This is a genomic window from Spirosoma sp. 48-14 (assembly GCF_001898575.1).
Lineage (GTDB): Bacteria > Bacteroidota > Bacteroidia > Cytophagales > Spirosomataceae > Spirosoma.
Genome location: NZ_MKUD01000039.1, coordinates 1 through 54,883, shown reverse-complemented (window position 1 = coordinate 54,883; position 54,883 = coordinate 1). Strand labels below are relative to the sequence as shown.

Genomic DNA, 54,883 nt, shown 5'->3' with positions numbered 1-54,883 from the left:
CCGTAGCAATGTCGAAGCTGGCCAGTTGAAGTTGGTCTGTCATTTTTTGCCGAATAGTTAGGTATTCATTCGAAGCAGGCTGATTCGGTTTTTGTTGCTGTTCCAGTAATGTTGCCTGTACCAGCAGTGATGTGAGCCCTACAGCCTGGGCCATCCGAAGTCCGCGCTCGCCGTAGCGACGACGGAGTAGTGAGTCGTCCGGTGAACCAGGCACTAAATCAACGGGGTGAAAGACGTAGCCCGATGTACCACTTGAATCAATCGCACAATCATCGCTGGCAACCTTAGTTAAGGTATAGGCCGTCTGCCGGGAAGTCAGGCAACTGGTTAGCGAAGCCGCAACGAGAAAACAGATCAGAAAATTGGGTATAGAGTACAATCTATAGTTGGTCATATAGTCAGTTCAGTTGTAGGAAGAATATGCTTACTAATAGGTGGGTGTAGCGAAGACGTTAGCTTACCTTAGGACCTGTTTCCGGTACTAAAAACCATAAGACACCCAGAGCAACGAGGGCCAGAGCTGCCAGTGTTAAGAAGGCGACATTATAACTGGTCTGTTGAAGAAGCATACCGGCAAAGGCGTTACTAAGGGAAGCGCCCAGCCCAACAGCTGTCGCAATGGCTCCCTGTGTGGTATTGAACAAACCTGATCCGCGCGTCAGATCCGAGACAATCAGGATGGATAATACACCAAATATTCCGGCACCAACACCGTCCAGAATCTGAATGGCAACTAGTAAAATTGGATCGCCCGTTAACGTATAGAGTAAGCCACGAATGGGCAATACGGCAAAGCCGATGAGCAACAGTCGCTTACGGCCGTTTGGGGCTAGTTTTCCGGTAAGGTAACTAACAGGAATCATAACAAGCTGAGCGACAATGATGCAAGCCGACATATAGGCCGAAGAAGCTCCCGCATTGATTCCCTGGGCCAGTCGTTGGCCGAGTAGTGGCAGCATCGCTGCATTCGCAAAATGAAAGAGCACACAGGCCAGGGCAAAAAAGAGAATTGGCCGGTTACCGAGCAATGCCTGCCAGCCTGAACGGTCTTTGTTTGCCTGTTCCTCTTCTTCCGAACAGCCCCTTGCCAGTTGATGGTCGATGTCTTCCTCTCGAATTCGCCAGATCGACAAGCTACTCAGAATAGACATTGCCGCCAGTAGTAAAAAAATACCTTTGGTACTCACGTAATAGCCTAACAAGCCTGCCAGTAGAGCGGCAAATACATTACCCGCGTGGTTAAACGTTTCGTTGCGTCCAACTCGTTTGTCCAATCCTTTAGGTCCAACCAGCCCTAATGTAATAGCAGCAATAGCGGGTGTAAACCAGGCGGCTGCCACGCCCATAATAGCTTGGCCCCCCAGAATCACCGAGTAGGTTGGTACGGTAATGGTAACGATGGCTGCCAGGGCAATCAGAAGCGAGGCAACAATTGAGAAGGCACGTTTTCGGTGCGTTCGATCGACCAAGGCACCTGCTGGTGTTTGCGCAATTACAGTAGCAATGCCCATCACCGACATGGCGATACCGATATTTTGCGCATCCCAGTGCAGGGTTGTTAACAAGTAAATAGCCAGATAAGGCCCCAGGCCATCCCGAACATCGGCCAGAAAGAAATTGGCGGCATCCAGCGCCCGCAGGCTGGCTAAACCAGGTTGTCGTGTAGTTAGTTTTGGCGATAATTTAACCATCTTTTAATAATGGACTAGCGTTGAGTACACTGAATAAACAGAATACATTAGCTAGGTCGCTTAAATATTGTACCAGGTCACGTAGGAAAGATATTTTTCTGGAAATTGTCTGATTTATAGGTGATTATAGGGGATGGTTGTAGGCTAGTCTACTTAGTCGGCTGTAGAGAAAAATACCTGTAATTGGTGTCGGATATAGGCACGGCTACCAGGTTCAGCTGAAATGCCAAATGGAATCCTGCTGTAGGAGCGGATAAAGGAAAGGATAACGAATGAAAAGGATTAAAACTTGGCGCGATTGGGGATGCTCAGGAAAGATATAACGCGCTAGTGATTGCGGGTATCGTCAGGCTACCCAGGAGCAGCGGACGATAGGATTTAATCTAGCCGACTTTATACTGCCAATCAGCACTTGGTAAAGGGGATAAATGCCAATAGATTAATTAAGTACAACTAGTAGGGCTAGAGAAATAAAGCAGCTTGACATCCAGCAAGAGCCTGCATTTCATTCATGCAGATTCCTTTACGTGAAATGATAATAATTTGCTAGGCTGCCTTTGTATTGTAAAAAGGTTGTCGCGAACAGGGTTATTTTATGCTGTTTAGAAGCCGACAAATGCCTAACAGGAGTAACCAGGAACTATAAAATGAATTTTCTGATAGAAGGTATCAAATCATCTGTGTAAAAACGCACCCTACACTAGCTGCGATAACTGAGACGACCAGCAGCACAGCAAACCAGTTATCCGTATCGATTATACTATCTTTTTTCTTTTCCAGATTAATTGACGAGTTCATTCTGAGAGCGTATTGGTTGTTGCAAAAGCGAACGCTATACTAATTAGATGTAGTTACATCTAATTAGTCACGGATGCTCACCTAATATTTAGTAAAAGGTAGTTTTAGCACATAGTATTAGGGGCAATAAGGCCATAACCAACCTTCTTCTCAATGATGGGCTTTGCGCAGAATGGATTCACGCATGAAGTCAACTACCGGATATTATTATGATTGTAGCGATGTAGACCTACTTCATCAGTGGGTTATTGAACGGCAAGAGGTCGAAACTTCCCTATGGGAAATGGTAAATTGTAACTACACCTATGTGGAGGTCGAGGAAAACCAACCAGCCTGACCGGGCATAAAGAAACGATACTAGAAGAAATGGTGATACTACTCAAAACAGCGCATTAGTCAGTACGAGATTGCCTTTTCGACTGAGCATATCAACCATATCAGGCGGTTGAATTAAGGCTGTAATACGTTACTGGAATCTAAAAAAGCCTTGTATCATATATTTATCCGATTGTATAGGCCTTGGAAGCAGAAGATCTTTGATCTCTTTCTTCTCTTGCTTTCTTGATGGTGAAACAACTTTATCTGCTATTACTAAGTTGGCTACTGATGGCTCCAACAATAGCCCAGACAAACTATGTAGTCAATACAGCCAATACAGCAACTCCTGGCACGTATAATACGCTGCTAGGCCCACTGGCTGGTTACTCGACTAGTAGCACCTCTAACAATAATGTATTGGTAGGCTACTCAGCTGGCTACTATAATACCGGCTCTGAAAATAGTTTTGTCGGTTACTACGCTGGCTATAAAACAACGACTGGCAACTCAAATAGCTTCGTAGGCTATGTGGCTGGCTTTTCTAATACAACTGGGAAGCAGAACACGTTCATGGGTTATTCGGCAGGGTTTACCAACCAGACCGGCTTCAGCAATAGTGTTTTTGGGTATGGAGCTGCCTTTCAGAATACCTCTGGTTATTCCAATGTGGCTATTGGTGTCAGTGCTTCATACGCGAATACTACGGGACATAATAACGTCATTATAGGCGACTCAGCCGGTGTGAATAGCTCAGCTTCGGGTAATGTCTTTGTGGGCTCAAAAGCTGGCTATAAAAGTTCGAGCAGCTCCTCCAATACCTTTCTTGGCTTTCAAACCGGCTACAACAGTTCAACGGGGGGCGGCAACAGTTTTACGGGTGCTTATTCAGGCTACAGCAACAAGACTGGCTACAACAATAGTTTTATGGGTAGTTATGCTGGCTACACCAACACAACCGGCTATCAGAATGTATTTGTGGGCGTGGCTGCGGGGTCTGTGAATACAACTGGCAATAGCAACACGATTATTGGGTCTAGTGCTGGTACGAGTAACACGACAGGCAATAGCAACACATTTATGGGCTTCAATGCGGGCCGAAGTATAAGCACAGGCTCAAACAACATTATTATTGGCCCAAACTCGGGGACAGCCATTACCACCAGTGACGATAACGTTTTGATGGGCTATAACAGCCAGGCAGACGAAGGTATTTACAATGGGATCGCTATTGGCGCAAACAGCCGGGTAGCTGCCAGTAACGCCCTTATCCTAGGCAATGGAGTAAATGTTGGTATTGGTACCTCAATTCCGCAGCGAAAACTAGAAGTCGTGGCCGATGTAGATGAAGAGAGCGGTTTACGACTTACCCGGCTGACTAGCCAAAGTAAACTGACTCAAACTACCGATCAGTTCTTAACGGTAAATGAATTGGGTGATGTGATCAAAGCCCGCTATCAGCTTCGAATCAACAATCCCAGCGAGTGGAGTGATAAAGTGTTTGCACCGACTTATCAGCTCCGGTCGTTATCCTCAGTAGCGGCTTATATCCACCAGCACCGCCATTTACCCGGCATACCTTCAGCCGAACAGGTAGCAAGCGAAGGTATTGATTTGGTAAAGATGAATGCAGTCCTGCTGGAGAAAGTGGAAGAGTTGACATTATACAGTATCCAACTGGAGAAGGCCGATCAGACGAAACAGCAACTACTAGAGCAGCAGCAGCGGGAGCTAATGGCACTGAAACAAAAACAGGCCGAATTAGAACTATTGCTTCGCCAGGTCCTGAAGCAGAAGTAAGCGTTCATAATGTACATGTTGTGAACTGAATAGGTCACAATTTATCCACTCACATCTGCTATGAAGCCACTTTTACAAACCACACCTCAACCTTTTGTCAAGTACATAACCTTTAGCCTGGTCTTGCTTTAGTTTTTACTGAAATGGGCTACGCGATGGGGTTGAAAAAACATAACTATCCTATGTGATAAGACTTTGGAACACCAATTGCCTGAAACTATCAGGCATTTCAGAGTCATACACTACAACTACTGACGTTTAACTCCCAACAGCCAAATAGCTTGGCTAATGCCCTGCGAGCAAGTCGCCATCAACTCCGATTGTTGCTGGACCTTCCTGTCGATTGATAAAATACATTACCAAAACGTCATGGATTTCGTATAGTTGCGAATGGATAATCCAGCCTTTAATCTTGGTACGGTTCGTCGCACGGTTAAATGACTCGGCTAATGCCTTCGTACTGCGATTGTCAAAATAATTCAGGATAGTTGTATAAGGGTTCTGGATGGAACAGGCCACCGTATTGAAGGCCTAAAAAACAGCTTGTCGGCCTTTTTCATGCCATCGCTTCGGCGCTCCGATTAGCCAATCGAGCTAAGCCGTAGACAGCATCATCAATAAAACCCCACTCTCGTTTTGAACCAATCGAAAGCTAGGTGGCAGAGCCCTAAGTTATTATTTGGGGTAGTTTTACCGAAACGGATGGGGCTCCCCGAGCGGATAACTCGTCATTTGGGATGAAAAATCAATATCACAAACTCAACTAGAATGTGAGATTTTGACTTTGAATAGTGACTGGACCGCCGGAGCAGATAGGAATATGAGGCTGAAGCCCGAACAGAATGACTTTGCTGTCACAACTACTGTCTCTATCGTAAGAATAGGGCGATTTACGAGCCGTTAAAATAATCGACATCTATCGTCTCTTCTGTCAAATAAAAAGCACTGAGGTGCTGTATAGTTAGTTTTATGAAGTTTTGTAATAAACAAAAGTCAAGCTTTATTCACCAGTCGACAATTTGTTTTTCTGCTTTTTCCATTCGAATATCCCATATCCAACGAGTATTCCATATTCCACAAAGACAAGGGGTATATTCTCATTGTAAGGATTTGTCTGGTAAGCCCCATATGATAGGATGGCAAGCCCCGACCATATAAATGGATAGCGAAAAGGAGTAAACAGGCCTACTGCCAACAGCGAGGTAATATACCAGGGGTGAACCGTTGTGGCCAACAGCCAGTATAGACTCAGCGTTAAGAGTAGTTGAATCGATAGTTTATGAGAAGAGACCTTACCTTGGCTCCATACCGCGATGGCAATGGTACCGACGGCAATCAGTACGGACAAATATGGACCGGCTTCTTTAATGATGCTACGTCCTGATAGAACATAGCCAACGGCCCGAATTATATAGTAGATACTGGCATTGAATTCAAGCTTTTGAAAATAAAGACTCAGACTGCTAAACACATTTCTGATCAGATTTATATCAATAAACGGCACAAAAAGCAATCCCGTAAAACCTAGGGTAACTGTAGCGTATACGAGTCCACGTTTCCAACCCATGTATCGAATCATCAACGGGAAAAACAGTACCGGTAGAAGCTTCGTGCCGATACTTAGCGCTAAGGCAAAAGTGGATACTCTCCATCGTTTCTGCTGATAGAACCAAAGAGCCAAAAGGGCGAAGAAAATCATCACTGCCTCATAATGTATGTTACCAGTCAGTTCCAGAATCGCCAGTGGATTTAGACCGTATAACGAGGCCAGGTTTGGGTTTTTACTCCATCGACGTAAGAGTTTGGGTAAGAGCCACAGCGTACCAATTTCTGCCAGTAGAATCGGGATACGTAAGCCAATCACATTACCTAGCAAATGGTGTGGCGAAAGAAAAGCGGCTAACCCAAACAATACCTGATTGACGGGCGGGTAAACGGTGTAGTAATTCGGAGAATTTAAGCTATAGTACAGTGAGTCGGTTAGTCCAACCGTGACTGCTAAAGGCGTATGGATAATCTGGCTGGGTAGATAAAGATACGGGTTGAAACCGTTGGCGACCAGATGGCCGTCCCAGATAAAGCGAACGTAGTCATCGGATAAATTCGGAATGACTGCCAATAGACTGAGCCGGAATAAAATGGCTGCCAGAACGAGAAATCGGTCGGGTTCAGGTTGAGTGATTGACGTGAGTGATGGTTGATTCGAGACGAACCACAGCGGTCGGGTAATCCGGACATAACCCCAGAAGGAAAGTCCGTATAACACAATCAGCAGGTTAAATTGAGGACGGGCAACTCCATATCCTATCAGGGTATACAAGGTCAGTGAAAGGAGGAGCCAGCCAATTCGGAAGGGCGTAATCATGGCTGTAGAACAGTCACATTCGGTGCTACGTTCGTTTCCTGGGCCCAGCTGTGAGCGAGTGTATAACTAACAACCACGCTATACCCAATGACCAGCAAACTATGGAAAACAACCATCGAATAGTCGCCCAGGTATAGTCCCATACCGATTGCTGCCAGGAAATACAACCCAAGCCCAATTTCGCCAAAAACAGATTTGGGAAACGTTTTCTTTATGTAAACATTACTAGTCCAGTCGACAGGCGATGCCATACTATTGAATTTTGGCGTACGAACGAAGGGCGTCTTTTTTCCGAACAGGCCTTCCAGCACAGCCAGACTGTTGTGTAACGACAACCCTAGCATGATGGAAATAAAGGTAGGAAATAGCCCGAAAAATCGGACGGATTGACCAACGAGACTGACTTTTGCGAGAGGGTCATTTATACCTTGCTTTATCTCAGCCTGATAATAAGCGACTCCGTAAAAAAGGGTTGAAATGAGGGTAGCCAGTAAAAACAGATTCGATAGTTTCTGGTCAATAGCTGCCCAGTCGGGGTGGCGGTGGTGAATCCACAAAACAGGCAGACTCAGGAGCGCCATACCCAGAATAAGTACTAACAGGGAGCTATTCAACAAATGAAAACAGGCCTGTATTTTTTTACGAACGGAGATGCCTGATTTCTGCCATACGTTTCCTAAAAGTTTCCGACTGCATTCGGCTGGCCCTTTCATCCATCGGTACTGCTGCGACTTAATCGCATCCATCGTAATCGGCAGTTCAGCGGGCACGCCAACATCGACCCGGTAAACGATTTTCCAATCCTTCAACTGCGCACGGTAACTTAAATCCAGGTCTTCGGTCAGGGTATCCGCTTGCCAGCCGCCACTCGCTAGTATTGCTTCGCGACGCCAGATACCGGCTGTACCGCTGAAATTTAAAAATAGCCCGGTGGCATAGCGAGCATATTGCTCAATGAGAAAGTGAGCATTCAGACCAAAAGCCTGAATCTGCGTTAGCAGCGAATAGTTCTGATTGGTATGTAGCCATCGGGTCTGAACAACACCAATGTCGGGCTGTGTAAAACTGGGCAACACACGTAGTAAAAAATCGGCTTCTGGTAGAAAATCAGCATCGAAAATCGCTACGTACTCGCTATCGATCAGGTTGAGTCCATAGGCTAGTGCGCCTGCCTTAAAACCCGCTCGGTCGGGTCGGCGGATATGTACCAGCGGAAAACCTCTTTTTTGATAAACAGCTACTTTTGTAGCAATCAGCAACGTAGTGTCATCCGTCGAATCGTCCAGAATCTGAATCGTCAGCTTGTCCAGGGGGTAGCGCAGCCGGGCGATGGCATCAATCAGTCGATCCACTACGTATAACTCGTTGTATATGGGCAGTTGAACCGTAATTGTAGGTAGTTGATTCCAATCGATAGCGGTCTCTGGAAAGCGCTCATTTCTCAAACGCCATCGACCGTATACGTACCGAATAAGGAGCCCCAACTGACCGATGCTGAACAGGACGACCAGCAGAATCAACAGGTTGTAAATAAATAGAATGACTAATTCCATGATATCAATTCCCGCTCACGGTTTACGCCAGGCTGCCCTTACTACCAATATTTAAAGATGGTTGTCAGGATTTTATAGCCCGCCAGTACTGTCCCTTTAATCGTACCCGAAATTTTTGAGTGGCCAATCCGTTTTCGATAACTCACGGGCACTTCGGTTGTTTTGCAGCGCATCTTGGCCGCTTTTAACTGCATTTCAACGGTCCAGCCATACGTTTTATCCTGCATGTTCAGGGCCATCAACGTATCAAACCGAATGGCGCGAAAGGGACCTAAATCCGTGAAACGAACGCCATACAGCCAACGTAACAGCCGGGTAGCCAGCCAGTTTCCGAAGAGCTGCTGGGGTGTCATGGAACCCCGCTGCCGGTTACCTAATGCGCGCGAACCAATCACTAAATCAGCGGTTTTTTCCCGAATCGGGGCAATAACACGGGGCATTTCAGCCGGAAAATCGGAGTAGTCAGCATCCAGAAAAACAACGATGTCGGGTGTAGGCTGGCGTTGTTTAGCGTACGCAATGCCCCGTAAACACGCCCGGCCATATCCTTGAACTGGCTCGTCGAGTACGGTAGCGCCAGCGCGGGAGGCTTCAATAGCGGTCTGATCGTTGGAGTTGTTGTTGACGACAATAATTTCCTGTACTAACTCGGCGGGTATGTCACGGATTACCTTCCCAACAGAATTTTCCTCGTTGAAAGCGGGTATGATAACGACTATAGTTGGCTGATTCAAACGTAGCGTGGCAGTAAAAACGAAAAATATAGGTTACGTGTCATAATGGCTGACTCGTTTTCTGAACATAAGCTTCATAATCAGTCCATTCGTCGATGTCGGTTAGTTCGTCAAGCTGGGCATACGTTAAGCCATGCTGTAAAATAGCCAATTCGGTCAGCTGTCTGAGTTCGGGTTGGCTCCAGGGCATATCCTGAAATAAAAAAGGCTGAAGCTGATCCATCCCTAACAGATAATATCCGCCGTCGGTGGCTGGGCCAATCACCACATCTACGGTATCGAGAGCTGCAAACGCATTATGGATATGGCTGGACGTTATATCGAAACAATCGCTGCCAATAATAACCACTTTCCCGGCCCCCGCCCGAAATTGTTCGTCAAACGCATGGTGCATCCGCTCGCCCAAATCTACACCTGCTTGCTGATACTTAACAAAAGGATTCCACCCGTCATCGGCATTCACAAAATCACCGTAGTAGACGGCACAGCGCCCTTTAAATTCAGATACCAGATGTTGGGTATAAGCCAGCAGATGTTGATACACGTCGAGCGCTTTGGCGTCCCCCACCGTTCGGGCGATGCGGGTTTTGACCTGGCCGGGAATGGGATTTTTGACAAAAACAATCAGTTGCTCTGGTGCCATGACTACTAATAACGAAACAAGCGAACAATCGGTTAATGAAATCGTGTGATTAATTCTCAACAATTATCTTGCGAAAAAGATAGCCTAACATCGTTTATGACCATCCTTGAACAGGTTCAGCAGACTACCCAGTTTATTCAATCGAAAACGCAACTGACTCCGCAAATCGGGATCATTCTTGGAACAGGCCTTGGCGCACTGGCGCAGGAGCTAACCATCGAGACGACCTTATCCTACGAATCGATTCCTCATTTCCCGCTATCGACGGTGGAGTTTCATTCCGGGAAATTGCTGCTGGGTACGCTGGGCGACAAACCAGTAGTAGTGATGCAGGGACGGTTTCATTTTTATGAAGGCTATTCCATGCAGCAAATTACGTTTCCGGTACGGGTTATGCACGCGCTGGGCGTTCGAACATTGCTGGTTTCGAACGCTGCCGGTGGCCTGAATCCCGCTTTTCAAACAACCGACTTAATGGTCATTGACGACCATATCAGTTTGTTGCTTCCCCAGAATCCGCTGGTAGGGCCAAACCCACCCGAATTTGGCGACCGTTTTCCCGATATGAGCGAACCGTACAGCAAATCGCTGATCGATCAGTCGTTGGCTATAGCCGATGAACTGGGCATTCGTCTCCAGCGTGGCGTTTACGTCAGTGTAACTGGCCCTCAACTCGAAACACGGGCTGAATACCGAATGCTCCGCCAATGGGGTGCCGATGCCGTAGGTATGTCGACCGTGCCGGAAGTGATTGTCGCCAATCAGATGGGCATGGCCGTTTTTGGTGTATCGGTCATCACCGACATGTGCATACCGGAAACCCTGGAAAAAGCCGACATTCAAAAAATCATAGCGGCTGCGGGTGCGGCAGAACCCCATCTTACCCGGCTGATGCGGACGTTGGTCAGTCAGCTGTAGGTCAGGCGGTAGTGCCTCCACAACTGGACCCGGCCCCCGCCGTGCAACCGTAGCAATGCTGATTGATAACCACCGATCGCTGATTTAAGGTAGTCAGGTCGAAGTCCTGCACGTGCTGGACCGGGCTGGCTACTTTTAAATCGAGCATCTGGTTAAAATCACAGTCGTAAATGAACCCATCCCAGCTAATCGACAGGGTATTTCGGCACATGACGCCAGCAGCGGCTACCGGATTGAACGCATTGACCAGTTTTTCCATGTAGCCATCATAGTTGCCGGACGAAATCAGGTAGTCCAGAAACCGACTGATCGGAATGTTGGTAATGGCGTAGAGATCATTGAACTGAATCCCGAATTCGTCCTGCAAAACCCGTTTGAACTGACGCTTCAAACTCTCCTGCGGACCAGGTAGAAATGCGCCATTGGGGTTGTATACCAGGTTCAGCAACAGGCCGGTATCCGGCTGGCCGTAGCCCACTGCATTCAGCATACGTAGCGCCCGGACAGAATCCTCGAAAACGCCTTTTCCGCGCTGACGGTCAGTTTTATCGGCATTATAGAACGGCAATGAGCTAACGACTTCAACCTCATGCTGCCGAAAGAAGTCAGGCAGGTCATTGTATTTTGGATTGGCAACGATGATCGTGAGGTTGCAACGTACCATCACCTTCCGACCCAGCTTTCGAACCTCTTCAACGAACCAGCGGAAATTCGGATTCATTTCCGGTGCTCCGCCCGTTAGATCCACCGTCGGGATGTTTGTTTGGGCCAGCGCATCCAGACACGCCTGCATCGTTTCGCGGGTCATGATTTCTTTCCGGTCGGGACCCGCATCGACGTGACAGTGCCGACAAACCTGGTTGCACATTTTCCCCAGATTTATCTGAAAAACAGCCGGTTCGGTTGTACTTAATGGAAACAGCCCAGCGGTTTGAAGTTTCTCATGAAAAAGGGGTAATTGCAACGTATCGGCCACCTCGCTTTGCAGCGTTTGCAGTTGTACGTCGACGTTGGCTAACTGATGCCCACTGGCTTTAAGTGATTTCATAGGATTGATGAGCGAAAGAGTGAAAGAGCGAAAGAGTGATAGTACCTGCCGGAAGATTTTTGCCGGACGGGTTTCGCTCTTTCACCGCTTCGGCGGCTCGGTCATTCGCTCTTTCACTCGTTGATTTACATCGATAATTCTTTGGCTTTGTTCATCATTTGCACGCCGTGTACCAGCGAAGCCCCACCGCGAATGGCGGCTGCTACGTGTACGGCTTCCATCATTTCGGCTTCCGAACAGCCTTTTTCGAGCGTATCAGATGTGTATGCATCAATACAGTACGCACATTGTACCGCATGAGCAACCGCCAGCGCAATTAGTGATTTCTCACGGGCGGTCAACGCACCTTCCGCAAAAACAGAACCGTAGTAAGAAAAAAACTTGTCGGCCAGTTCTTTCTGAAACTCACCAATCTTGCCAAATTTTTTGAGGTCTTCAGGATTATAATACGTCTGCATAAAGTCGGACCGGCGCACCGGTTGAATTAAGTTAATGAGAATACGAGAACTAGCTGAAAATAGATTTTACTCATAAAAATGCCGGAGTCTACGAATCGTGGTAAGCACAATCCAGTCGCCTAACCGGGGCAGATGCGTATGTACCAGCACAATCAGTATGCCTAGTGCCGAAATTACCGTTCGCTGGCGACGTCTCCGAACATGATTGAGAATGATGCGGGCCACTTCCGACTGACTTTTCTGCCAGCGAGGAGGCCGGTGAGCGATGGGTACCGGTTGGCCCGTTGCATTGAGTACCCGTTTATCAAGGTCATTCTGCGTGAAGCCAATGTGTACTACGCCAATCTGAATGCCTGTGTGAGCCAGTTCCAGCCGTAGCGTGTGGGCCAGATTCGCCACGGCGGCTTTCCCCGCGCAGTAAGCCGAGCCGCTGGGCATACCATTCAGCGCCGATATGGATGAAATGAACGTAACGACACCTTTGGTTTTGATCAGATGGGGTAACGCCACTTTCAACGGATAAACCGTTCCATACACGTTGCTGTCGAGCACCTGCCGGAATACGTCAGGCGTCATGTCGGCAAAGTAAGCGCGCATCGAAATACTGGCGTTTGTGATCAGAACGTCCAACTGCCCAAACGTATCGATAGCCGTTCCAATCAGTCGTTCGCAGTCCTCAAGGCAGGTTACGTCGGCCAGGCAACTCACTACGTCCAGACCCTCGCCAAGCAGTTCATCCTCGGTTTGTGCCAATCGCTCGGGTGTGCGTCCATTTAAAATCACCTTAGCCCCAGCCATACACAGGGCCCGTGCTGTAGCTTTACCAATGCCCGACTCAGAACCGGTAACAATGGCTACTTTTCCGGCAAACGGCCCCGAAATGGTTGTGGTTCTATGGTTTCGTTTACCCGTAACGTCAGAAACGGCAGCAGCTGAAGCCGACGTTCGTTCGTCAACAGGTTCCGATGGGGCGATTTGCTTAGTTAGTTCCAGCACGTTGCGTAAGATAGTTATGTCGTTTAAACCAGGTAAAGGCTTCGTCTATGGCCTCTTCAATTGGTGTTTGAGGAAGTCCCAGCTCGGAAATGGCTTTCTGCGAACTGAAATAATGTCCATCATTAGCCACCGCAATCATCGATGAATTTAGCTGTCCCGGACGGTGAGTCAGCCTGGTTAGGGCATCACAACCAAATCCATACAGCGTTGCCAGACCGGGTGGAATCGGCCAGCGCGGTGGAGATACGTCCATCCGTGATGCCATCAGTCGAAACGCTTCCTGATAACTCAGATTGGCGTTCCCCAGAATATACGATTCACCGAATCGCCCTTTGGTCAGCGCGTTGACCGTTGCAACCGCTACGTCCCGCACATGCACGTAATTTTTCCCCCCAGCCGGATAGCCTATCACACGACCCTGGTAGAGTTCCAGCAGCATCCGCCCGGATGTCGGTTTCGCATCGAATGCACCCAGCATAAACGTTGGATGAACCAGAATAGCGGGCAGGCTTTCCTGTTCTACAGCTTCCTGAACGCGGTTGGTAGCTGCCCGTTTACTGTCGATATAATCAGAGCCATATTGCTTTCCTGCAAATGGATAGGTTTCATTTCCAGGCTGTTGCTTCGTTCCAAACCCAAACACATTGGCTGTTCCAACGTAAACAAATCGTTGAACGCTGGCCAGCCGTGCTGCGTCAATCAGGTTTTCTGTCCCGGTCAGATTCACTGCCCAGACGGCCGGATTACGAGCCGGGTTTACCTGAGCCAGAGCCGCTGCGTGAATAATGGCATCACAACCTACAACGGCTTTTTTTAGGGACTGTTTATCTAAAACGTCGCCTTCGTACAGTTCAACGGGCAGCCCGTCCAGCGTGGGAGACGGCTGTTTATTTCGCACCAATACCCTTACCCGGTATCGACGCGCCAGCAATTCGCGGGTCAGGTGCGCCCCCAAAAAGCCACTGGCTCCGGTTAACAGTACGGTTGTTTCCATCAACGGTAGTTCAGCATGGCTTTGTACGTACGGGCAATCCGGCCGGGTGATACGTTCATGAAAAACAGCGAAAAGGCGGTCAGGTTCGCTATCTGTACCCGGAACCAGCTATTGGTGTCGTATTTTCGGGCCGATACCAGTACGTCTTTCGGTATGATACAAAACCGGGCCACCTTCCGAATCCGGATAATGATATCAAAATCCTCCATAATGGTGTAGTACTCATCGAAACCACCCAATCGATCAAACAGCGCACGGGTTATGAATAAAGTCTGGTCTCCCCCGCGACTCATGATGCCCGGAAAACGGGTTCCGTAACTGTTGAAGCGAAGCATGATTTTGTCTGAATTGAACCGAAACCGATAGCAACCCGCTTCATAACCTGCTTTAACGGCCTGCTCAATATCTGCAATGAAATCAGGGTTGATACCGACGTCGGCATGGACGAAATACAGAACATCGCCTTTGGCCAACGTAGCGCCGAAATTCATCTGAGCAGCCCGACCCGGCTTTGGCGATTGTCTGACCGTAGCACCTGCCTGCCGGGCCACCTCAGCCGTGCCATCGGGGCTTCCCGCATCAATCACCAGGACCTCCCGTAAAGAAGCACCACCAAGGGTCAGCAATGTCTGGACTAACCGGCCAATTGCCTGGGCTTCGTTATAAGTAGGAATGATAATACTAAACGTCATTAGTAATTGATAAGTGAGCAAAATAGGTTATTTATCAGCCCCTGACAAACCCCCTGAGCAGAAAGCACTTTTTCGTCTAAAAAGCCTCTCCAATGGTCAGATAGAAACCGTTCGATTGTCGTCCCAGCCCGTAATCCAGTCGGATGTTAAGATGGTCACGACGGTTCATGGTAAATCGTAAGCCGGCTCCATAAGCTAATTTAGGCTCATTCAACCGTAGTACTGATTGCGCATCGCCCAGAATCCCAGCGGCCCCGAAAACGACTCCGCCCAGCCGTTTGTACAGATCGAACCGGACTTCACTCTGAATGAGTGCTACGTTTTGGTCACGGTATCGACCTTCGTAATAGCCTCGCATTCGTTTGGTGCCGCCCAGCAACGATAACGCATTGAAAGGAGCCTCGCCCGTTGTAAAACTTACGAAATAATTGACCGCTAAGATTGCTTTGCTACTCAACGAATGATAGGATGATACGTCAGCCGTGTATCGCCCGAAGTGGACATTGCCGCCCAGCGCCTGATTATGAGTTAGATACGCAATGTCGGCTACAACGCCTTTGGATGGAAAGAAAATGACATTGCGCGAGTCGTAAAACAAGCCGAGTCCAGCCCCCGACAGTCGACTTCCCAATCCACCGGGTACGCTACCCGAAGCGAGCAATCCCCCCGGCTCGACGCTGGTTACCTGATAATCTTCGTACTGATACCGAATACCCGCATACAGCTTTCCTCGGCTTATTGCTGGAGCAACCCGCCGGAAGGCATTGATACGTATACGCGGAAAATTGACACCGTACAACTCGCGCGCAACTTCCGGCTGGCCGACGCCATAGAAATAATAATTGTAGCGATAATATCCAGCTTCGCCATTGATGTAGTACTTGTCCCGATCGTAGAAAATCTGGAAAGGCAGGTAAAACAGGATTTGCTTGTTCTGGGTGTAGGCAAAACCCAGCGTGATCTGCGACGGACGAACGGCGGCTCTGGCTTGTGCCGATGAATCTGCCCGCAAAAAATCCATATCGCGCCTAAAACGGAACGTAGTCGTAGCCGCTACCCCATACGCCAGCCGGGTTTCGGGCGTGTAATAAATGAGGGGAAGCGGTAAGATACTGAACGCTTTAGGAACACTGTCGGGCAGGGTAGAAATGAGTAGGGCAGTTACCAACGACGAAAGGAGCATTATGATTTTGGATTGCTTATCCTATCATACGAAAAGTTGCCTCGCAGGGTTTGAATTTAGGATTGTTAAAACCATTCGATAGATTGGGGCGTATATCTGATTGTAGAAAATTTAAATCTCATCATGAAAACGCACCCTACGTATATATTCGTCCTGTTTGGTTTGCTATGCTTACTCACCACAGCTTTCACAGAGCCAGCGGTAGCGCCTGTTGATCACAGTGCCTATGATCGACTGCTGAAAAAATACGTCAATGAAAAAGGTCTGGTCAATTATAAAGGCTTCAAGTCGGAGGAAAAAGTATTCAATGAGTACCTGGCAATGCTCAGCAAAAATCCACCGGCTGCTTCATGGAGCAAAAATGAGCAAATGGCCTACTGGATAAACGCCTACAACGCGTACACCATTCGGCTCATTCTCGATCATTATCCCGTAAAAAGTATCAAGGATATTGGCTCAAAAATCAAGATTCCCTTTGTGACAACCCCCTGGGCAGCCAAGTTCTTTACAATTGGTGGCGATAAAATGAGCCTCGACAACATTGAACACGGCATCCTGCGTAAAAAATTTAACGACCCCCGTATCCACTTTACCTTGGTTTGTGCATCCATTTCATGCCCCCGACTTCGGAATGAGGCTTATATGGCGGATAAACTAGATGCGCAGATGGACGATCAGGGGCGCGATTTTCTGAATAATCCGTCCAAGAATAAAATCAGCAAAGACGAAGCCCAACTGTCGAATTACTTCAACTGGTACAAGGGCGACTGGACCAAAAATGGGCAGTCGGTGGTGAAGTGGGTCAATAAATATTCCAACACGAAAATTTCAGACAAGACCGATATCGAGTTTCTGGACTACAACTGGAATCTCAACGAGCAGTAATCCCACCAGAAACGGGCAGTCATGAAGCACCTGATCATTATCGGAAACGGTATTGCCGGTATCACAACCGCCCGGCATGTTCGGCAGCAGGATTCAACGGTACGTATCACGGTCATTTCGGCTGAGTCTGATCATTTTTACTCGCGTACTGCGCTCATGTACATCTATATGGGGCACATGACCTATGCGCATACCAAGCCCTATGAAGACGGGTTCTGGGCCAAAAATCGCATCGATCTGCTACGTGGCTATGTCGAACAGGTCGATACGTCGGCGAAGCGAATCAGGCTGGCCGATGGGCAATGGCTCGACTACGACGCACTGGTGCTGGCTACTGGCTCGGTATCTACTACGGTCGACTGGCCCGGTCTGAGCGCATCTGGTGTGCAGGGTTTGTATGGGCTGCCCGATTTGGAACGGATGGAGCAATTCACCAAAAACATCGAACGGGCCGTTGTGGTTGGCGGGGGGCTTATTGGTGTTGAGCTGGCCGAAATGCTTCGTTCCCGACACATTGACGTAACGATGCTTGTCCGCGATCCGCACTACTGGAGTTCCACGCTACCCGCCGAAGAAGGTAAACTGGTTGGTCGTCATTTGCTCCGGCACGGTGTCGATCTGCGGCTTGAAACCGAACTCAAGGAAATTCTGGCCGGGTCGCGCCAGACCGGGCCACGCCAGGCCGGGCCACGTTCGGCAGATCCGACGGGCCGGGTGAGGGCGGTTGTGACGAAGACAGGCGAAGAGATTCCCTGCCAGTTCGTGGGATTGGGAATCGGTGTTACGCCCAACGTAGCATTCCTGAAAAATTCGGGCGTTGAACTCGGGAAAGGGGTTCTGGTCAACGAATATTTTGAAACCAACGTAGCCGACGTGTACGCCATCGGCGATTGCAACGAGTTTCGGCAACCTATATTGGGTACCGACGGAGCCCTGCGCAAACCCATCGAACAAATCTGGTATACGGGCCGGATGCACGGCGAAACTCTGGCCCGAACGCTCTGCGGTTCCCGGACGGCCTACCGACCAGGTGCCTTTTTCAACTCGGCCAAGTTCTTCGATATTGAATACCAGACCTATGGCACCCTGAACGCCCAGCTTACCGACGACGAACAAACGTATTACTGGGAGCACCCGTCTGGCGAACAGTGCCTACGAATCAACTACCGAAAAACGGATCAATCCGTTGTCGGCATCCATGCGTTGGGAATTCGCTTACGTCAGGCTGTCTGCGACCGTTGGATTCAGGATCGGACACCATTTGCGACCGTAGTGAGTCAGTTACGGCAGGCCGATTTCAACCCGGAATTTTCGGAATCCTTTACCGACCAGCTGACCGGGCACGCACCCGCCGGATCGCCGGACCGCCGGAAAGGTTGGTTTCATCGGTTATTTTCAGCAACGCACTAATCCGTTATCATTATGCGAACTACCGGACAACGTATTGGTCTCACCGCATTCCTGATTGGATTTGCGCTGTTTGTGGCTATCCTTCCCCTCAGTCGATACGTACTGACGGATAAGGTGTTGAGCGAAACAATCCAGAAAGAACAGTTGGCGGATGTCCGTATGGCAACGGCTTCCATGCAGGGCAAGGTGTATGCGTCGTCGTTCAGTTTTGTTGGGGATTATCGGGCTGCTATCGCCCAGCTCAATGAAGGCTTCAAACGCCGTAACGAGACCAATCGGCTTGTCCAGGATTACGCCTTTCCGGTTACGAAGGCCGCCAGCACTGGTTTTTTTCCGGATAATAGCGGCCTTTTCTTCTGGCTGATTTTGCTACTGTGCATGGGTGGAGCCTTACTGTACATCTTGCCAGAACAGCGGGCGTTACCCGGTATAAAAAACAATGACATCTACCATGATCCGGCTACGAACCGGGGCTGGATTGGCGTTGTCGTGTGTGGCTTTCTGATTGGATTCTACATCCTCCTCTATTTCTTCCCGGAGTACATGACCAACTGGGTGCTGCTGTTCGATCCGCTGAGCCAGCTGCTGAACGGTGGCCCTGCCAGCCAATGGTTCGTGTATGGTACGTTGTACACCCTGGTGATACTGGTAATGGGTGTGCGGATGTTGATTAAATATCGACACAGCCGTTACCAACAGTTCCGTACGCTTTCGGTGATGTTTTTCCAGACGGTCTTTGCGTTTCTGGTTCCCGAACTGCTGGCTTTTTTTCATCAGCCCGCGCAGGATTTAAAAAACATGTGGCCACTGGACTATAGTTTTTATTTTGATTACCGAATCGACGAAAAAATCAAGGCCGGTACGTTTGGTATCTTTCTGCTCGTCTGGGGAACGGCTCTCTGGGTATTGGGCGTACCGATACTGACCTATTTTTTCGGCAAACGGTGGTACTGCTCGTGGGTATGTGGCTGCGGAGGACTGGCCGAAACCCTGGGTGATCCCTACCGACAACTATCTGACAAACGATTGGGGGTCTGGAAACTGGAACGGATCGTCGTGCATTCGGTACTCGTCTTCGCCGTTGTGATGACGGCAATGGTACTCTACACATACTGGAGTGGACAGCCTTCGGTGTTTGGGTTTCTGGATTCCTACGGCATCCGCTCGGCTTATGGGTCCGCCATTGGGGCTGTTTTTGCCGGGGTACTGGGCACCGGGTTCTATCCCGTTTTCGGAAGCCGGGTCTGGTGTCGATTTGGCTGTCCATTGGCCGCTTATTTGGGACTGGTTCAGCGGTTTAAATCCCGGTTCCGTATCACGACAAATGGCGGTCAATGCATTTCGTGCGGCAACTGCTCGACCTACTGCGAAATGGGTATCGATGTGCGCTGGTACGCGCAACGAGGCCAGGATATTGTACGTTCGTCCTGTGTGGGCTGTGGTATTTGTTCGGCTGTTTGCCCACGGGGTGTTTTGAATCTGGAAAACGATTCGACCACCAGCCGACGTACCGATCCCGGTCCAATAGTACTGGGAAACAACAGTTTTCGCATTCAATAATGAACGTAAATCGCTTTCGAAACTGGCTTACTGGCCTTATCGTATTAATGGGATTATCGTGGACTGGTTACGGACAAACTACGCCTGTCGATACGGCCCATACGAAACAATATGCGATTGAAGTGGCTGGAATTAAAGTCGGTACGATGACCGCTAACCGGCAGCAACGCGATAAGCAAAGCGTGGTGTATACGCTGATTAGTGATGTGAAAGTCAATTTTCTGGTTTACAAAGTCAAAATCTACTACAAAGTCGTTAGCCTGGTTCAACAGGGGAAATTGATTCGATCAACCGTTGACGCCCACACCAATAAGGGCAATTTCTCTTCCCGAACGGAGTGGAAAGGCGATCATTACGAGATAACGGCTGATCAGTATAAATACACGCACAAGGGCACTGAAACCCGGCTTATCGATTATACGGTAACCGATATGTTCTTCTCGGAGCCAACGAACCGAAACCGGGCGTATTCGGAGTATTTCGGCGATTACTTTACCCTGACTTCACCCATAAAAGGTACGTATCAGGCAACGTTGAATGACCGGGAAGACGAATACCACTACGAGAACGGGCAGTTGGTGAAAATTATCAAGAAAAACCCGCTGAAAAACTTCATTATCCGTCCCATAAGGAAATGAAGACTAAGATGCTAGGACAAAATCACGGGTAGTTTTGCCTTTTCGTTCAAAATCCGTCACTTACTACTAAATTCCATGCAGCACGAACGGAGCGATTTGCCATACAGACCAACGTGGCGGGCACCACTTAGGCAATAATCTTAAAGTAGTAGCAAAGGAGATTAAAGTCATATAGATCGAGGTCAACTGATTCAAGGCGAATCAGTTCCATTGGAGGCAGCCCTGGTGAAATTTAAAAAGTTGGCAAAAGATCTATCCCTAGCTAAAGGGTGCATCAAAAATTCCGCTGACGAATTGAGTATCACACGGGACGTAGTACCTTCGGAACACTCCGGTACAATCGTTTCAGGTAGTGTCCAGTTAAAGATAGCCAGTCCAGTATTCTTTATCTACTTTTCTTGTTGTTATGGGCAGAAAAGGAACGACTAGTTTTAGCCGTTCCTTTGGGAATGCCTAAAATTAACCATTCCCAGTTATCCCGTAATTTTCAATGACTGGATCAATTCATTAGCTATCTCTAGATGATAGGTTAATACAATAGGGCTTCCTTCGAAATTTCCTGAAGTTTCTGCTTTCAAAAGGCTTTCCGTTTCTTTTTCTTCAAAGCCCACAGGCTTCATGGTAGCCTTGTATCGCTCGTTCGAATCGGCGATCCAATGTTTTATTTCTGTTCTTCCATTGTGCGTTTTTCCTTCATCAAAAACAATGGCTGTTTCAGAGAAACAATTGGCATACCCAACGCTATCAAAGCGGTTTTGCGTTTCGACTAAATCGGTTAGTACTTTCGGTAAGTTCATTCTTTTTCTTTGTTAGGTTGTTAAATAGTGGGTACAGTTCCACCGTCAATGACATATTCTGTCCCTGTGAGGTAACTTGCTCTTGGAGAAACCAAAAAGCCGACAAATTCTGCAACTTCTCCGGGTTCTGCCGGTCTTCCGAAGGGTATTCCCCCCAATGCATCCATGACACGTTGTTGCGCTTCTTCTACCGTACTATTCGCGTTTCTTGCAATTTCGCCCAGCCAGGCTCCTGATGCCGTTGTATTGATCCATCCCGGCGAAACAGTCAGCACCCGAACACCCTTGGGGGAAACTTCATTGGATAAACTTTTACTGTAGTTTCTCAATCCGGCTTTGGCCGCTGCATACGGCAAAGTTGAATCGTAAAGCGGCAATATGCCCTGGATCGAAGCAATGTGAATGATGACACCACTTTTTTGCTCGATCATCTTTGGCAGAAATCCTCTGTCCAGTCGGACAGCAGCCAGTAGATTAGCCTGTAGCGTTGATTCCCAATCGTCATCCGATAATGCGACAAAACCCCCAGCAGGCGTAGATGATCCACCGAGGTTGTTGACCAGGATATCTAGCCTCCCATAAGTTAATAGCACCTCGCTGATTACTTTTTGTGATCCTTCTGCCTTACTTAAATCGGAGGGAATGAAATGGAACTGGCTGTTTTCTTTTTCCGGTGCGTTTCTTGCCGTAATAATAACCGTTGCTCCAGCCTGTAAAAGCCTTTCTGCAATGGCTCTTCCGGCTCCTTTTGTCCCTCCTGTTACCAAGGCAATCTTGCCTGATAACTCATTGTTGAAATTAAACTGGTCCATTGTATTGCCCTACTTTTGATAATTAACTATAGGGCAAAAGTGGCGTATAAAAGAAGTGGGGACAAGTACGGTATTACGATTCATATAGGGATAAATTTATCCCCTATTGTACCAACTGGGACATACGTATAATTTTGTTTTATGTATGAGAGAAAAACAACACCAAACTTAAATTGTGGACTTGACCTGATCGGTGAAGTCCTTTACGGCAAATGGAAAATCCGTTTGCTGTGGTTTATCCATGTCGGTCATAAACGCCCAAGCGAACTGCAACGCAAAATCCCCGATGCTTCCCGCCGGGTTTTGAATATGCAGTTGAACGAGTTGGAAGAACACGAACTGGTTACGAGAAAAATTTATCCCGTTTTACCGCCAAAAGTAGAATACAGCCTTACCGAATTTGGTAAGACGTTAATCCCCGTGATTGCCGCACTAGGGCAATGGGGTGATGAACACGAAGACCGTTTGCGGAATGTGATTTTAAAACAAGCTGTACGTTCTGATTTGGCCGTACCCCTACTTAGTTAAACTGTTTATCAACGGTAACCTACCAAAGCGCAAAATTTTAAGCTATATAGTCGTTTATTACTTGTTTCAAGAAACGCCTGTTTCTCCGAGACAGCATGAACAATCTCAACACGCTGTTTATAGAAGTTGGCTGCAATCTCAAATTGCCATCCGCTTCGGCGGTCCGATCACTAATCAACGTAGCATTTTCGTGCTACTGGTTAAGTTAATGATGCATTGTAGCCTGGTGACGGATTTTACGCAGGGCCGCCTGGCGGTAGGCCGCTGCCCCGCGCCGGCGTGCCGGTACGAAACGGAAAAACTGCCTAATCACCCGCTTTTATCGTTCTAATGCAACGTAATGGCGCGGCCCTGTAGCGCCTTCTCGGCGTCTGGCAAAATCTCGCAGTTGTCCCAGATGCCCGTCAAGAGTGTCTGAGCGTAGGATTCTGGGAGTTGATTGGTCATCATCAGTTGATGGGCCGCCAGGTTGTCGTAGGTGAAGGCGTGAAAGCTATACGTAAACAAACCATCCGTGTCGTCGAGCAGCAGGTACCACACGCGGGGCGTCCCGTCATTGGCCGGCATCCCGATGACGCCTGCGTTGAGCCAGTAATGGTCGATACCAGCATCAGACACGTGCTTGTCGGCAAAGGGTAGTCCGGCGTGACCGGCCAGTACTACGTCGGCTCCGGTAGCCGCAAAAGTTTTTTCTTTCACCGACCAGGGCGTCGATGCGAACACAAAATCAGCGATGCCGGTGGCGGCTCCGTGCAATACGTTTACCGACTTATCCGCGTACCGAAAAGATAGTTGAAGCGGCAACGTACGCAGCCAGTCGACGGATTTCGTCGAAAGCGTCTGAACCGCATACGGAAACCAGGTGCGGGAGAACAGATCACACCGACCGCCTTCCGTGAAGTTACAACCGCAGTCATCATCGCCCCGAATAATATTCTGCTCTACGTTGCCCTGAATGGCCTGAATGCCCCAATTTTTTACGAACTGTACCGACTCCTCAGGCTGGGCGCAGTAGCCGACAATATCGCCCGTACAGATGATGTTGTGAGGGAGAATCTGAAGCTGGTTGGCAATTGTTCTGAGGGATTCCAGCGCCTGTAAATTGGAATAAGGCCCTCCAAACACAAGCAGTTTGCCGCTACGTATACCGAGGTCCTGGTTATCAGAGCGATTCGTATCAGTCATGGCTTTTGGGTTGAAACAAGGCACTGCCTGCGAAAACGAGAAAGCAGAAGGCCGTAGTGATCAGGTTTACGCTAAGCAGCGATCCATACTTACCATCGCCCAGCCGGAGGGATTCGGACAAAGGGAAAAATGTCAGCAAACCACCCAGCAGCAGCCCGCCCACCACCGACAGATGAAACGCCAGGCGCGGCACCCGAACGTTCCAGCACAAAAAAACGGGAGCCAGACCAAGCACCAACGTACCGCTGATGGTTGTAGCTGACAGAATAGCTGGGTCGAAAAAGACGGGAATAGTACCCAACACCGTCAGTACGACCATCGCCCAGCGCCCTCTGGTAACGCTCGGCACAGCGGCCCGGCTCAAGTCGATACTGATGAGTTTGGAGAACGACGCCATGGCCGAGTCGAGCGTCGACGAGGCTGAGGTTACCATAATGAGGTTCATGAGCAGAAGCATCGGCACGCCAAAATACCGCGCTACGGCCACCGGTGCTTCGCCCGTCAGACTATTGAGTTTAGCAAAGATCCCGACGAAGCTGAAAAAGATGATACAGAGCGAGCCAATGACGGCTGCCCAGATATAAGCCCTGCGTGTGGTACGCGTGTCGGAGATAAATCCCCGGTCGGTCAGTACGGGGTCGTGGAAGGGGTAACTGAAACACTGCACCAGCGCCACCAGTAGCAAATCGACCCCCTGATTCAACTCCCAGCGGCCGCTACTGACAAAAGGTTTCAGGCTCCCTCCATAATGCGGTAGAATAAAACCCAGAATCACCGTTAGGAGCACCACAAAGAGCGACAGCTGAATTACGTCGGTCATAATCGAACTACTCATGCCGCCTTTGAGTGTATAGGCCAGTGTGAGCAGTGTAAACACCAGAATGGCCACGTAGTAATCGGTCGAGCCCTGTACTCCGAAGTACGAGCCGATCACGATGGTGTTCGACCAGATTTCGTTGTAGAGCCGGATTATGATCAGGAGTGTAAAGACCACCACCGCACTAGCGCCAAATTTCGATTCCAGAAATTGGTGAATGCTTCGGTATCCGCCCTTGTTACGCATCGATACAATCACAAACCCAGCCACCAGAAACGACAGGTAATAGCCTGCATAGGCCACACCTCCCACCAGTCCGAAACTGTGGCCAAGGTTAGCGGCATTGGTAATCGACTTGGCAAATAACCACGAAATAACCAGGCTACTCGTCAGGAATACGGTGTTGGGCGTTCGCTCATTGCGGGTGCCCCTAAAAAATTCAGGGGCAGTACGAGCCAGGGGCGACACGAGAAATAACGTAATGCTGGAAGCCAGCACCAGCGCCCATTGCAACAGGGTTGTGGTCATGTAGAAATGATTAGCGGGTAGCCCACCAAACGGGAATGTTAATGCTGTTGTTCTGGGTTTTGTCGGCAGCTTTTTTGTACTGAACTGCGTTCAGTGCACTCTCGGTTCCGGGGTAGGGCATTCGAACGGGAATCAGCCCGTTGTTGAGGCTGGCCGAAATAGGTTTCAGTCGCGGGAAACCTGTTCGGCGGTACTCGGTCCAGCCTTCGTAGGCATTGTTGATGTTGCCCAGCCATTTTTGGGTCAAAATCTGCTCGATCGGGTCTTGACCATTCTGCCCATAGGCGACCTTGCTACTGGTCAGGTAATCCGCTGGCAGCGCTGTAAGCCAGTAGGCAAAAGCCTGAGTAACCCCCCGCTCATACCACTCCTTTGCCGAAGCGGACACCAGCCCTCGCGCAGCAGCTTCGGCCAGCCAGAAACTCGTTTCGTGAGCCGTCATGTAATTGGCATTCAGCTTATCCGACTCCTCCCGAAAAATGGTTCCTGTCAGCGAATAGTCGGCTACGGAAATCGACAGCTTCGAGGCATCAGGACCGTTGAGCAAGCCTTTGTAGGTGCCGGGTTTAGCCGCAGTGGGCCGGAAATACACCCCAACACGCGGATCGTTGAGGCTGGTGAGCAGTTCCTGACTGGTCAGCGACATAATAAACAGGTTAAAGTCCCCGATGCGGGCCGTCGACATACGGAAATTGTTAGGCTGCGTGAGTGAGAACCGATACACGGCGTTGTCGGTATTGGCCTTGATGAAGTTGCCCTCTGTCACTACTTTCTGCAACGCGTCCTTTACGTTTACTTTGCCCGAGATGCGCATCAGAGCTTTGATCTTGAGTGAATTGGCAAATAAGATCCACTTGCTGCGGTTGCCATTGTAAAGAATATCACCGTCGAGAGTGGTGGCTCCTTTATAATTGTTGATGGAGGCAATGCCCTTGTCGAGGTTGTCGAGTATACCACCTGCAGCTGTGTAAATGGCTTCCTGCGTGTCGTAAGCGGGTGTTATTACGCCCTCTTTACCCTGCAAAGCCTCGCTATAAGGTACGTCGCCGTAGAGATCCGTGAGGGCAGCCGCCATGTACGCTTTCATGATCAGAGCTGGACCTTCATAAACACCGAACGCTACGTTGGCGCGGGCTTTCTGCAGCAGTATTTCGTTGTCGCGCAGGTTTGTGTAGATGAATGGCCAGGGGTTGCCGCCATACTGCGGTTCGCTGAGGCTGTGCCGGTCAAACAGGTTGAAGTCGATGGCCGTAAAATACTGCCCCAGCAGGTTGCCCGCTACAAAGGCCTCGTAGGACATCTGCTCGCCGTAATCGAATAAAATCTTGCGAAATAGCAGCGACGGCTGCACATCGACCGGCGCGTTTGGGTTGGTGTTGATTTCCTGAAAGTTTTCCGTACAGCCGGGCAGCAGACTGGTTAGCGTAAGTAGCAGGAGAGTACTATATAAAAGCCGTTTCATGATTAGTTGGTTTGAGCCCCATGCCGTGGCCGGACTTAAAAATTTACGCTTAGTTTCACCCCTATGTTACGCGACGAGGGGTAGGTCATGTCCTCGACACCCGTTTGAAGTTGATTTTGCTGGAACGACGTCTGTTCGGGGTCGAAGTGAGGAATGTGCGACAGGGCCATCAGGTTACGGCCCACCAGGGCTATCGTCAGCCGCTGCATATGCAGTTTACGGGCAAGGCCCGCCGTTTCGGGCAGGGTATAGCCGATGCTCATTTCCCGCAGCTTAACATACGAGGCATTGTAGGTGTTATTTTCCTCATTGTTCCGGTCATAGTACATCCGGTAGTAGGTTTCGGCCGGAATGGCGACGGTATTAGGCTGGTAGTTCGGATTATCCGTTGTGCCCGTGTTTACTACGCCTTTAGCTACGATTCCCGCATCAGGACGATTGGCCGTTTCAATCAGTTGCCCCGCTACACCCGCCAGAGCCAGTGTACGCGATACAAGGATGCCACCCTGCCGCCAGTCGAGCAGGAACCCCATGTTCCAGTTCCCAACGCTAAGCTGGTTCGACAGGCCTATCATGAAATCGGGGTTATAGTTACCCAGCTTCTTCAAGGTGTTGTCGGCAATATATTGTCCATTGCTGCCCACTATAAATTCGCCCTGAGCATTACGTAGGTAGCCTGTGCCCCACATATCGCCCATCCGATCGCCCTGCCGTACCTGATACCAGACGGTTTGGTTCACATTGTCGTAGATTCGATTGTATCCAAGTGTTAGTGTACCGGCCTCTTCGGGCAGCGACACTACGTAGGTCCGGTTACGGCTGAAATTCAGGCTGACGTTCCATCGGACGCGGCTTGTCTGAATGGGAGCGGCCGTTACCACAGCTTCAATGCCCTGCGAGCGTACTTCACCGCCATTGATGACCCGTTCGCTGTAGCCGGTTGGGATAGCGATGGGCAACGATAAAATCTGGTTACGAGTGCGGGCATCGTAGTACGTCAGGTCGACGCCGAGTCGATCGTTCAGGAATCGCACATCAGCCCCCACCTCAAACGAGGTGATTGATTCCGGTTTCAGGTTGGTATTGGCAATTGTACTCTGTGCGCTAAAGGCGGGTTGCGAAAATACCGGATTGCGGGCATTGTATACGCCCGTCGTCTGGTAAGGACTGGTATCGTTGCCGACATTGGCCACGCTGGCTCGTACTTTGGCAAACGACACAACCGCAGGCAGTTGAAACTGATTGGACAGCACCCAGCTTGTTGATACCGACGGATAAAAGAAGGAGGTATTTGCCGTCGAAGTTGGCGTAGCTAGTGAACTAGACCAGTCGTTTCGGCCCGTTATGTCCATAAATAGTACGTCCTTGTAACTCAGCTTAGCCAGCGCATACAGGCTGTTGATACGCTTTCGGGCGCTCTGCTGGTAGGCCTCCACTGGAGAGGCTGCGTTGGTGAGCTTAAATACACCCGGCTGCGCCAGCGTCAGCGCCTGAAACTGATCGAACGATGCCAGTTGATCCATGCGGTTGCCCCCCGCTGACAAATCGAGCGAGAGCGCACCCAGGCTACGGGTGTAATTCAGCAAAAAGTCAGTGTTAATTTCCCGAAAAAAAACAGCGTTTTCGGCATAGGCACCATTCTTGAAACGGTTGCTGCTGAATGCCCTGCGAAACTGACGGTTTTCGCTAGAATAATCCATACCGCTACGTACCATCAGCGTCAGGTTGGTAGCCAGCTCGCCCGTCACAGCAAGATTGCCAATGAGCCGGTCGCGGTTGAACGAGTTACGGTTTTCGTAGAGCGTGAAATACGGATTGTCGAAGTAGGTGTAGTTATACGAAAACTGCTGGATACCCTCCAGCCCAGGTTGCCAGTACTGCTTCATCGGGTTCACATCGGTTTGTCGGCCCAGCCAGGCACTTAAGGCGTAGTTGATGTTTTCTGAACCGTATTTGGTAGCTGGGCGATTGTCGCTCCCGGTATTGATATAATTGAGCGAAGAGCTGAATTTCAGCCGTTTGATGGGCTCAAACTGAAGCCGGGCCGCCAGTGTTTTTCGTTTCAGATCGACACCCGGAATAGTTGACTGACTATTCAGATCGGTGTATGATAATCGATAACTGCCCTTGTCGTAGCTACCGGAAATAGCCAGGTTGTTTATGGCAGTGTGACCTGTTTCGTAGAAATTTTTGAGGTTATCAGGGTGCGATACAAAGGGCGTTGGGGTGATGGGTAAGCCACTATATACCCGTGTGTCGGCTCCGCGCACCACCCGGCCATCGGGCAGATTCACGGGACTATCGTACTGCTGAATCAGCAGTCCCGCGTCAAGTTTAGGACCATAGCTGTACGATATATTATCGTTGATACCCCCACCTAACCCGTTAACATACTTGAAGGCTCCACTGTTACCCTGCCCATAAAGATTTTGGAAGCGAGGCAGTTGAAACGGCCGCTCGGTATAAAACGTACTGTTGAAACTCACGCCAATACCTTTCTGTGATGATCCATCTTTAGTCGTAATCAGGATAACTCCGTTAGACGCTCGGGTGCCGTAGAGGGCGGCTGCACCAGGCCCTTTCAGTACCGATACCGCTGCTACGTCGTCAGGATTGATTTCCATTGCACCGTTACCAAAATCGATTTCCTGAAACCCGTTGGCATCGTCATCGACCCGGTTCACTACCGTAGCGTTATTAATAACTATACCATCGACCACAAAAAGAGGATTGTTGTTGGTGAACGACGATTCGCCCCGAATGGTAATACGCGACGATGCTCCAACACCTGTTGATCCGCCCGTAACCATCACCCCCGCCACCTTACCCGATAAATTGTCGAGAAAATTGGGGGCTTTTACGTCGCTAACCTGCCGACCATCAACTTTCTGAATAGCATAACCCAGACTTCGGGCGTTGCGCTCCAGCCCAAGAGCCGTGACAACTACTTCATTAAGGGAAACCCCCGCAACTAGTTCAATAGCCAAACTGGTTTGCCCCGTGTAAGTAACTTCCTGCGTCTGGTAGCCAAGGTAAGAAAATGTCAGGACGTCGGCTGGTTGTAGGTTGGAGAGGGTAAACGTGCCCAAAGAACTGGTGAGCGTGCCAGCCTGCGTGCGTTTTACCTGTACAGTGGCACCTACAATTGGTTGATGCAATGCTTGGTCAACAACCTGTCCGGTAAGTTTCTGGGCAGACGCAATAACTGAGAATAAGGGAATAAAGGCAATGAGTAGTAATAACCGCATAGAACGGGAATTAAAGTAGAAATTAACTATTAAGCATATACGAGGTAATAAGAGAGGTGGATGTTTTAGCAAATGAATTAATCAATGATCAGCGAAACCCAGAGCCGGTTTACACCTGATGAAGAAGCTTTATTTGACAATATTGAAGCTGCTACATGTGTATTTCGGAGATAGTGACCAGGCGATTCCGTAGCAAATTGACCACCTAGTTGACTCGCAATCGACCCGCGAAAAGAGGCTGTAGAAGCGGTGGTAAAACTACGGTTATTTTCCCTTTATTGATAACTGATTTCTACGTGCGGTTTCCGTTTCCGGCGCATGGATTCGCCGGTCAACTCCAGCCGATGCGCATCATGTACCAGCCGATCCAGGATCGCATCGGCAATGGTTTTTTCCCCAATCACTTCATGCCATTTGCTGACCGTTAGTTGAGAGGTGATAATGGTCGAACTCTTGCCATGCCGATCTTCGATGATTTCCATTAACGCAGCCCGACTCTGGGCATCAAACGGTTGAAGTCCGAAGTCGTCCAGAATCAGTAGTTGTTGACGCTCGATTCGAGTTAACTCTTTCAAATACGATCCATCGGCTTTGGCCATTTTTAGCCGAGCAAATAGTTTAGGCGTACTGGCATACAGGACCCGATAGCCCAGAATGCAGGCTTGATGACCTAACGCCGATGCGATATAGCTTTTGCCAATGCCGGTACTACCCGTAACCAGCAACGTTTCATTGCGTTTGATGAAGTTGCAGTCGGCTAACCGTAACAATTGATTGCGGTCCAGATTCCGTTCCGTTTGGTAAGAGAGTTCCTCAATAGAGGCTTTATAGCGGAAACGGGCATTGACAATCTGGCGTTCGATCCGCCGATTCTGTCGATCATCCCATTCAGCTTCAATCAGATAGGCGATCATCTCATCAATCGTATACCCGATGGGCTGGCCACTTTCCAGACTAGTTTTGAAGGCCTGGAACATGCCAAACATCTTCATTTTACGCATTTTCTCTAAGCTATTGTTGTTCATTGGGGCATTGATTTAGGGTTATTGATAGTAGTTCTCTCCACGGATGTTCTCGTGAGTAGGCATGGTAGGTTGTTCAGCTAGAAGTTCGTCTTCATCATAGTTATCCATTCCCTTTTCCAAGATGGCCTGGATGGTTTTGTAGTTGTAGAGGCCGAAGCCTAACGCCCGCCGACAGGCGTTGGTGAGCCGCTCTTTGCCTACTTTACTGGCCAGACTCAGGATGCCCATACAGGAGCGATAGGCCTGTTCAGGGTGCTGACGACGTTCCATCACTTTGAGGATGTAGAGCCGCACATCCTCGTGGATATCAGCCGCCCAGTCGACAAAACGCTCGGGCGACCAATCCGTTACGAAGCGATGAGTAGCGGCCAGATGTTCTTTGTCGGTGGTGTAACTGTAGGGACGATATTGCCGTCGATGTAGGGCCACGCGTTGATAGCGGACAAAAATCTCCACCGTAGAGCTGGAATAAAGCAGTTTGACCTTTCGGCCAACGTAGCGATAGGGTACACTATAATAGTGCTTATCAGCCCCTAAACACACATGCCCATTTTTCATCACTGTGGCATGGGATTGCTTTTTGAACTCGTAGCGTAGCAGGGGTAAAGGTGCGAGTGCTTCGCGTTCAACTTCGTCAAATTGAAGCCGACGACTATAGTTACGCCCTTTCATGGGTCGGCTATTATGTTGCTCTAAGAGAGCTAGTATAGCCTCATTGAGCTCGGGTAATGAGTGAAAGCGCTGTTTTCGTAGCGGTGCATAGATCCGATTATAGACAATCTTGACCGCCCCTTCGACCAGGGCTTTATCCCGTGGTCGATAAGCTCGGGTGGGTAAAATAGTAGTGCCGTAGTGATCGGCAAAGTCGGCAAACGTCTCATTGAGCGTCGGTTCAAAACGACTGCTTTTGGTGACGGCCGCTTTGAGATTGTCGGGAACGATGGCGGCTGGTACACCCCCACAATAGTGCAGCGCGTTTTCGCAAGCCGCAATGAAATCTTCTTTTTGCTGACTCATTACCGCTTGCACATAGGTCAGTTGACTAGCGCCTAGAATGGCGATGAAGACTTCAACGGGCTTTTCTTCCCCCGTTGTTAAATCGACTAGACTCAACTTAACACCCGCGAAATCGACAAACAGTTTGTCGCCTGCTTTATGATCCAGATGCATCACGGGTTGTACCCGAGCCTTCCATTAGTTATAGTAAAAACAGAACTGGGTGTAGTGAAAGCCATCGGAATGGTCATTGCGGTAGGCTTCCCACAACATGAGTCGAGTGACTCCCTTTCGTTTGAGTTCTTTATCGACCTGAGGAAGATACTCTTGCAGAATAGTCAAGCGTGGATCAGGCTTGGGTTCTGGGGTCTTGCCGAATAAGTCTTCCAGATCCTTATCTGTTAGGGTACGGATATCCGCATAGGTAAGTCCACTAGCGGCCAGGGCGGTCAAATAGCGCTTGACAGTGTTCCGGGAAACACCAATTTGGGTGGCGATGGAGAGTTTGCTACGTCCCTGGCTAAATAGCCGAAAGATGTGTCGAATCTTGCTCATGCTGATTGTCGAGTTAGCCATACAGGTTTGGAAGTTGGTAGTTCATCTTCCAAAAGTATGGGTACTTCTACAGCCAGCTTTTCATCAAGACGAGGTGGTCAGTTTAGGCCGAAATCACCTGGTCAATTAGTCGCGGAATCGAGTGGTCAGTTTGTAGCGAAATCAGATGGTCTCTATCTCCGAAATCTCCACATATCCTCCTTATCCTCTTAGAGCTAATGAAACCAGCCACCGGAAACCCTTATGATTGTGACGATGTAGACCTGCTTCGGCAGTGGATTATTGAACTGCAGGAAGTAGCGACGCTCTTACGGGAAATGGTCCACTGTAGCCGCAAGCAGATCGAAGCTGAGGAGCAGATAACCAGTCTAAACGAACGTAAAGCAACGGCGCTGGAAGAAACGGTGATGCTGCTTAAACAGCGTATCAGTCAGTACGAGATCGCTTTTTCGACTGAGCATTACAACCATGTCAGACGGTTGAATTAAGGCTGTAATATGCTGAGTATAGACAAGAACGCTGGCTCCAGGTGAGCCAGCGTTTTTTGTTGGTTTGGGATTATTTATGCTACATTAGCGGCAATGTTTATTAAAACAATTCGATCGGTTTCTACACTATGAAGAAAATCTTTTATCTGCTTTCAATGCTGTTAAGTTACCCTCTGGTAGCCCAAAATAATTACATAGTTAATACGCCCAATTCCATTACACCTGGACAAAACAATACGTTTGTCGGGCCTGGCGCTAGCAATAGGACTGATTTCTCTGGGAACAATAATACCATATTGGGTACTGAGGCTGGGGCTAGCACTTTTGAAGGAAATAATAATATTTTCATGGGCTATCGGGCGGCAGCTAATAATAGGTATGGTGATTACAATATTTTCATTGGGAATAATTCAGGTTTGCAAAATTGGGGTGGTTATAACAATATTTTCTTGGGTCATCAGGCTGGTGAAAATAATCTCTTTAGCGCTTACAATGTGTCCATAGGGAGACAAGCTGGTTATTCCAATCAATATGGTAATTCAAATATCAATATAGGTATCCAGTCGGGTTTTAGTAATAAAACGGGGCGGTATAATATTATGATTGGGGACTCTGCGGGATTCAGTAATACCGTTTTTGGAAATGTGTTTATTGGATCAAAATCGGGCTATAGCAATAGCTCAGGTACCGACAACGCTTTCGTCGGGTATCAAGCTGGTTATTCGAATACAACTGGCAAATGGAACTCATTTTTTGGTAATGAGGCAGGTGTTTATAACACAACAGGGTATTCTAATGCTTTTGTTGGGTATCAAGCCGGAAATCACAATACAACAGGGGCCAATAATGCCTTTATGGGAGCAATGGCCGGTTTCACGACAACGACAGGCTCATTTAATACGTTTACCGGTTATGTTGCTGGTACCTCCAACACAACTGGTAGTGCAAATGCTTTTTTTGGAGGCTCTGCGGGCTCTTCCAATACAACAGGGCAACAGAATACTTTTGTAGGCACTAGCTCGGGTATAAATAGTACAACGGCCTCAGCCAACACCTTCATTGGTTATCAAGCAGGCTATAATTCAACCGGAGCTTCCAATACGTTTTTAGGTTATCGAACAGGATACAACATAACTACTGGCAGCAATAATATAATAATTGGCCCCAACTCGGGAACGGCCATAACCGATGGCAATGACAACGTGCTGATGGGTTATAATAGTCAAGCCGACGATGGCCTGCAAAACGCTATTGCCATTGGCGCCAACAGCCGGGTAGCCGCCAGTAATGCGCTCATTTTGGGCAATCAGGTTAACGTAGGCATTGGCACCTCAGCTCCCGTAAATCGCCTGGAAGTGGTTAGCCAATCGCCGAATACCAGCGGCCTAACCTTAACGAATCTAACGGCTTCCAGCCCAACGACCCGAACTACTGACCAATTCCTGACGGTGAGTGAAACAGGAGAAGTAATCAAAGCTCGGTACCAACTTCGTATCAACAACCCAAGTGAGTGGAGCGATAACGTGTTTAGTCCATCCTACCAGCTACGTTCCCTATCGTCAGTTGCTGCTTATATTGATCAATACAAACACCTGCCAGGCATACCCTCAGCCGAACAGATAGCCAAAGAGGGTATTGACCTGGTCAAGATGAATGCAACCCTGTTAGAAAAAGTAGAGGAATTAACCCTGTACAGCATTCAACAGGACAAGACGATTCAAGCACAGCAACAGGAGCTACAGATTGTCAAGCAAGAGCAGGCTGAATTAAAACGGCTACTTAACCAGCTCTTGAAACAAAAGTAAGCGTGTAGGAAGTGTAGAAAGTGCAGGTCTAAAAACAATCTTTTTTTCGCTTGTGACTTTTGGGGGCGTCTCCATCGTCTTATTAACACTTTCTCCAGTGCTAGTCCGTAAGAATAGAGCCCGGCCTATTAAGCTGGGCTTTTTACTTGAAAACGCCTTTTATAGGCTGTGCTGAGTTAAAAAAGTTAAAAAACTCCCCTCGACAATCACCTTTTTACAAATTTTATGTACAGGGTACAGCAGGAGCCGAAAACGCCTTTGTAAAAAGGCCCCATACCCCCTTTTTCGCACGATTTAAGTTGAACAAGTAGAATAAGTACCCCTTTTGTAGGTTTTGTAGGGTAGACGAGTGCCCGTTTTAGAAATAACTGAGATCAATTTAAGGCAATTGATTCTTCCTTGTGAGTCACCAATTAGCATTTATAAAAAAAAGAGGAGAGGGGGGCGCTTCCCCTCTATTAACACGGAAAAGGCAGAAGAAACCGAAAAATCCTCTAAGCTTCAAACTGTCAACATGATCCGATACCTGGGGGATTACTGATTATAGTATACTGCAAACTAAAAAACAGCGATAAAGCCAGCCAATTGATATGTTTGACTTGTATTGTATATAACAAATTCATAACATAGCAGTTTAGTGATTAATCTGGGTAATTCGATGACTAAACTACTAGATACTATTGACCCCGTTCCCCCCGAAAATATCTACCGAGTTGATACCTCCCGCAGAAAACTCATCCCTTTATACAGCTCTACGGTAAAAGCCGGGTTCGCTTCTCCTGCCGAAAATTATATCGAAGCCAGACTGAACCTGCAAGACCTGTGTGTGGCCCATCCCGACATGACCCACTTTGTCAAAGCCAGTGGCGATTCGATGACGGGCGATTACATTTTTCCAGGCTCAATCCTGGTTGTTGATTCTACGCTGGAGCCTGTTACGGGCAGGATCATCGTGGTTAGTATTGACGGCAACTGGTGCGTAAAACGATACGTCGAAGAAGAGAAACGGGTTAAACTCGAATCTAGTAATTCAGCCTATGCTCCTATCTACCTGACTAAACAGGAACGTCTCGAAGTGCTGGGCGTTGTGACTTACATCATTTCCAAGCCACCGAAGTATGTACGCCCTCGTTGATGCCAACTCGTTTTACTGCTCGGTGGAGCGCAGCTTTAACCCTGCTCTGGAAGGCAGGCCCATTATCGTTTTGTCTAATCGAGACGGTAATGTGATTGCCCGCAATGCGGAGGCTAAGGCGTTAGGCATCAACATGGCAGGCTACTTCTTTGAGATGAAAGAGATGGTAGCACAGCATAATATTGCTGTGTTCAGTAGTAATTATGTGCTTTATGGCGATGTATCGGCCCGGTTAATGAGTTGCCTGGCCAAGTTTGTGGAAGACGTGGAGGTCTATAGCATTGATGAAGCGTTTCTACTGGTCGATGATAGCTATAATCAGTACTACCCATCCTATCAGGGTTTAGGGGAGACCATCCGTGTGAAGATCAAGCAGTGGTTACGGCTGCCCGTGAGCATCGGCTTCGGTCCAACGAAGACCTTATCGAAAATAGCCAATCGACTAGCTAAGCAAAATCCAGCCTATCAGGGCGTCTGTGTGCTGGATACACCGGATAAGATTGGTGAAGCCTTGCAGGCGTTTCCTGTTGAAGACATCTGGGGAGTTGGGCACAGATCGGCTAGTAAACTGAAGAAGTTCGACATACGCACAGCGGCTCAACTACGGGACGTACCTGATGACTGGATCAGGCAGCAGATGACGGTCAACGGAGTCAGGCTGGTCTATGAATTACGTGGTAAGCCCTGCAAACTACTGGAAGTAAATCCACCAGCCAGAAAAAGCATCTGTACAGAACCCGGTTTTGGCCAGGTAACGCCCAGCTTCGAGCAGGTTCAGGATGCGTTAACGTTTCATCTGTCGAGAATCTGCGAAAAGCTCCGTAAACAGGATTCATTAGCGGGTTGCTTGATTGTTTATTTACGTACTGACCCCAACCGCAAAACACCAGGTAATGGGCTACCCAGTAAACAGTTTAGTAATTCCCGAACCGTCCGCTTACCACATCCAACCAGCTCAACCGCTGAACTGCTGCAATATGCTTCGGCGGCTCTGAAAGAGATTTTCTCTTTCGGTTATCACTACCTGCGGGTTGGTATTATGCTGACCGACCTGGTACCTGCCGATTACCGGCAGAAGGGGTTATTTGTTGAAGGGCCCAATGAAAAATCATTGAAGCTGGCGAATGTGGTAGACAAACTAAATTACCGCTATGGGAAGGATACGCTTAGGCTAGCGTCCCAGATGCATGCTCCTGAATGGCCGATGAAGCCAAAGTTTCTATCTCCCTGCTATACGACTCGGTGGCAGGACATTCTAATCGTTAAATAAAACCAGATATATACGATGAATCGAAATGAACGCGCTCAGGTATGGGCCAGAAAGGATGAATTAAGCAAGGCGCTTATCCAGCTACCGGCCGATGATAAACGCTCACGAGAGCATATTCAACAGCAGATTGAAATCTGTAATCAGGCGCTGGTACAGGATAAGTTTGAGGTTATTAGCCAGACTGATGAATGACCCTGATGAGAGCATAATAAAACGGGGAAAGGACGGTATTAAAAACGGGGTTTTTCCCCTCGGACTGACATCAGTATAGACAAGTTGTTTTTTACTTTCTAGGTGACACAGCCTTCATGATCATAAAAAATTGACACTTCTTTAAAACAATTACGCCTTGACTTAAGGCTTTGTAAACTACCTTTATTCACACATTATTAATAAAAACTTACACTCGTAACTAGTATCTATCCATGAAAAGTTAATCATAATAAAATGCCAATACCAGACTTTGATCACAACTATGTTTTGCCTCCTCATCTAGGTGATCCAACAGAACCATCTCACTTATCGCCTTATAGCAGCTCAATTCTAGAGATTTGTCAGAAGTTTGGTACGTCTCCAAACAGGGTTCAAATTTTGAAAAATCTTGTTGAGTTTCGGCGAAATATGACTAACTTAGGTATTATTGAGGGCTTTCAATGGCTAGGTGGAAGCTTTATGCAAGATATAGAAACGCTGGAAACTAGAGCACCCAGAGACTTAGATATTGTAACATTTCACGGTTTATTGACTACCCACCAATTTAGTTTAATAATTCATAGTTTCCCTGAATTTAGATCTTCTGTTTTATCAAAAAAAAACTTCCTTCTTGACCATTACCCTGTAGATTATTGCTTTAAACCTGAAGTTACAGTTGAACACACAAGGTATTGGATACAGTTATTCACCCACACCCGTTTAGGGCTATGGAAGGGTATGGTAAGAATTGAGCTTAATACCCCTTTTGATGACCAAGCTGCGCTTGACTATTTAAATTCGATATAATCATGAGCCTTTACAGAAGAAAACAAAGTATAAAAGCTCAGATAGTCGAAACACAAAGGCTACTGGACATGGTTGGAGACCATCCCCTGATGTCTTTTGGGTTAGCTGAACGGATTGAAACATTAAGACAAGAGTTAGACTCGTTGCCAACAGAGTCTTTTGAGCCGAAAGTTCAACTTCTTTTTAGTGGGGAAGCAGTAAGCGGCTCTCAAGGAATAAAGGCTAGTTTTGTTAGTAAAACTATCCCCCCATTTCAGGAATTGGTTAAGTCGAAGACTTCCAAAATAAGAGGAGGTAGGGCTCGAAGAGGTGAGAAAATATTAAGAAGTAAAAGTACAGATTTATTTGTCACAGCACTTCCACGTGGGTCTTTTGGCGTAGAGTTGAGTCAGATGGAGACAAATGGACTATTTGATAGTGTTGATGTTTCAAGGGGAATAAAAGATGTAATGAATTTAATATCAGACTCAACAAGTGATGAAAGCTTTGAGTCTATACTTGAGAAAACGACACAAAATGATTTAGTAAACTTGAAAAAATTCCTCCGGGGAATCGTTGAAGAGAAATCCATTTTAAAAATGGAGAGTGGAGAGCTTTTTATTGAGCTGTCCAAAGATAAAATCGCCGACGCTTATGAAAGAGTGGCCCTAATAATTAAGGATGAAAGTGAAGATTTTCTAAAGGGAATTTTTAAGGGAATCTTACTTGATTCTAAGAAGTTTGAATTCGTGCTTCAAGATGGGAAAAAAATTTTCGGATCTATCGATGACGAATTAAGTGAATGGCAATTGATAGAATATAATAAGCTTTCAAATACTTTTTGCGAGTTTCACTTAAGAACTTTTAAAATAATCCTTAAATCAGGTGTAGAAAAAACAAAATATCGACTACTTGGTATAAAACCTTTAAATGAGTAATCTATTGACAGGTTAGTCGCTGGATATTTTTGTTTTTAAACTTTGATCTTATCCACACTAGCTTCAATCATCTTCTGCACACTCTCCGACAGATTCGACAGAAGATCATACCCCGTTTGCTTCTCGACTTTATCGACACTAATCCGGTTAAGTCCCCACGACTGCTCACCCACCGCATTCGTATTGCCCATCCAAACCGCAATAACTCGCGTCTGCGCGTTGATACGGTTTAAGTCGTCCGAACCTACTGGCAGTACCACAATCACCTTCCAGAGCACAGTAGGAACAGTTAGTTTACCACTGGCTATACTATTCACCTTACCGTTATCTCCTTCACCACCTTTGCCATAGGTTCCGGCAATTATATAGAGTTCATTTCCCTGAGCTACCAGGTTCCGGCAGTATTCTTCTAGCCGTAACCATGCCTGCCGGTTAAGTTGCGGTGCTTGGGGGACAATGTTGGTTAGAATAAATGTAGTCCTGTTTTCCTCGGCTGTGCTATCCCTGTCATCCGATGGGCAGAGGTGCCCACGATCAAAACCTGTATTGGTATAATCGCTGTGCTTCGCCTGAAAGAAGCTGGTAGGTAAAGTCTGGTCAGGAATGAAGTTCCCGGTATAACGCGAAGCCAGCCCCTTCCAGGCTGACGACAGGTGCCAGCTAGACCAGTTGGCTATACCTGTAGAATTGTTATAGGAAAGCGAATAGGTAGAGCGAACAATCAATTAACCGTTGGGACTGGATTCTGACGTCTTTGCTCCATCAGGATTACCTAGCGCCATGTTATTGTCTCTTGTCGGTGTGGTATCGTTCGGAGCTGTAACGGACGGTTCTTTACACTGAGTAAGGATAAATAGAAGAAAAAACGCTGAATAAATGCGAAAGTAGGATTTCATATAATTAACCGTTGAGAATTAAGCTGATGAAGCCTCAACCCAAAAATGCAAACCGTAGTGCAAACCGCCCTACACCTTGTCATGAAAAAAGCCGATTAACATTGCTGCTAACCGGCTAATTATCATGCTATTTATGGGTGAGCGGGAAACGAGGTTCGAACTCGCGACCTGCAGCTTGGGAAGCTGCCGCTCTACCAACTGAGCTATTCCCGCTTATACCACAAAAATGTGTGTTTAAAACCAGAATGTCAAGAGGTATCACTAAAGCGTATGGAGTAGTTCTTTAATTGTCGTATATGTATGATCTAACTGCTCGTTTGTCGTGCAATAAGGCGGCATCAGGTATAAAACATTACCCAGCGGGCGCATCAAAATACCCCGTTCAAGCAGAAACGTATAGGCCACATCCCGAATGCTATTGAAGTATGATGTTTGCTCGCCTGCCTTCAAATCGAAGGCAAGTAAAGTACCCTGTTGCCGGATGTTTTCAACCGTTGAATAGGCGGCTAGTTTCTTAGCGAACTCGCTGTGCTTCTGGGTAATTCGCTGAATCGCCTGCTGGGTTTCGGTCGATAGTAGCAGGTCCATACTGGCTAGGGCAGCTGCACAGGCTACGGGGTTAGCTGTGTATGAGTGCCCGTGGAAAAGTGTCTTATGTTTGTCGGTCGATAGGAAGGCTTCGTAAATAGCTTTTGTACAGGTGGTTATACTTAAAGCCATGGTGCCGCCCGTCAACCCTTTGGATAAACACATCAGGTCGGGTTTTTCCGCCAAATGATCAGAAGCAAACAGGCGACCTGTGCGGCCAAAGCCTGTCATGACCTCATCGGCAATGATCAATATACCTCGACGACGTGCCATCCTGATTAAGTTGTCGAGTACTTCGGGCTTATACATAATCATACCCCCTGCGCCTTGTACCAGGGGTTCAACAATAAAAGCCGCCGTGTCGTCTGTAAATAAAGCTTCGGCCTGTTGCAACACATCGGTTTCCTGGCCGGGTATTGGGGTAGGTAGGTAATCGACATCGAACAGAAAAGGCGCAAATGGGGCTGTAAAGGCACTGCGACCGCCAACCGCCATCGCACCAAATGTGTCGCCATGATAGGCATTCTCCAGCGCCACTACCTTTCGACGGGTTTTGCCCAGGTTATGCCAGTATTGGAACGCCATTTTCAAGGCTACTTCAACGGCTGTTGAGCCGTTGTCGGAATAGAAAACCCGCTTCTGATTTTTGGGTAAAATAGCCAGTAGGCGTTCGGCCAGTTCAACTGCTGGTTCGTGCGTGAAATCGGCAAAAATGACGTGCTCAAGTGTTTGAAGCTGCTCGGCCACCCGTTGAGCAATGTAGGGATGGGCATGCCCGTACAGGTTGACCCACCACGACGAGATCATGTCCAGATACTCGCGACCATCTGGTCCGTAAAGTACAGAGCCTTTGCCACTTGCAATAGCTATGGGAGCGGGAGCCGTTTGCATTTGCGTGAACGGATGCCAGATCACAGCCCGGTCGCGTTCTGCTAAATCATTCATTGGAATACGTTGAATAGTAGTGATATATCGGCAGTAAGATCAGAAAGGCCACTTGCCCTGTGCGCGCATTACCTGTTCAATAACGTCCCGAACGGCTCCTCCTCCGCCCATCTTGGGCGATATGTACTTGCAGATGGCCTGAACCACATCGACCGCATCGGCTGGACAGGCGCTCAATACGTCTGGGCGATTGAGAATAGTATAATCTGGAAGGTCGTCGCCCATGTAGAGAATTTCCGATTCGTTCAGACCGTCGCGGGCAATATAGCCGAGGTAGGCGTTTACTTTCTGATCGGAGGGGCCACCCATAAAAATGTCTTTTACATTCATATTCGTTAGCCAGTTCCGAACGCCATCAGCATTGGAGGAAGATAAGATACCAACCCGAAAGCCAGCTTTCAGGGCCTGCTCGATGGCGTAGGTATCCCGAATATTAACCGTACGAAAGCGTTCGCCCGATGCCAGCAGATGAACACTGCCGTCGGTCAATACACCGTCGACATCGAAGATAAACGTTTTGATGTGTGTAAAGCGATCCTGTATAGCTGCCATGCTGCAAGTTTAGTGAAAACCGGGCGACTGTTCCGTATTTTTGTCCAATGAATGCTTATGACCTCTCTTCGGCTACCGGGTCACCGACCGATCTTCCTTCAGCGTTTCGTGATCAGATGCAGGCGCAACTGGGCTCTGAATTTGCTGACTTTCAACAAGCATTGGCAGGGCCAGCTCCCGTCAGCATCCGGCTGAACCCTCGTAAGCCTGGTTATGATATTACAGATGTAAGCCCGGTTCCCTGGTGTAACGATAAGGGCCCGGTTCAGGGATTTTATTTAGCGGAACGCCCGAGCTTTACACTCGATCCCCTGTTTCAGGCGGGTGCTTATTATGTGCAGGAGGCCTCATCGATGCTACTCTATGAAGCCCTGAAACAAAGCGTAAATCTGAGTCGCCCGCTGCGTGTGCTGGACTTGTGCGCTGCACCGGGCGGAAAGAGTACCTTACTGGCATCGGCATTGTCGGCCGATAGTTTGCTGGTTTGTAATGAAGTGATTCGGAGCCGGGTATCAGTTTTGCGGGAAAATCTGGACAAATGGGGCTACTCCAACGTAGTGGTAACGAATCACGACCCCGAAGATATGACCAATCTGTCAGGCTTTTTTGATGTGGTTGTGGTCGATGCGCCCTGTTCGGGCGAAGGGCTTTTTCGGAAAGACCCGGACGCTATGGAGGAATGGTCTGAAGCGAGTGTGCAACTCTGCTCGGCCCGTCAGAAGCGGATTCTGGATGCGGCTATACCGTTGCTGGACGAACGGGGTATTTTAATCTATAGTACCTGTACCTACAACGACAGCGAGAATCTGGACAATGTTCGGTATCTGACTGAAAACGGATTCAGGAACCGTCCACTGATTTTACCCACAGACTGGCAGATTGTTGAAAAGTATGTGGATAACTCCGTTGGTTACCAATGTTATCCACATCGAGTGCAGGGAGAGGGCTTTTTTATCAGTGTTTTTCAGAAAATGACCTTTACGGCGGTCGTCAAACTGGATGCCCGCACATTCCGTAGCATCCGGGCCCTGCGTCCGCGCGAAACATCGACGGCTATGAAGTGGCTGGAGCATCCCGCCAATTTTTCGTTCTGGGAAAAGCCCAACGGCGATGTGATGGCCTTACCGAAATCGCTGGAAAAAACGTTTCTGTTTCTGGATAGCGCCCTGCGCAACAAAGGTTTTGGCCTGGAGATGGGCCAGTTCAAGGGGCAGGATTTTATTCCGTCGCACGCCCTGGCGCTCAGTACCGACTGTAATCAGAATCTACCGGCTATTGAGCTAAGTAAAGAAAACGCGCTCCGGTACTTTAAGAAAGAAAATCTGGTATTCGACGAGCCCGTCAAAGGCTGGTTACTCGCTCGGTACAAGGGGCTGAATCTGGGCTGGGTAAAAGGGGTCGGCAATCGGGTCAATAATTATCTGCCCAAAGACTGGCGTATCCGAATGGATATAAAAGAATACGTATGAAACGACTATTGGCTATTTCCGGTCTAATATTGATTTTCCTTGGCATAGGGTATTGGGTTGGGCCAACGGCGCATCCTGATGCCGTTAAAGATGAGGTTATTACACTTGATCCCGATCTGGTAAAACTGGAGCAGCGTATTGCCGAGTCGGAGCATCAGTCGGATGTACGGCCCGACAATGAGGCCCGGATTGTCTGGGCCGATAGCCTGCATAAAGTCAAAACGCCTTACAGCATCGTGTATCTGCCCGGTTTTTCGGCAAGCTGGGCCGAAGGCGACCCCATTCATCGGGAAATTGCTAAACGCTTTGGCTGTAATCTGTACCTCGCCCGACCAGCCGAACATGGTATTAACGCACCCGATGCCTTTAAAAACATTACACCGGCCAACTACGCAGCGTCGGCCGAACAAGCACTGGCTATCGGTAAGGCTTTGGGCGAAAAAGTAATCGTCATGGGCACGTCGGCAGGGGGGATGCTGTCGTTGTATCTGGCGGCCCATCACCCCGAAATCGACGGACTGATCTTGTATTCACCCTGTATTGCTGTGGCTAATCCGGCTTTAAAACTGGTGACGGGGCCTTGGGGAAAACAGATTCTCGATCTGGTGTTTCGGGGCGATTACCTGATTAATACGCATTACAGTGGCGAACGGTCGCGGTATTGGTTGCCAAAATACCATACGAACGGTCTGATTACGCTCCAGACGATGCTCAATACCTACATGACGCCCGAACAGTTTCAGCAGGTGAAGCAGCCGGTATTTCTAGGGTATTATTATAAAGATGAAGACCATCAGGATCAGACGGTATCGGTAGCCGCCATGCTGAAGATGTATGATGAATTGGGTACACCTGCCGATAAAAAACGAAAAGAAGCGTTTCCCGATGCTGGTGCGCATGTAATAGCCTCGCACTTTACATCGAAAGACTTACCAGGCGTGTATCGGGCAACAGAAGCTTTTATGAGCGATGTGCTAAAATTGCCTCAGGCGACAACGTCCGTTGCAGGGGTAGCTTTCAGTCACAAGGGCAATTCGACAAAAAAATAACCTAACTTTGAGGGATTAATGAATAATGTGCAATGAATAATGAGTGGCCTTCATGCTACTAATCCATTATTCATTATCCATTAATCATTATCCATTTTTGATCAATACATATGGCTTACGGATTACTGAACGGAAAACGCGGCATCATTTCGGGTGCTCTGAACGAACAATCAATCGCCTGGAAAATCGCCCTGAAAGCGAAAGAAGAAGGGGCTAGTATTACGCTGACTAACGCGCCAATTGCCATGCGCATGGGCGAAATCAAACAGTTAGCCGAACAAACAGGAGCCGAAATTATTCCGGCCGATGCTACCTCGGTCGACGACCTCACTAATCTTTTTACGAAATCGCAGGAAGTGCTGGGCGGTAAAGTCGATTTTGTGCTGCATAGTATCGGTATGAGCCCCAACATCCGTAAGGGCAAAGCCTACACCGATCTGAATTACGAATGGCTCAAACAAACGCTCGATATTTCGGCTGTTTCGTTCCATAAAATGATGCAGGTCGCTTATAAGCTCGACGCCATCAATGAGTGGGGTTCGGTCGTGGCGCTGACCTATATGGCTGCCCAGCGGACATTCCCGTTCTATACCGACATGGCTGACGCTAAAGCCATGCTCGAATCCATTGCCCGTAGCTTTGGTTATCGGTATGGAAAATACCGCAAAGTTCGGGTCAATACCGTATCGCAGTCGCCAACGCAAACCACAGCGGGTGGCGGTATCGGTGGCTTTGACAAGTTTTTCGACTTTGCCGACAAAACGGCTCCGCTGGGTAACGCTACGGCTGATCAATGCGCCGATTACGTTATCACGTTGTTCTCCGACCTGACACGCATGGTGACCATGCAGAACCTCTTCCACGACGGCGGTTTCTCGATGACTGGTATCTCGGAAGAAGTAATGAATCTGATCACAAAGGAATAGCTGGGATACAGATACGAGGGGCAGGAAGCACATATACTGTGTGCTTTCTGCCCCTCGTGTTTTAGTTGTTCGTACGTCGCGATCAGGGTAGTGAAACGACAATCATCCTTGACAACGTAAGAAAGCTACCGTCGAGGGTTTCCAGTTCGGTACGCTGATTGTCGTGCCAGATGCAGGCATGATAAAGGCTATTTAGTTTGTACGTCCCGCTTGAATAAATCGTATCGTTGGAAATAGCCAGATTTTGACAAAATGCCTGACTGGCATTTTCCGGAAGCGGCTGTAGCATCTCGGTTACCATTCCGGTTGGGGCAATGCGCCAGATTATCGGCAGAAATCGTTGATAATCCAGAATGTTCAGATACAATTGCCCGTGGTTATCTATTGCCAGTTCATGTAGCCGCTGGCTAGCCGGATTGACCGATTGGCTTAACTGAAACCGATAGTTGTTTTTCCAGATGGTTGGTACGGGCGCCGATCGGTCGAACTGGTCGTTGACTTCGCCAACCGAAAAAATACCCTGTTTGGTAGGAAGTATGGCAAATACCAGCGATTTGACAGGCTCCGAATCGACCTCCCTAACCCGGATACTATCGTTTTTATCCACCGTCCAGTAGATGGGCCTGCTTACCGACCTGCCGTTTAGAGGTAGCATTTGAATACCACCAATGTACAAATGGTCCTGGTAGCTCATTAGATTCCCCGTACTTAATTCTTCGCCCCGAATGGCATTTGCTCCCCCATTCAAAAGGATCAGTTGAGGTGAACTATTCGAATTTATTTTCCAGAGAACAGGACGTAAATCAAGATCACCCAGTATATAACCGATGCCCTGGAAAAAATGGATGTCACGGGCTCCGGCTCTGGCGTAGTCTGTTTTTGGAGGAATAGGTAAATCAATTTTACGACCGTTTTTCCAATAGCAGGGCTTCATTCGCTCATCTGAATCGTCAACATAATAGCCCGCGATATAGAGGTCATGGCCTTCTTTCTGAAGTCCGTAGCATCCCGTCTCCAGCGCCGACCCTGATTCGAGCCGATGAATTTTCCCCTGTTCCCAATAGACGGCTGCATACTGCCGGGTTTTGGGGTCAAGTGTAGAGCCAGTGGTGTAAATTATGACCGAGTCTTTCCCGTCGATAGGCGAAACGGTATCAGAGGGTCGGCAGCTAAACAAGCTGAGCAGCCAGCCAGCTATAGCGGCTAAATAGAGCGGCTTTACATCGGGTTTATAAGCCAGCATACGAATACGTTGCGGTCAGTGTACCACCGGCATCGGTTTGAGTGTGGGCAGTTGGGTACTTCTGGCCGTTATACTGGTACGTATAAACCGACTGATGAATCTGCGTTTCCTTGCCATCGGGCCCTTTCGCAAATTGCGTAATCGCCGAAGGGTTATTCACCTGAAAAGTTACGTTGGGCAGAAAAGGGTAAAGCGTCCAGAGGTTCGATACGTTTTTGTGCGAATCATAGCCCGCAAAACGAGTAATCAGCTCTTCCCGATATCCTCCTGTCTGATCATCCTTGCTTAGGTCGACCAGTTGCGTTAGATTCCCTTTGGCATCATACGCAAACGTGCGGGCAGTTTCGGTTTTATTCGGCCCTTCTCCCTGCGTAATGTCTACCCGAGTTAGTTTGTTATCAGGCGAATACTGATAGGTGTACGTAGTTGTTAGTTTGCCATTGGACGAAAACTCCTGAGTAAGCTTGACCTTGTCGCCATCATAGGTATAGATAACATACGATCCGTTGGAGGCTTCCAAGCGATTCAGCCGATTGGTACTGGCATATAGGAAGTTGTAGACGACTTTACGTACCTGATTGGTGTTCTGAATATACAGATTCTGAGTTGTATACCGAATGGGTACATTGGCTGCGTCGTATTCGACTTCCTTATAATCGGTATCGGACCAACTGACTTTCGTTTTTTTGAAAACATGAATCGAGTCGTTCGACTGATCGGGTAGCTTCCCTGTATCGGAAGGCAGGGGCGTTTGGGATTGACAGGCTGCCAAAGCGAGCAATAGACCCAGTGATAGGATTGACGTGTGTCGTGTCATGGTGTTTACTGTTTTAAAATGGATTCACTAGTATGAGCGCAATTGAGGACTGAACGTTCTGGGCTCAGGTACGAACCGTCAGGAAAGCAGGTTGAAGTGTCATAAGAGTCAAGTGAATCGTATATAGGCTGGCGATGGGCCACAACATGCAAAAAGGGATACGAATGAACGTATCCCTTTTTGCGTGTTGTGTGGTCAGATGCTCACATCTGACCTTGAGAGGTTTCTCAAAACCGATACGACATTCCACTAAAATTTCATCTCCTGGGTTAAATAGGTTGCCCGGTTATCACCGTTGATTCGCACCGTTGCCGTTAATGGCTTTGAAGCCCAATTGATAGTAATTAGTCCATAGTTGAGTTCTGTAATCATGCTCCCAACACGGTGGCGGTTGGGTTCCTCATGTGGAGCCGATACGTGTGTCAGACCGCTGCTGGTAATATCATATACGTCGTACGACAGACCGGGTATGTTGACCTTCGATACTTCGGCCATATGGCGGTCACCACTGATGAAAAAGGCGCCTTTGGGTTTGGTCTTGCTTAGTAAATCCAGCAGTCGTTTGCGGGCAGTCGGGAAGTTGGCCCACTTTTCATATACGTGCTCTTCGGGTAATACCTGAACCCCACTGCCAATAATATGCACATCGGCATCGGAATTGGTTAGTTCTTTTTCGAGCCATTGCCACTGGGTTTCCCCCAGCATATCGCCTGTGGGGTCGGGTACATTTTTCTTATTCTCTTTCTTAAGCGGGTCACGAAAATACCGGGCATCCAGCAGAATGACTTTCACTCGTTGTCCTTTTGGACCATATACGTGCGAGGAATAACCGCCTTCCTGCGTGCGTAAAGGGCTATCAGTAGGTACGTCCAGAAAATCGAGCATTACCTGCTGGCTTTGTTTCCGCATTGGATATTCCTTTCCGCCATCGTTTACCCCGTAATCATGATCATCCCAAACGCCAATGATCGTCGAGGTTTGGCGCAACTGCTGATACCCCGGATTGGCTTTCTGAATGGCGTATTTAGCCCGGAGTGTATCCATATTTTCCGAATCGCCGTAGATGTTATCGCCCAGCCAGATCCAGAGGTCAGGCTTCTGTGCCACGATATCATCCCATAGCGGTTTGGGGCGCTTCTGGTCGCTGCACGAGCCGAAAGCGATGGTTGTCATGGGCTTGGATGGGTCGGCAGTTGGAGCAGACCGGGATTGATCATTCGTTGCGGTGCTGGGTTTCGTGGAGTGGCAGCCAACCAGTATCAATGTGCCAAAAGAGATAAGCGTAAGCAGTGTTTTCATCAGAACGTTTCGAATGGTTCGGGTAGTAAAAGTAAATAGGCACTTCCGATTCTGGCGCTTGTTCAAGATTTATTAACTTTGCCGTACTGAAAGATCGCATCACCTATTACCGATTTGCGCCGACAACGACTGCTACGTTCTGGCAGGTTGCATCGGTTTAGCTGCACTAATCTGTGTAGCGAAAGGCTTAATCTATACCAACGATTAAGCATCGGTTATCAATCTCGTATCAACTAATAGCTAATCGATGAAATCGGGTCATTTCATCACGGGGATGTCGTGTCTGACATCCTTCCTTCTGGTTGTTGTTTTCATGCACGACAGCCAGGCAATCAATCTCTAAGAAAAACATCATGGAAAAAGAAACCATTCATAAATCAATCATTCGCGATTTCTACCGTCGGGCGGTAAGGGAGGGCGACCTGACATTTGCCGAACAAATCATCGCCGACGATTATATCCAGCATAGTACAACCGTAAAACCTGGGAAGGCAGGTTTGCTGGAAGCGCTTGCCTATATGAAGCAGATGCCTAAACCGCCTACGACATCGGTACCCTTTATACGCCTGATTGCCGAAGGCGACTATGTGGTTACGAACATGAGTTTTGGCTGGGCGGGTAAACAGAAAGCCGTTATTGACCTGTTCCGATTTCGGGATGGACAGGTTGTGGAGCATTGGGACGCTATGGCCGACCAGCCCGAAATCACGCTGAATGGGCACGCGCTTATAGATGGGCCTTTACCCCACGAAACGCCAGAATCAACAAGCCAGAATAAAGCCCGCGTTGCCGATTTTATAGAGCAGGTTTTCATAAAGCGTAAGCTAGAAAAGCTGCCTGACTTCGTTGCTGATACGCTTAAACAGCATCGCCCTGAAATCGCCAATGGCCTTTCGGGTTTAAAAGCCTATTTGCAGCAACAACCGGCCCAACAGACAGTAGAAAACGTACTTCGGATCATTGCCGAAGGAGATTTTGTCGTGGTTCAGTCGTCAGGGACGTGGCAGCAGAAACCGACTGTCTTCTATGATGTTTTCCGGCTGGACGAAGGACTGATTGTGGAGCATTGGGGATTGAAGTAGGGTATTTAGCTTGACTCATCTTCTAGAAAGAGATGGGTCAAGCTAAGTTTATTCCTCCCAACTGCGAATAATCCGGCTGCCGTTCTCTGTGGCTTCAGCCCGGATATAGGTATCTACTTCCTGCTGTAACTCCTCTACATGCGAGATAATACCCACAATCCGGTTTTCAGAACGGAGTGACTTCAGGGTTTTGAAGACTGTTTGCAGCGAATCTTTATCCAGGGTGCCAAAGCCTTCATCCAGAAAGAAGAGGTTTTGTTTGGCTTTGGTCAGGTGCTGAATATTGTCTGATAACGCCAGTGCCAGTGATAAAGCGGCCTGGAAGGTTTGCCCTCCTGAGAGCGTTTTTACACTTCGTACTTCGCCCCCATTGAGGTAATCGCGTACCTGAAAATTGTTTTTCTCGTCAAGTTCCAGTTTGAGTTGGTTGTTGGTCAGCTTGAAAAAACGATCATTGGCCGATTCGCAGAGGTTTTTCAGGTATACCGACGAAACGTAATTGACAAATCCCTGCGCCCGGAACATCTCGTCCATCTTCTTTAAATCCTGTTTCCGAAGATCAAGCAAATCATATCGTTTCTGATGCTCCTGCTTCTCGGTCCACTGGCGTTTCAGCGTTGTCAGAACATTAGTAAGCTGCCCAATTTCCTTATTCAGGTTGTCTTTCTGTTTGTGTAAGGCCTGTAACTGAGTCTGAACCGTTTGCAAGGCGACCGGGTCGAAGGGCGATTTGGCAAGGTCGCTCTCCAAATCGGTAATCTGTTTGCGTAACCCTGCACATTTTTTGTCGTATTCATTAATACGACTCCGTTCCTGATCAATGTCGACGGTACTCTGTAAAACCTGTTCGACTACATCACGGGTAAGGTTTTGCTTAACCAGATTCTGGGTTATAACATCTTCAAGATCCTTGATGTCAGCTACTAACTCCGCTAATTGATGGGTGACTTGCTGATGCTGTTCGGTTAGGGTCGCCTGTCGTTTTTCGGCGTCGGCCTTCTGCTTATCGGCCGTTTCAAAATTGTTCTTCGTTTGTTCGTAGGCGTTGATGAGCGAATCGCGCAGGTCTGTGATCTGGCCTAAATCCCACTGTTGTACTTCGATCAGCCGAAAATTCTCGAGTGATTCAACAGCGGTTTTCAACTGCCCGTTCAGTCCAGCAATCTCTTTGTCGAATACATTCAAATTCTGCTCTTCCTCCCACTTAGTTGCTTCAAGACTTTCGATCTGCTTTGTCAACTCCTGGATGGCCTTCTGAGCTTCCTGCAATTGTTTCTGCTGGTCACTTTGCAGCCGAATGGCATCCGTCAGGTCAGATTCCTGGCGTTTATCAAAGTCAGTCCAGATAAAGGCATCTTCGTGTTCGGTCAGTCGCTGCACCACGGCAGTCCGCTCCTGAATCAATCGTTTACTATTCTCCAAAGCACTACGCAGCTCTTTTTCCAGTCCTTCAATTGTGAGCCGAAGTGCTATTGTATCATCAATCTGCTGACTAATTGCCTGGAGTGCTTTGTCACTTTCGGTTACCAGTTGCCGAATCGCTTCCAGGTTGGGCTTTGTTCGGGACTGGTGCCGAATGGGGTGATGTTCGGAACCACACAGTGGGCAGGGAGCCCCTTCAGTCAACGACTCGGTAAACTGGCTTAGCTCCTGTTGAACGAATGCGTTCTGATAAGCCTTTTCGTGCGCTTTCCGGGCCGATTTTAATTGAATCAGTTCCGAATCAATCTGTGCCGGAAGCGTTTTGAGGGTAAAACGGCCCCATTCGGCGGGGAAGCTCAGCAGAGACGTATCTTTTCGTTGTTTAATCTCGTTGATCGTAGCTTCGTAGTCGGCATACTGCTTGTCTAAGTCATCGGCCTGTTGCTTTAAAGGCTTGTAAACGGCAAACCATTTTTCAATCTGATAAAGCCGCTCCAATTCTGATGTTTGCCCAAACAGCCCTTCGGTAAGCGCCTGATGCTTTTTTCGATTGGTTTTATGCTGCTCAATGGCTTCCTGTGTCTGTTCAAGCCGACCGATAATGTGCTGACGTTTCCGCTGCTGGAGCGCAACTGCTTCCTGTACCGTTCGTATAGTTTGTACCGTGTCGAGTTCATCAATCTGCTTTTGCAAATGACCACGACCTTCATACGCTTTTTTCGTCGCTTCGTACACCGATTGGAACCCCACCAACTGGCCCGTCAAGTCTGAGAGCTGCTCCGACGCTTTCTTTTCAGCCTGCAACAGACCCGTTTGCTTATCCTGCAATTTTCGTAGACCGACCAAATCGCTTTGGAACACCAGTCGACAGGTTTCATACAGGGCAATAGTTTGCCGAAGACGTTGATAAGTAGCTTCCTGAGTTTGCAGAATCCCCAGTTCGCGTTGCAGATTCGTCAGTGTCTGCGTCTGGGATTGAGCCTGCACCAATTTTCGTTCGACCGATTCTAGCTGATCAATTTCGGCCTCTTTGGTTCGGACGGCATCCAGCGTCGAAGCAATATGATTCTCTGCCAGCGTAATCGATTCGGGCGTAACGGTTTCCAGCGGAGCCAGCAATCCGCGTAATTCGGCGAGTTGATCATCGTTGGCTTTATTGAGCTTGCTGACTCGTCCCGACAAATCGTATTGATCCAGTTTAAATAACTGGTTCATCATTTTGGTCCGCTCAACCGGGCTAAGTTCCAGAAACTCCCGAAACTGGTTCTGCGGAATAATGATTGTCCGTTTGAAATTATCGTAGTCGAGGCCCAGAATCTGCCGGGTCAGTACCGAAACGTCTTCTTTTTCGTTGCCCAGCGGTTGCCAGTCGTTCTCCTGACGAACGAACAGGCGCCGTTCACCGGGATTGATTTCATGGTGTTTTTTTGGGTGCCGCCTGGCTTCGTAAACAAACTTATATAATTGCTGGTCAGGGCCAGCCTGGAACTCAAAGTCGATCAATAGGTGATTTGACTTCAGGTTCATCATGTTATACTGGCGGTTGTCGCGACTGTTCAGCCGTTCAGTTTCTCCATATAAGGCAAAGCTGATGGCTTCCAGAAGCGATGTTTTGCCGCTGCCCACCCGCCCGAATATGCCAAAGACATTGGAACTGATCAGTCGTTGAAAATCAATGGTCTGTACATCCTGATACGAATAAAGGCCCTGGATCGACAGTTTAATAGGAATCATTCAGGTTCGGTAGCTAAAATCTCCCGAAACAATTGTTGCAGGCGGTCATTGGGTTCCTGCCCTTTGTTTCGGCTTTTAAAATAATTCGCGAAAAGCGATTCAATACTTTGCGTTAGATCAATAGCAGGCGTTGTTACCTGTTCAGGTTCGTCAATATCCCGAACATCCGGAATAATCGTCACTAAGGATGTATGCGCCTGTTGAAGCTGACGTCGCTCCTCACTGGTCAGGTACGTTGGGGTTTGCAGCGTGATTTCAGCGTAACAGTTCGGATTCTGGGTCAACCAGTCAACCGCTTCATCGACTCGTTTAAACCGTGGCCGTAGCAGTCGCTTTCCCGTTTGTAAAGCGATGGGTGTTACAACGGCGGGTTGCCCAGGCTCCACATCAATACAGACTACATATTTCTGCTGATCGGCTTCCGCAAAACTATAGGACAATGGACTACTACTATAAACAACCGGACAGGGGCCTCCGCCTAATTCCTGATGCCGATGCAAATGACCCAATGCTGCATACTGTACCTGAGGAGGAATCATATCGGTATAGGTTAACGAAGCGCCACCAACCTGTAAAATGCTGCGCTCATCCTCCGACTCTTCGGGCTGTTCTCCTCCGCGCTTCATCATGAAAAGATGAGCCATAAGTAAATTAACCCCTTTATCGTCCATATAAGCATCAGCCAATGTTGCCCAATGATGGCCTAAACGTTGCCGGAACTCATCATCCTGGTTAGCCATGCCGAAATAAGCCTGCATCCGGGTTTCATTGGCATAAGGCGTCAGAATGATTCGTACCGGCGAATCGAATTGAGAAAGCTTCAATTCGATAAAGCCCGGAGCTGATTGAAGTAATTTAGCCTCGCAGCTTAATTCATGGGAACGAATTATGGTTTTAGGAAAGCCCGCAAACAAAATTCCACATTCCCGACCGAAATGATCCTGCGCTTCAATCCGATCCGGATTATCATGATTACCAGCAATAGCGACAACCGTTCGCTTCCCACCCGCCGTCAACTCTTTGAGCGTACTATATAATAAGTCTTCTGCTTTCGGATCAGGATTGAAGGTATCGAACAAATCACCAGCCACTAAAACCAGATCGGCTTGTTCGCGGTCGGCGATTTGGATGATTTCTGCCAAAACATCCTGTTGTTCCTGAAGCCGCTGAAAATCCTGAAGGCGTTTTCCCAGGTGCCAGTCGGCGGTGTGTAATATTTTCATTATAGATGTTGACGCAACTTATATGCGACAAAAGAAAGATGCAATATAACCCATAGAGCCTGTTTAATTGACTAACAAACCAGGTTTGGCATGCTTTCTTTGCTGAGAACAGAAGGAAACAAGTGCTCTTGAAAAAAGTTTAAAAAAATATTTGTCAGATAACCTACCAGCTATCAGCTACTTAGCTACTGATAGCTATACTAGCTCAAAACTATTTTAGGGGCAGGTCTTGACAAGGGTGAAAAAAGCCCCTACCTTTGCAGTCCCAAATCGAAAGAAACGGGGCTGATTGAGAAAGCAATCGCTTAACAATCAGCAAGTTAAGTATAAGCCCCTGAAAATCAAGTCAAAAAAATATTTTCAGATTTTACTTGACAAACCGCAAAAAGT

General features: G+C 48.2%; 46 protein-coding genes, 1 tRNA gene and 1 pseudogene. 18 read left to right on the top strand and 30 right to left on the bottom strand.

All coding sequences use genetic code 11. The features are described 5' to 3' along the window. Positions 1 to 452: 452 nt before the first annotated feature. Complete coding sequence (locus BGO59_RS19970) at positions 453 to 1,691, bottom strand: MFS transporter (RefSeq protein ID WP_293686034.1); 1,239 nt, start codon at positions 1,689 to 1,691, stop codon at positions 453 to 455. Between the two features lie 669 nt (positions 1,692 to 2,360). Continuing rightward, on the bottom strand, positions 2,361 to 2,489 hold the full coding sequence (locus BGO59_RS19965; protein ID WP_293686032.1) for a hypothetical protein: 129 nt from the start codon (positions 2,487 to 2,489) through the stop codon (positions 2,361 to 2,363). 606 nt (positions 2,490 to 3,095) lie between these two features. Between BGO59_RS19965 and BGO59_RS19960 the strand changes: the two genes are divergently transcribed. After that, positions 3,096 to 4,604 (top strand): hypothetical protein, encoded by a 1,509-nt coding sequence (locus BGO59_RS19960; RefSeq protein ID WP_293686030.1) that lies wholly within the window; start codon positions 3,096 to 3,098, stop codon positions 4,602 to 4,604. 1,000 nt (positions 4,605 to 5,604) lie between these two features. Here the strand turns inward: BGO59_RS19960 and BGO59_RS19955 are convergent. Genes BGO59_RS19955 through BGO59_RS19940 form a run of 4 tightly spaced genes read right to left on the bottom strand, consistent with a single transcriptional unit; the run spans position 5,605 to position 9,899 of the window. Beyond that, on the bottom strand, positions 5,605 to 6,969 hold the full coding sequence (locus tag BGO59_RS19955) for a hypothetical protein (protein WP_293686028.1): 1,365 nt from the start codon (positions 6,967 to 6,969) through the stop codon (positions 5,605 to 5,607). Then, positions 6,966 to 8,522, bottom strand: a complete 1,557-nt coding sequence (locus BGO59_RS19950) for a glycosyltransferase (protein WP_293686026.1) — start codon at positions 8,520 to 8,522, stop codon at positions 6,966 to 6,968. The genes BGO59_RS19955 and BGO59_RS19950 overlap by 4 nt, the downstream gene beginning before the upstream one ends. 41 nt (positions 8,523 to 8,563) lie before the next feature. Next, positions 8,564 to 9,256: a glycosyltransferase family 2 protein gene (locus BGO59_RS19945; RefSeq protein WP_293686024.1), complete on the bottom strand. Its 693-nt coding sequence runs from the start codon at positions 9,254 to 9,256 to the stop codon at positions 8,564 to 8,566. A 40-nt stretch (positions 9,257 to 9,296) separates the two neighbouring features. Then, complete coding sequence (locus tag BGO59_RS19940) at positions 9,297 to 9,899, bottom strand: TIGR04282 family arsenosugar biosynthesis glycosyltransferase (RefSeq protein ID WP_293686022.1); 603 nt, start codon at positions 9,897 to 9,899, stop codon at positions 9,297 to 9,299. Between the two features lie 96 nt (positions 9,900 to 9,995). Between BGO59_RS19940 and BGO59_RS19935 the strand changes: the two genes are divergently transcribed. Continuing rightward, on the top strand, positions 9,996 to 10,817 hold the full coding sequence (locus BGO59_RS19935) for a purine-nucleoside phosphorylase (protein ID WP_293686020.1): 822 nt from the start codon (positions 9,996 to 9,998) through the stop codon (positions 10,815 to 10,817). 1 nt (position 10,818) lies between these two features. Here the strand turns inward: BGO59_RS19935 and arsS are convergent, their stop codons facing one another. The 6 genes from arsS to BGO59_RS19905 form a co-directional block, all read right to left on the bottom strand. Beyond that, positions 10,819 to 11,865: an arsenosugar biosynthesis radical SAM (seleno)protein ArsS gene (gene arsS / locus BGO59_RS19930; protein WP_293686018.1), complete on the bottom strand. Its 1,047-nt coding sequence runs from the start codon at positions 11,863 to 11,865 to the stop codon at positions 10,819 to 10,821. Positions 11,866 to 11,990: 125 nt separating this feature from the next. Then, positions 11,991 to 12,323 (bottom strand): arsenosugar biosynthesis-associated peroxidase-like protein, encoded by a 333-nt coding sequence (locus BGO59_RS19925; protein WP_163953804.1) that lies wholly within the window; start codon positions 12,321 to 12,323, stop codon positions 11,991 to 11,993. A 66-nt stretch (positions 12,324 to 12,389) separates the two neighbouring features. Further along, positions 12,390 to 13,319, bottom strand: coding sequence for an SDR family oxidoreductase (locus BGO59_RS19920; protein ID WP_293686016.1), 930 nt, complete (start codon positions 13,317 to 13,319; stop codon positions 12,390 to 12,392). Next, positions 13,303 to 14,313: an NAD-dependent epimerase/dehydratase family protein gene (locus tag BGO59_RS19915; RefSeq protein WP_293686014.1), complete on the bottom strand. Its 1,011-nt coding sequence runs from the start codon at positions 14,311 to 14,313 to the stop codon at positions 13,303 to 13,305. Before BGO59_RS19915 ends, BGO59_RS19920 begins: the two co-directional genes overlap by 17 nt. Beyond that, entirely contained in the window at positions 14,313 to 15,005 is a 693-nt protein-coding gene (locus BGO59_RS19910; protein WP_293686012.1) for a TIGR04283 family arsenosugar biosynthesis glycosyltransferase, read from the bottom strand. The genes BGO59_RS19915 and BGO59_RS19910 overlap by 1 nt, the downstream gene beginning before the upstream one ends. Before the next feature lie 76 nt (positions 15,006 to 15,081). After that, positions 15,082 to 16,188, bottom strand: a complete 1,107-nt coding sequence (locus BGO59_RS19905) for a BamA/TamA family outer membrane protein (protein ID WP_293686010.1) — start codon at positions 16,186 to 16,188, stop codon at positions 15,082 to 15,084. A gap of 123 nt (positions 16,189 to 16,311) precedes the next feature. Here BGO59_RS19905 and BGO59_RS19900 point away from each other — a divergent pair, with 123 nt between their 5' ends. The 4 genes from BGO59_RS19900 to BGO59_RS19885 are packed head-to-tail and all read left to right on the top strand — an operon-like array spanning position 16,312 to position 20,681. Continuing rightward, complete coding sequence (locus BGO59_RS19900; RefSeq protein ID WP_293686008.1) at positions 16,312 to 17,073, top strand: DUF547 domain-containing protein; 762 nt, start codon at positions 16,312 to 16,314, stop codon at positions 17,071 to 17,073. Positions 17,074 to 17,094: 21 nt separating this feature from the next. After that, entirely contained in the window at positions 17,095 to 18,483 is a 1,389-nt protein-coding gene (locus BGO59_RS19895) for an FAD-dependent oxidoreductase (RefSeq protein ID WP_293686006.1), read from the top strand. A gap of 12 nt (positions 18,484 to 18,495) precedes the next feature. After that, complete coding sequence (locus BGO59_RS19890; protein ID WP_293686004.1) at positions 18,496 to 20,043, top strand: 4Fe-4S dicluster domain-containing protein; 1,548 nt, start codon at positions 18,496 to 18,498, stop codon at positions 20,041 to 20,043. Further along, positions 20,043 to 20,681, top strand: coding sequence for a DUF6134 family protein (locus BGO59_RS19885; protein ID WP_293686002.1), 639 nt, complete (start codon positions 20,043 to 20,045; stop codon positions 20,679 to 20,681). The genes BGO59_RS19890 and BGO59_RS19885 overlap by 1 nt, the downstream gene beginning before the upstream one ends. A 473-nt stretch (positions 20,682 to 21,154) precedes the next feature. On the opposite strand, the gene BGO59_RS19880 is transcribed toward BGO59_RS19885, so the two are convergent. Further along, entirely contained in the window at positions 21,155 to 21,478 is a 324-nt protein-coding gene (locus BGO59_RS19880; RefSeq protein WP_293686000.1) for a nuclear transport factor 2 family protein, read from the bottom strand. Positions 21,479 to 21,498: 20 nt separating this feature from the next. Continuing rightward, positions 21,499 to 22,290, bottom strand: coding sequence for an SDR family oxidoreductase (locus tag BGO59_RS19875; RefSeq protein ID WP_293685998.1), 792 nt, complete (start codon positions 22,288 to 22,290; stop codon positions 21,499 to 21,501). A gap of 141 nt (positions 22,291 to 22,431) precedes the next feature. Between BGO59_RS19875 and BGO59_RS19870 the strand changes: the two genes are divergently transcribed. Continuing rightward, positions 22,432 to 22,818, top strand: coding sequence for a helix-turn-helix domain-containing protein (locus tag BGO59_RS19870; protein WP_293685996.1), 387 nt, complete (start codon positions 22,432 to 22,434; stop codon positions 22,816 to 22,818). 327 nt (positions 22,819 to 23,145) lie between these two features. Here BGO59_RS19870 and BGO59_RS19865 read toward each other — a convergent pair whose 3' ends face one another. The 7 genes and pseudogenes from BGO59_RS19865 to BGO59_RS19835 form a co-directional block, all read right to left on the bottom strand. Next, the gene (locus BGO59_RS19865) at positions 23,146 to 24,003 is read right to left on the bottom strand and encodes a metallophosphoesterase family protein (protein WP_293685994.1); all 858 of its coding nucleotides are present in this window, start codon (positions 24,001 to 24,003) and stop codon (positions 23,146 to 23,148) included. Next, positions 23,996 to 25,348: a sodium:solute symporter gene (locus BGO59_RS19860; protein WP_293685992.1), complete on the bottom strand. Its 1,353-nt coding sequence runs from the start codon at positions 25,346 to 25,348 to the stop codon at positions 23,996 to 23,998. Before BGO59_RS19860 ends, BGO59_RS19865 begins: the two co-directional genes overlap by 8 nt. A 10-nt stretch (positions 25,349 to 25,358) precedes the next feature. Next, positions 25,359 to 26,810: a SusD/RagB family nutrient-binding outer membrane lipoprotein gene (locus tag BGO59_RS19855; RefSeq protein ID WP_293685990.1), complete on the bottom strand. Its 1,452-nt coding sequence runs from the start codon at positions 26,808 to 26,810 to the stop codon at positions 25,359 to 25,361. A 35-nt stretch (positions 26,811 to 26,845) separates the two neighbouring features. Further along, positions 26,846 to 30,058: a SusC/RagA family TonB-linked outer membrane protein gene (locus BGO59_RS19850; protein WP_293685988.1), complete on the bottom strand. Its 3,213-nt coding sequence runs from the start codon at positions 30,056 to 30,058 to the stop codon at positions 26,846 to 26,848. A gap of 275 nt (positions 30,059 to 30,333) precedes the next feature. Beyond that, the gene (gene istB, locus BGO59_RS19845; RefSeq protein WP_293685986.1) at positions 30,334 to 31,083 is read right to left on the bottom strand and encodes an IS21-like element helper ATPase IstB; all 750 of its coding nucleotides are present in this window, start codon (positions 31,081 to 31,083) and stop codon (positions 30,334 to 30,336) included. An 18-nt stretch (positions 31,084 to 31,101) separates the two neighbouring features. Then, positions 31,102 to 32,265, bottom strand: a pseudogene (istA, locus tag BGO59_RS19840) (IS21 family transposase); the annotation flags it as partial. A gap of 12 nt (positions 32,266 to 32,277) precedes the next feature. Then, on the bottom strand, positions 32,278 to 32,655 hold the full coding sequence (locus BGO59_RS19835; RefSeq protein ID WP_293685984.1) for a helix-turn-helix domain-containing protein: 378 nt from the start codon (positions 32,653 to 32,655) through the stop codon (positions 32,278 to 32,280). A gap of 197 nt (positions 32,656 to 32,852) precedes the next feature. Between BGO59_RS19835 and BGO59_RS19830 the strand changes: the two genes are divergently transcribed. From BGO59_RS19830 to BGO59_RS19800, 7 genes are all read left to right on the top strand, one after another. Beyond that, a complete protein-coding gene (locus tag BGO59_RS19830; RefSeq protein WP_293685982.1) occupies positions 32,853 to 33,122 on the top strand; it encodes a hypothetical protein in 270 nt (89 codons plus the stop codon). A 599-nt stretch (positions 33,123 to 33,721) separates the two neighbouring features. Beyond that, positions 33,722 to 34,927, top strand: a complete 1,206-nt coding sequence (locus BGO59_RS19825) for a hypothetical protein (RefSeq protein WP_365981911.1) — start codon at positions 33,722 to 33,724, stop codon at positions 34,925 to 34,927. A 658-nt stretch (positions 34,928 to 35,585) separates the two neighbouring features. Beyond that, positions 35,586 to 36,062: a translesion error-prone DNA polymerase V autoproteolytic subunit gene (gene umuD, locus BGO59_RS19820; RefSeq protein ID WP_293685978.1), complete on the top strand. Its 477-nt coding sequence runs from the start codon at positions 35,586 to 35,588 to the stop codon at positions 36,060 to 36,062. Further along, positions 36,046 to 37,332 carry a Y-family DNA polymerase gene (locus BGO59_RS19815; RefSeq protein WP_293685976.1) on the top strand — a complete coding sequence of 429 codons (1,287 nt, stop codon included), beginning with the start codon at positions 36,046 to 36,048 and terminating at the stop codon, positions 37,330 to 37,332. Before umuD ends, BGO59_RS19815 begins: the two co-directional genes overlap by 17 nt. A gap of 15 nt (positions 37,333 to 37,347) precedes the next feature. Then, complete coding sequence (locus BGO59_RS19810; protein ID WP_293685974.1) at positions 37,348 to 37,524, top strand: hypothetical protein; 177 nt, start codon at positions 37,348 to 37,350, stop codon at positions 37,522 to 37,524. Positions 37,525 to 37,779: 255 nt separating this feature from the next. After that, positions 37,780 to 38,331, top strand: coding sequence for a hypothetical protein (locus BGO59_RS19805; protein ID WP_293685972.1), 552 nt, complete (start codon positions 37,780 to 37,782; stop codon positions 38,329 to 38,331). Positions 38,332 to 38,333: 2 nt separating this feature from the next. Continuing rightward, complete coding sequence (locus BGO59_RS19800; protein ID WP_293685970.1) at positions 38,334 to 39,248, top strand: hypothetical protein; 915 nt, start codon at positions 38,334 to 38,336, stop codon at positions 39,246 to 39,248. Positions 39,249 to 39,283: 35 nt separating this feature from the next. Here BGO59_RS19800 and BGO59_RS19795 read toward each other — a convergent pair whose 3' ends face one another. The 4 genes from BGO59_RS19795 to BGO59_RS19780 form a co-directional block, all read right to left on the bottom strand. Further along, complete coding sequence (locus BGO59_RS19795) at positions 39,284 to 39,973, bottom strand: DNA/RNA non-specific endonuclease (protein WP_293685968.1); 690 nt, start codon at positions 39,971 to 39,973, stop codon at positions 39,284 to 39,286. 311 nt (positions 39,974 to 40,284) lie between these two features. Continuing rightward, a tRNA-Gly gene (locus BGO59_RS19790) sits at positions 40,285 to 40,357 on the bottom strand. Between the two features lie 48 nt (positions 40,358 to 40,405). Then, positions 40,406 to 41,677 carry an adenosylmethionine--8-amino-7-oxononanoate transaminase gene (bioA, locus tag BGO59_RS19785; RefSeq protein ID WP_293685967.1) on the bottom strand — a complete coding sequence of 424 codons (1,272 nt, stop codon included), beginning with the start codon at positions 41,675 to 41,677 and terminating at the stop codon, positions 40,406 to 40,408. A 39-nt stretch (positions 41,678 to 41,716) separates the two neighbouring features. Then, a complete protein-coding gene (locus BGO59_RS19780) occupies positions 41,717 to 42,229 on the bottom strand; it encodes a 3-deoxy-D-manno-octulosonate 8-phosphate phosphatase (RefSeq protein ID WP_293685965.1) in 513 nt (170 codons plus the stop codon). Between the two features lie 47 nt (positions 42,230 to 42,276). Between BGO59_RS19780 and BGO59_RS19775 the strand changes: the two genes are divergently transcribed. From BGO59_RS19775 to BGO59_RS19765, 3 genes are all read left to right on the top strand, one after another. Next, positions 42,277 to 43,698: a methyltransferase domain-containing protein gene (locus BGO59_RS19775; protein WP_293685963.1), complete on the top strand. Its 1,422-nt coding sequence runs from the start codon at positions 42,277 to 42,279 to the stop codon at positions 43,696 to 43,698. Further along, positions 43,695 to 44,747, top strand: a complete 1,053-nt coding sequence (locus tag BGO59_RS19770) for a carboxylesterase (protein ID WP_293685961.1) — start codon at positions 43,695 to 43,697, stop codon at positions 44,745 to 44,747. The genes BGO59_RS19775 and BGO59_RS19770 overlap by 4 nt, the downstream gene beginning before the upstream one ends. A gap of 110 nt (positions 44,748 to 44,857) precedes the next feature. After that, positions 44,858 to 45,673 carry an SDR family oxidoreductase gene (locus BGO59_RS19765; protein ID WP_080054266.1) on the top strand — a complete coding sequence of 272 codons (816 nt, stop codon included), beginning with the start codon at positions 44,858 to 44,860 and terminating at the stop codon, positions 45,671 to 45,673. Positions 45,674 to 45,755: 82 nt separating this feature from the next. Here BGO59_RS19765 and BGO59_RS19760 read toward each other — a convergent pair whose 3' ends face one another. The 3 genes from BGO59_RS19760 to BGO59_RS19750 all read right to left on the bottom strand — a co-directional run bounded on the left by BGO59_RS19760 (position 45,756) and on the right by BGO59_RS19750 (position 49,032). Beyond that, entirely contained in the window at positions 45,756 to 46,916 is a 1,161-nt protein-coding gene (locus BGO59_RS19760) for a hypothetical protein (RefSeq protein WP_293685958.1), read from the bottom strand. Continuing rightward, positions 46,903 to 47,733: a hypothetical protein gene (locus tag BGO59_RS19755; RefSeq protein ID WP_293685956.1), complete on the bottom strand. Its 831-nt coding sequence runs from the start codon at positions 47,731 to 47,733 to the stop codon at positions 46,903 to 46,905. Before BGO59_RS19755 ends, BGO59_RS19760 begins: the two co-directional genes overlap by 14 nt. Positions 47,734 to 47,982: 249 nt before the next feature. Beyond that, positions 47,983 to 49,032, bottom strand: coding sequence for an alkaline phosphatase D family protein (locus BGO59_RS19750; protein WP_293685954.1), 1,050 nt, complete (start codon positions 49,030 to 49,032; stop codon positions 47,983 to 47,985). Between the two features lie 353 nt (positions 49,033 to 49,385). Between BGO59_RS19750 and BGO59_RS19745 the strand changes: the two genes are divergently transcribed. Continuing rightward, positions 49,386 to 50,114, top strand: coding sequence for a nuclear transport factor 2 family protein (locus tag BGO59_RS19745; protein ID WP_293685952.1), 729 nt, complete (start codon positions 49,386 to 49,388; stop codon positions 50,112 to 50,114). Positions 50,115 to 50,162: 48 nt separating this feature from the next. On the opposite strand, the gene BGO59_RS19740 is transcribed toward BGO59_RS19745, so the two are convergent. Both BGO59_RS19740 and BGO59_RS19735 read right to left on the bottom strand, forming a co-directional pair. After that, positions 50,163 to 53,270 (bottom strand): SMC family ATPase, encoded by a 3,108-nt coding sequence (locus BGO59_RS19740; protein ID WP_293685950.1) that lies wholly within the window; start codon positions 53,268 to 53,270, stop codon positions 50,163 to 50,165. Next, positions 53,267 to 54,493, bottom strand: a complete 1,227-nt coding sequence (locus BGO59_RS19735; protein ID WP_293685948.1) for an exonuclease SbcCD subunit D — start codon at positions 54,491 to 54,493, stop codon at positions 53,267 to 53,269. The genes BGO59_RS19740 and BGO59_RS19735 overlap by 4 nt, the downstream gene beginning before the upstream one ends. Positions 54,494 to 54,883 lie beyond the last annotated feature (390 nt).

Excerpts from the sequence above, each read along its gene's own strand:
- BGO59_RS19955 (WP_293686028.1), bottom strand. The coding sequence starts at position 6,969 with ATGATTACGCCCTTCCGAATTGGCTGGCTCCTCCTTTCACTGACCTTG.
- BGO59_RS19815 (WP_293685976.1), top strand. The coding sequence starts at position 36,046 with ATGTACGCCCTCGTTGATGCCAACTCGTTTTACTGCTCGGTGGAGCGC.
- BGO59_RS19765 (WP_080054266.1), top strand. The coding sequence starts at position 44,858 with ATGGCTTACGGATTACTGAACGGAAAACGCGGCATCATTTCGGGTGCT.
- BGO59_RS19910 (WP_293686012.1), bottom strand. The coding sequence starts at position 15,005 with ATGACGTTTAGTATTATCATTCCTACTTATAACGAAGCCCAGGCAATT.
- BGO59_RS19935 (WP_293686020.1), top strand. The coding sequence starts at position 9,996 with ATGACCATCCTTGAACAGGTTCAGCAGACTACCCAGTTTATTCAATCG.
- BGO59_RS19800 (WP_293685970.1), top strand. The coding sequence starts at position 38,334 with ATGAGCCTTTACAGAAGAAAACAAAGTATAAAAGCTCAGATAGTCGAA.
- BGO59_RS19750 (WP_293685954.1), bottom strand. The coding sequence starts at position 49,032 with ATGAAAACACTGCTTACGCTTATCTCTTTTGGCACATTGATACTGGTT.
- istB (WP_293685986.1), bottom strand. The coding sequence starts at position 31,083 with ATGAACAACAATAGCTTAGAGAAAATGCGTAAAATGAAGATGTTTGGC.
- BGO59_RS19850 (WP_293685988.1), bottom strand. The coding sequence starts at position 30,058 with ATGCGGTTATTACTACTCATTGCCTTTATTCCCTTATTCTCAGTTATT.
- BGO59_RS19755 (WP_293685956.1), bottom strand. The coding sequence starts at position 47,733 with ATGACACGACACACGTCAATCCTATCACTGGGTCTATTGCTCGCTTTG.
- BGO59_RS19940 (WP_293686022.1), bottom strand. The coding sequence starts at position 9,899 with ATGGCACCAGAGCAACTGATTGTTTTTGTCAAAAATCCCATTCCCGGC.
- BGO59_RS19870 (WP_293685996.1), top strand. The coding sequence starts at position 22,432 with ATGTATGAGAGAAAAACAACACCAAACTTAAATTGTGGACTTGACCTG.
- BGO59_RS19960 (WP_293686030.1), top strand. The coding sequence starts at position 3,096 with ATGGCTCCAACAATAGCCCAGACAAACTATGTAGTCAATACAGCCAAT.
- BGO59_RS19835 (WP_293685984.1), bottom strand. The coding sequence starts at position 32,655 with ATGGCTAACTCGACAATCAGCATGAGCAAGATTCGACACATCTTTCGG.
- BGO59_RS19775 (WP_293685963.1), top strand. The coding sequence starts at position 42,277 with ATGAATGCTTATGACCTCTCTTCGGCTACCGGGTCACCGACCGATCTT.
- BGO59_RS19915 (WP_293686014.1), bottom strand. The coding sequence starts at position 14,313 with ATGGAAACAACCGTACTGTTAACCGGAGCCAGTGGCTTTTTGGGGGCG.
- BGO59_RS19810 (WP_293685974.1), top strand. The coding sequence starts at position 37,348 with ATGAATCGAAATGAACGCGCTCAGGTATGGGCCAGAAAGGATGAATTA.
- bioA (WP_293685967.1), bottom strand. The coding sequence starts at position 41,677 with ATGAATGATTTAGCAGAACGCGACCGGGCTGTGATCTGGCATCCGTTC.
- BGO59_RS19770 (WP_293685961.1), top strand. The coding sequence starts at position 43,695 with ATGAAACGACTATTGGCTATTTCCGGTCTAATATTGATTTTCCTTGGC.
- BGO59_RS19830 (WP_293685982.1), top strand. The coding sequence starts at position 32,853 with ATGAAACCAGCCACCGGAAACCCTTATGATTGTGACGATGTAGACCTG.
- BGO59_RS19885 (WP_293686002.1), top strand. The coding sequence starts at position 20,043 with ATGAACGTAAATCGCTTTCGAAACTGGCTTACTGGCCTTATCGTATTA.
- BGO59_RS19760 (WP_293685958.1), bottom strand. The coding sequence starts at position 46,916 with ATGCTGGCTTATAAACCCGATGTAAAGCCGCTCTATTTAGCCGCTATA.
- BGO59_RS19970 (WP_293686034.1), bottom strand. The coding sequence starts at position 1,691 with ATGGTTAAATTATCGCCAAAACTAACTACACGACAACCTGGTTTAGCC.
- BGO59_RS19855 (WP_293685990.1), bottom strand. The coding sequence starts at position 26,810 with ATGAAACGGCTTTTATATAGTACTCTCCTGCTACTTACGCTAACCAGT.
- BGO59_RS19925 (WP_163953804.1), bottom strand. The coding sequence starts at position 12,323 with ATGCAGACGTATTATAATCCTGAAGACCTCAAAAAATTTGGCAAGATT.
- BGO59_RS19895 (WP_293686006.1), top strand. The coding sequence starts at position 17,095 with ATGAAGCACCTGATCATTATCGGAAACGGTATTGCCGGTATCACAACC.
- BGO59_RS19880 (WP_293686000.1), bottom strand. The coding sequence starts at position 21,478 with ATGAACTTACCGAAAGTACTAACCGATTTAGTCGAAACGCAAAACCGC.
- BGO59_RS19860 (WP_293685992.1), bottom strand. The coding sequence starts at position 25,348 with ATGACCACAACCCTGTTGCAATGGGCGCTGGTGCTGGCTTCCAGCATT.
- BGO59_RS19745 (WP_293685952.1), top strand. The coding sequence starts at position 49,386 with ATGGAAAAAGAAACCATTCATAAATCAATCATTCGCGATTTCTACCGT.
- BGO59_RS19805 (WP_293685972.1), top strand. The coding sequence starts at position 37,780 with ATGCCAATACCAGACTTTGATCACAACTATGTTTTGCCTCCTCATCTA.
- BGO59_RS19865 (WP_293685994.1), bottom strand. The coding sequence starts at position 24,003 with ATGACTGATACGAATCGCTCTGATAACCAGGACCTCGGTATACGTAGC.
- BGO59_RS19965 (WP_293686032.1), bottom strand. The coding sequence starts at position 2,489 with ATGAACTCGTCAATTAATCTGGAAAAGAAAAAAGATAGTATAATCGAT.
- arsS (WP_293686018.1), bottom strand. The coding sequence starts at position 11,865 with ATGAAATCACTTAAAGCCAGTGGGCATCAGTTAGCCAACGTCGACGTA.
- BGO59_RS19780 (WP_293685965.1), bottom strand. The coding sequence starts at position 42,229 with ATGGCAGCTATACAGGATCGCTTTACACACATCAAAACGTTTATCTTC.
- BGO59_RS19905 (WP_293686010.1), bottom strand. The coding sequence starts at position 16,188 with ATGCTCCTTTCGTCGTTGGTAACTGCCCTACTCATTTCTACCCTGCCC.
- BGO59_RS19875 (WP_293685998.1), bottom strand. The coding sequence starts at position 22,290 with ATGGACCAGTTTAATTTCAACAATGAGTTATCAGGCAAGATTGCCTTG.
- BGO59_RS19825 (WP_365981911.1), top strand. The coding sequence starts at position 33,722 with ATGATTGGGGACTCTGCGGGATTCAGTAATACCGTTTTTGGAAATGTG.
- umuD (WP_293685978.1), top strand. The coding sequence starts at position 35,586 with ATGACTAAACTACTAGATACTATTGACCCCGTTCCCCCCGAAAATATC.
- BGO59_RS19890 (WP_293686004.1), top strand. The coding sequence starts at position 18,496 with ATGCGAACTACCGGACAACGTATTGGTCTCACCGCATTCCTGATTGGA.
- BGO59_RS19735 (WP_293685948.1), bottom strand. The coding sequence starts at position 54,493 with ATGAAAATATTACACACCGCCGACTGGCACCTGGGAAAACGCCTTCAG.
- BGO59_RS19740 (WP_293685950.1), bottom strand. The coding sequence starts at position 53,270 with ATGATTCCTATTAAACTGTCGATCCAGGGCCTTTATTCGTATCAGGAT.
- BGO59_RS19900 (WP_293686008.1), top strand. The coding sequence starts at position 16,312 with ATGAAAACGCACCCTACGTATATATTCGTCCTGTTTGGTTTGCTATGC.
- BGO59_RS19950 (WP_293686026.1), bottom strand. The coding sequence starts at position 8,522 with ATGGAATTAGTCATTCTATTTATTTACAACCTGTTGATTCTGCTGGTC.